The sequence below is a fragment of the Rhodococcus sp. APC 3903 genome (assembly GCF_030407755.1).
GTDB lineage: Bacteria > Actinomycetota > Actinomycetes > Mycobacteriales > Mycobacteriaceae > Rhodococcus_F > Rhodococcus_F erythropolis.
Genome location: NZ_JASDCV010000010.1, coordinates 172109 through 229779 on the forward strand (window position 1 = coordinate 172109; position 57671 = coordinate 229779).

General features: G+C 62.7%; 55 protein-coding genes (2 of these 55 running past the window's edge). 29 read left to right on the forward strand and 26 right to left on the reverse strand.

What is annotated here, in order from left to right; all coding sequences use genetic code 11:
- Positions 1–1256, reverse strand: partial view of a proline--tRNA ligase gene (locus tag QMA15_RS16415; protein WP_020907423.1) — the 5' portion only. 490 nt of this gene lie to the left of the window's left edge; 1256 of the gene's 1746 nt are visible here — the first part of the coding sequence; the start codon lies at positions 1254–1256; its stop codon lies off the left edge, out of view.
- 55 nt (positions 1257–1311) lie between these two features.
- Here QMA15_RS16415 and yaaA point away from each other — a divergent pair, with 55 nt between their 5' ends.
- Entirely contained in the window at positions 1312–2055 is a 744-nt protein-coding gene (yaaA, locus tag QMA15_RS16420) for a peroxide stress protein YaaA (RefSeq protein ID WP_007735009.1), read from the forward strand.
- A gap of 12 nt (positions 2056–2067) precedes the next feature.
- Here yaaA and QMA15_RS16425 read toward each other — a convergent pair whose 3' ends face one another.
- From QMA15_RS16425 to mqo, 10 genes are all read right to left on the reverse strand, one after another.
- Positions 2068–3576, reverse strand: a complete 1509-nt coding sequence (locus QMA15_RS16425; protein WP_290285424.1) for a protein adenylyltransferase SelO — start codon at positions 3574–3576, stop codon at positions 2068–2070.
- A gap of 35 nt (positions 3577–3611) precedes the next feature.
- Entirely contained in the window at positions 3612–4040 is a 429-nt protein-coding gene (locus QMA15_RS16430; RefSeq protein WP_007735005.1) for a CBS domain-containing protein, read from the reverse strand.
- 80 nt (positions 4041–4120) lie between these two features.
- A complete protein-coding gene (locus QMA15_RS16435; protein WP_230544061.1) occupies positions 4121–5521 on the reverse strand; it encodes an MFS transporter in 1401 nt (466 codons plus the stop codon).
- A gap of 107 nt (positions 5522–5628) precedes the next feature.
- Positions 5629–6855: a uroporphyrinogen-III C-methyltransferase gene (gene cobA / locus QMA15_RS16440; protein ID WP_007735001.1), complete on the reverse strand. Its 1227-nt coding sequence runs from the start codon at positions 6853–6855 to the stop codon at positions 5629–5631.
- Complete coding sequence (locus QMA15_RS16445; protein WP_279163792.1) at positions 6852–7265, reverse strand: cobalamin biosynthesis protein; 414 nt, start codon at positions 7263–7265, stop codon at positions 6852–6854. Before QMA15_RS16445 ends, cobA begins: the two co-directional genes overlap by 4 nt.
- Positions 7249–8625, reverse strand: a complete 1377-nt coding sequence (locus QMA15_RS16450; RefSeq protein WP_153212443.1) for a cobyrinate a,c-diamide synthase — start codon at positions 8623–8625, stop codon at positions 7249–7251. The genes QMA15_RS16445 and QMA15_RS16450 overlap by 17 nt, the downstream gene beginning before the upstream one ends.
- Positions 8619–9233: a cob(I)yrinic acid a,c-diamide adenosyltransferase gene (gene cobO, locus QMA15_RS16455; protein ID WP_019748043.1), complete on the reverse strand. Its 615-nt coding sequence runs from the start codon at positions 9231–9233 to the stop codon at positions 8619–8621. The genes QMA15_RS16450 and cobO overlap by 7 nt, the downstream gene beginning before the upstream one ends.
- Before the next feature lie 21 nt (positions 9234–9254).
- Positions 9255–11219: a magnesium chelatase subunit D family protein gene (locus QMA15_RS16460; protein ID WP_290285430.1), complete on the reverse strand. Its 1965-nt coding sequence runs from the start codon at positions 11217–11219 to the stop codon at positions 9255–9257.
- Positions 11220–11443: 224 nt separating this feature from the next.
- The gene (locus tag QMA15_RS16465) at positions 11444–11920 is read right to left on the reverse strand and encodes a GNAT family N-acetyltransferase (RefSeq protein WP_003942808.1); all 477 of its coding nucleotides are present in this window, start codon (positions 11918–11920) and stop codon (positions 11444–11446) included.
- An 11-nt stretch (positions 11921–11931) separates the two neighbouring features.
- Positions 11932–13470: a malate dehydrogenase (quinone) gene (mqo, locus tag QMA15_RS16470; RefSeq protein ID WP_020907417.1), complete on the reverse strand. Its 1539-nt coding sequence runs from the start codon at positions 13468–13470 to the stop codon at positions 11932–11934.
- Between the two features lie 146 nt (positions 13471–13616).
- Here mqo and QMA15_RS16475 point away from each other — a divergent pair, with 146 nt between their 5' ends.
- Both QMA15_RS16475 and mtr read left to right on the forward strand, forming a co-directional pair.
- The gene (locus QMA15_RS16475; RefSeq protein WP_279163794.1) at positions 13617–14666 is read left to right on the forward strand and encodes an alpha/beta hydrolase; all 1050 of its coding nucleotides are present in this window, start codon (positions 13617–13619) and stop codon (positions 14664–14666) included.
- Positions 14663–16039 carry a mycothione reductase gene (gene mtr / locus QMA15_RS16480; protein ID WP_020969385.1) on the forward strand — a complete coding sequence of 459 codons (1377 nt, stop codon included), beginning with the start codon at positions 14663–14665 and terminating at the stop codon, positions 16037–16039. The genes QMA15_RS16475 and mtr overlap by 4 nt, the downstream gene beginning before the upstream one ends.
- A 77-nt stretch (positions 16040–16116) precedes the next feature.
- On the opposite strand, the gene QMA15_RS16485 is transcribed toward mtr, so the two are convergent.
- The gene (locus tag QMA15_RS16485; RefSeq protein WP_029538007.1) at positions 16117–16662 is read right to left on the reverse strand and encodes a hypothetical protein; all 546 of its coding nucleotides are present in this window, start codon (positions 16660–16662) and stop codon (positions 16117–16119) included.
- A 210-nt stretch (positions 16663–16872) separates the two neighbouring features.
- Positions 16873–17334, reverse strand: coding sequence for a PPOX class F420-dependent oxidoreductase (locus QMA15_RS16490; RefSeq protein WP_070386964.1), 462 nt, complete (start codon positions 17332–17334; stop codon positions 16873–16875).
- 121 nt (positions 17335–17455) lie between these two features.
- On the opposite strand from QMA15_RS16490, the gene QMA15_RS16495 reads away from it, so the two are divergent.
- Together QMA15_RS16495 and QMA15_RS16500 are read left to right on the forward strand one after the other, a co-directional pair.
- Entirely contained in the window at positions 17456–18325 is an 870-nt protein-coding gene (locus QMA15_RS16495; RefSeq protein WP_290285436.1) for a PhzF family phenazine biosynthesis protein, read from the forward strand.
- A gap of 88 nt (positions 18326–18413) precedes the next feature.
- Positions 18414–18839 carry a DUF6069 family protein gene (locus QMA15_RS16500; RefSeq protein WP_290285438.1) on the forward strand — a complete coding sequence of 142 codons (426 nt, stop codon included), beginning with the start codon at positions 18414–18416 and terminating at the stop codon, positions 18837–18839.
- On the opposite strand, the gene QMA15_RS16505 is transcribed toward QMA15_RS16500, so the two are convergent.
- The 5 genes from QMA15_RS16505 to QMA15_RS16525 form a co-directional block, all read right to left on the reverse strand.
- A complete protein-coding gene (locus QMA15_RS16505; protein ID WP_019748033.1) occupies positions 18836–19669 on the reverse strand; it encodes a GAF and ANTAR domain-containing protein in 834 nt (277 codons plus the stop codon). The genes QMA15_RS16500 and QMA15_RS16505 overlap by 4 nt on opposite strands.
- A gap of 76 nt (positions 19670–19745) precedes the next feature.
- Positions 19746–20315: an RNA polymerase sigma factor gene (locus QMA15_RS16510; protein ID WP_020969378.1), complete on the reverse strand. Its 570-nt coding sequence runs from the start codon at positions 20313–20315 to the stop codon at positions 19746–19748.
- 84 nt (positions 20316–20399) lie between these two features.
- Entirely contained in the window at positions 20400–21911 is a 1512-nt protein-coding gene (locus tag QMA15_RS16515; protein WP_021343962.1) for a cobyric acid synthase, read from the reverse strand.
- A gap of 8 nt (positions 21912–21919) precedes the next feature.
- Complete coding sequence (map, locus tag QMA15_RS16520; RefSeq protein WP_007734970.1) at positions 21920–22777, reverse strand: type I methionyl aminopeptidase; 858 nt, start codon at positions 22775–22777, stop codon at positions 21920–21922.
- Positions 22778–22806: 29 nt separating this feature from the next.
- A complete protein-coding gene (locus QMA15_RS16525) occupies positions 22807–23526 on the reverse strand; it encodes a transglutaminase domain-containing protein (protein WP_279163795.1) in 720 nt (239 codons plus the stop codon).
- Positions 23527–23579: 53 nt separating this feature from the next.
- On the opposite strand from QMA15_RS16525, the gene QMA15_RS16530 reads away from it, so the two are divergent.
- From QMA15_RS16530 to QMA15_RS16545, 4 genes are all read left to right on the forward strand, one after another.
- A complete protein-coding gene (locus QMA15_RS16530; RefSeq protein WP_097387472.1) occupies positions 23580–23930 on the forward strand; it encodes an SMR family transporter in 351 nt (116 codons plus the stop codon).
- The gene (locus tag QMA15_RS16535; RefSeq protein WP_019748027.1) at positions 23927–24253 is read left to right on the forward strand and encodes an SMR family transporter; all 327 of its coding nucleotides are present in this window, start codon (positions 23927–23929) and stop codon (positions 24251–24253) included. The genes QMA15_RS16530 and QMA15_RS16535 overlap by 4 nt, the downstream gene beginning before the upstream one ends.
- 54 nt (positions 24254–24307) lie before the next feature.
- Complete coding sequence (locus tag QMA15_RS16540) at positions 24308–25126, forward strand: AraC family transcriptional regulator (RefSeq protein WP_019748026.1); 819 nt, start codon at positions 24308–24310, stop codon at positions 25124–25126.
- A 142-nt stretch (positions 25127–25268) separates the two neighbouring features.
- Positions 25269–26345: an ABC transporter substrate-binding protein gene (locus QMA15_RS16545; protein ID WP_279163796.1), complete on the forward strand. Its 1077-nt coding sequence runs from the start codon at positions 25269–25271 to the stop codon at positions 26343–26345.
- Positions 26346–26362: 17 nt separating this feature from the next.
- Here QMA15_RS16545 and QMA15_RS16550 read toward each other — a convergent pair whose 3' ends face one another.
- On the reverse strand, positions 26363–26956 hold the full coding sequence (locus QMA15_RS16550) for a GNAT family protein (RefSeq protein ID WP_279163797.1): 594 nt from the start codon (positions 26954–26956) through the stop codon (positions 26363–26365).
- Between the two features lie 163 nt (positions 26957–27119).
- On the opposite strand from QMA15_RS16550, the gene QMA15_RS16555 reads away from it, so the two are divergent.
- Both QMA15_RS16555 and QMA15_RS16560 read left to right on the forward strand, forming a co-directional pair.
- The gene (locus QMA15_RS16555) at positions 27120–27518 is read left to right on the forward strand and encodes a hypothetical protein (protein ID WP_019748023.1); all 399 of its coding nucleotides are present in this window, start codon (positions 27120–27122) and stop codon (positions 27516–27518) included.
- A 78-nt stretch (positions 27519–27596) separates the two neighbouring features.
- Positions 27597–29042, forward strand: coding sequence for an ABC transporter ATP-binding protein (locus QMA15_RS16560; protein ID WP_182261162.1), 1446 nt, complete (start codon positions 27597–27599; stop codon positions 29040–29042).
- On the opposite strand, the gene QMA15_RS16565 is transcribed toward QMA15_RS16560, so the two are convergent.
- Positions 29020–29397, reverse strand: coding sequence for an SHOCT domain-containing protein (locus QMA15_RS16565; protein WP_020969370.1), 378 nt, complete (start codon positions 29395–29397; stop codon positions 29020–29022). The two genes, QMA15_RS16560 and QMA15_RS16565, sit on opposite strands and share 23 nt — an antisense overlap.
- A gap of 131 nt (positions 29398–29528) precedes the next feature.
- Positions 29529–29780: a three-helix bundle dimerization domain-containing protein gene (locus QMA15_RS16570; protein ID WP_279163798.1), complete on the reverse strand. Its 252-nt coding sequence runs from the start codon at positions 29778–29780 to the stop codon at positions 29529–29531.
- Between the two features lie 162 nt (positions 29781–29942).
- Here QMA15_RS16570 and ppk2 point away from each other — a divergent pair, with 162 nt between their 5' ends.
- From ppk2 to QMA15_RS16590, 4 genes are read left to right on the forward strand one after another with little or no spacing between them, the layout of a single operon-like run.
- Positions 29943–30767 (forward strand): polyphosphate kinase 2, encoded by an 825-nt coding sequence (gene ppk2, locus QMA15_RS16575; protein ID WP_020969369.1) that lies wholly within the window; start codon positions 29943–29945, stop codon positions 30765–30767.
- A gap of 27 nt (positions 30768–30794) precedes the next feature.
- Positions 30795–33557: a cation-transporting P-type ATPase gene (locus QMA15_RS16580; RefSeq protein ID WP_259119595.1), complete on the forward strand. Its 2763-nt coding sequence runs from the start codon at positions 30795–30797 to the stop codon at positions 33555–33557.
- Positions 33554–35248, forward strand: coding sequence for a SulP family inorganic anion transporter (locus QMA15_RS16585; RefSeq protein WP_019748017.1), 1695 nt, complete (start codon positions 33554–33556; stop codon positions 35246–35248). The genes QMA15_RS16580 and QMA15_RS16585 overlap by 4 nt, the downstream gene beginning before the upstream one ends.
- Positions 35249–35295: 47 nt before the next feature.
- Complete coding sequence (locus QMA15_RS16590; RefSeq protein WP_021333027.1) at positions 35296–36261, forward strand: endonuclease/exonuclease/phosphatase family protein; 966 nt, start codon at positions 35296–35298, stop codon at positions 36259–36261.
- 36 nt (positions 36262–36297) lie between these two features.
- On the opposite strand, the gene QMA15_RS16595 is transcribed toward QMA15_RS16590, so the two are convergent.
- Entirely contained in the window at positions 36298–37296 is a 999-nt protein-coding gene (locus QMA15_RS16595) for an Lrp/AsnC family transcriptional regulator (RefSeq protein WP_279163799.1), read from the reverse strand.
- 136 nt (positions 37297–37432) lie between these two features.
- Between QMA15_RS16595 and QMA15_RS16600 the strand changes: the two genes are divergently transcribed.
- The 7 genes from QMA15_RS16600 to QMA15_RS16630 all read left to right on the forward strand — a co-directional run bounded on the left by QMA15_RS16600 (position 37433) and on the right by QMA15_RS16630 (position 45868).
- On the forward strand, positions 37433–38776 hold the full coding sequence (locus QMA15_RS16600; protein WP_279163800.1) for a DUF3100 domain-containing protein: 1344 nt from the start codon (positions 37433–37435) through the stop codon (positions 38774–38776).
- 84 nt (positions 38777–38860) lie between these two features.
- Complete coding sequence (locus QMA15_RS16605; protein WP_279163801.1) at positions 38861–40075, forward strand: amidohydrolase; 1215 nt, start codon at positions 38861–38863, stop codon at positions 40073–40075.
- The gene (locus tag QMA15_RS16610) at positions 40072–41430 is read left to right on the forward strand and encodes an L-serine ammonia-lyase (protein ID WP_290285453.1); all 1359 of its coding nucleotides are present in this window, start codon (positions 40072–40074) and stop codon (positions 41428–41430) included. Before QMA15_RS16605 ends, QMA15_RS16610 begins: the two co-directional genes overlap by 4 nt.
- A gap of 125 nt (positions 41431–41555) precedes the next feature.
- Complete coding sequence (locus QMA15_RS16615; RefSeq protein ID WP_241840936.1) at positions 41556–42461, forward strand: hypothetical protein; 906 nt, start codon at positions 41556–41558, stop codon at positions 42459–42461.
- Positions 42462–42587: 126 nt separating this feature from the next.
- Positions 42588–43748: a serine hydrolase domain-containing protein gene (locus tag QMA15_RS16620; RefSeq protein ID WP_047888828.1), complete on the forward strand. Its 1161-nt coding sequence runs from the start codon at positions 42588–42590 to the stop codon at positions 43746–43748.
- Between the two features lie 296 nt (positions 43749–44044).
- Positions 44045–44731: a TetR/AcrR family transcriptional regulator C-terminal domain-containing protein gene (locus QMA15_RS16625; RefSeq protein WP_019748008.1), complete on the forward strand. Its 687-nt coding sequence runs from the start codon at positions 44045–44047 to the stop codon at positions 44729–44731.
- Between the two features lie 9 nt (positions 44732–44740).
- Positions 44741–45868: an NAD(P)/FAD-dependent oxidoreductase gene (locus QMA15_RS16630; protein WP_279163802.1), complete on the forward strand. Its 1128-nt coding sequence runs from the start codon at positions 44741–44743 to the stop codon at positions 45866–45868.
- Positions 45869–45891: 23 nt separating this feature from the next.
- On the opposite strand, the gene QMA15_RS16635 is transcribed toward QMA15_RS16630, so the two are convergent.
- Positions 45892–46734 carry an SDR family oxidoreductase gene (locus QMA15_RS16635; RefSeq protein WP_279163803.1) on the reverse strand — a complete coding sequence of 281 codons (843 nt, stop codon included), beginning with the start codon at positions 46732–46734 and terminating at the stop codon, positions 45892–45894.
- 102 nt (positions 46735–46836) lie between these two features.
- Positions 46837–47580 carry a GntR family transcriptional regulator gene (locus QMA15_RS16640; RefSeq protein ID WP_290285459.1) on the reverse strand — a complete coding sequence of 248 codons (744 nt, stop codon included), beginning with the start codon at positions 47578–47580 and terminating at the stop codon, positions 46837–46839.
- A gap of 96 nt (positions 47581–47676) precedes the next feature.
- Here QMA15_RS16640 and QMA15_RS16645 point away from each other — a divergent pair, with 96 nt between their 5' ends.
- The 6 genes from QMA15_RS16645 to QMA15_RS16670 are packed head-to-tail and all read left to right on the forward strand — an operon-like array spanning position 47677 to position 53419.
- Entirely contained in the window at positions 47677–48804 is a 1128-nt protein-coding gene (locus QMA15_RS16645; protein ID WP_060939585.1) for a TIGR03364 family FAD-dependent oxidoreductase, read from the forward strand.
- Positions 48805–48829: 25 nt separating this feature from the next.
- Complete coding sequence (locus tag QMA15_RS16650; protein WP_020907384.1) at positions 48830–49507, forward strand: phosphonatase-like hydrolase; 678 nt, start codon at positions 48830–48832, stop codon at positions 49505–49507.
- A 25-nt stretch (positions 49508–49532) separates the two neighbouring features.
- The gene (locus QMA15_RS16655; protein WP_020969356.1) at positions 49533–50582 is read left to right on the forward strand and encodes a 2-aminoethylphosphonate ABC transporter substrate-binding protein; all 1050 of its coding nucleotides are present in this window, start codon (positions 49533–49535) and stop codon (positions 50580–50582) included.
- 2 nt (positions 50583–50584) lie between these two features.
- Positions 50585–51760 (forward strand): ABC transporter ATP-binding protein, encoded by a 1176-nt coding sequence (locus QMA15_RS16660; protein ID WP_290285465.1) that lies wholly within the window; start codon positions 50585–50587, stop codon positions 51758–51760.
- Complete coding sequence (locus QMA15_RS16665; RefSeq protein WP_020907381.1) at positions 51757–52659, forward strand: 2-aminoethylphosphonate ABC transporter permease subunit; 903 nt, start codon at positions 51757–51759, stop codon at positions 52657–52659. Before QMA15_RS16660 ends, QMA15_RS16665 begins: the two co-directional genes overlap by 4 nt.
- On the forward strand, positions 52634–53419 hold the full coding sequence (locus tag QMA15_RS16670) for an ABC transporter permease subunit (RefSeq protein WP_279163804.1): 786 nt from the start codon (positions 52634–52636) through the stop codon (positions 53417–53419). Before QMA15_RS16665 ends, QMA15_RS16670 begins: the two co-directional genes overlap by 26 nt.
- Before the next feature lie 57 nt (positions 53420–53476).
- Here QMA15_RS16670 and QMA15_RS16675 read toward each other — a convergent pair whose 3' ends face one another.
- Complete coding sequence (locus QMA15_RS16675; RefSeq protein WP_019747998.1) at positions 53477–55099, reverse strand: AMP-binding protein; 1623 nt, start codon at positions 55097–55099, stop codon at positions 53477–53479.
- A gap of 178 nt (positions 55100–55277) precedes the next feature.
- Between QMA15_RS16675 and QMA15_RS16680 the strand changes: the two genes are divergently transcribed.
- Positions 55278–56087, forward strand: coding sequence for a LuxR C-terminal-related transcriptional regulator (locus QMA15_RS16680; RefSeq protein ID WP_060939588.1), 810 nt, complete (start codon positions 55278–55280; stop codon positions 56085–56087).
- A gap of 4 nt (positions 56088–56091) precedes the next feature.
- Here QMA15_RS16680 and QMA15_RS16685 read toward each other — a convergent pair whose 3' ends face one another.
- Positions 56092–57671: the 3' portion of a penicillin-binding transpeptidase domain-containing protein gene (locus QMA15_RS16685; RefSeq protein ID WP_020907378.1), read on the reverse strand. The gene runs 235 nt beyond the window's last position; the window shows 1580 of its 1815 coding nt (coding positions 236–1815); its start codon lies off the right edge, out of view — the gene reads right to left on this strand; it ends in the stop codon at positions 56092–56094.

Here is a 57671-nt window from a genome sequence, read left to right on the forward strand (position 1 = left end):
CGAGCCGAGACCAGCGTGCCGGCTCCGTCGGGAGAGGCGTCGCCGTCACGAACCTCGGCGGCTTCGATGGTTCCGTCAGGGGTGAAGTCGCGACCGGCAACGAGGCCGACCACGTGCTTGCCGTCTTCGTCGGCGCCGGTAATCCAGCTGGTGCCGTCGACAACGCGCGGATCGACAAGGTAGCGAACGCCGTTGGCCTGCAGAGCCTTCGGGCCGATGTAACCCTTTGCCAGGAACGGGTTGTTCTTGAAGTCGGTCTCGGTGATCATCACGAACTCGGCCGGCTCCAGCGAAGCTTCGAGGCGCTTTTCGTCGACCTCACGGTCGCCGGGGATGCCGATACCGAGCAGTTCCCACTCGCCGCCGGGCAGGCGGGTCTTGACCATGATGTTCTTGAGGGTGTCGGCGGCGGTGATGGTGCGGCCGAGGTCGGCACCGTTCGCCCAGTCCACGAGGGTGTCGATGGTGGGTGTGTTCGCGGTGTCGTACACCTTCGCTTCGGGTAGCCCGTCGAACGGAATCGAGTCGGGAACAACAGTCTTGACGGCCTCGACGTTGGCGGCGTAGCCGGATTCGAGGCAGCGTACGTAGGTGTCTTCGCCGATCTCGCTCTCGGCAAGGAACTCCTCGGACGCGCTGCCGCCCATCGCACCGGAGGTCGCCGAGACGATGACGTATTTGACGCCCAGACGCGTGAAGATCTTCTCGTAGGCACCGCGGTGCGCCTGGTACGACTCCGTCAGGCCTTCGTCGCTGAGGTCGAAGGAGTACGAATCCTTCATGAGGAACTCGCGACCACGCAGAATGCCCGCACGCGGACGCTCTTCGTCGCGGTACTTGGTCTGCACCTGGTACAGGGTGACCGGGAAGTCCTTGTACGAGTTGTACTCACCCTTGACCGTCAGAGCAAAGAGCTCCTCGTGGGTCGGGCCGAGCATGTAGTCGTTGCCCTTGCGGTCCTTGAGGCGGAACAGGTTGGGGCCGTACTCGGTCCAGCGGTTCGACGCCTCGTAGGGATCGCGCGGGAGCAGAGCAGGCAGCAGAATTTCCTGCCCACCAATGGCATTCATTTCTTCGCGGACAACACGCTCAACCTCGCGCAGCACCCGCAATCCCAGCGGCAACCACGAGTAGACGCCTGGAGCGATACGACGCACGTAGCCGGCACGAACCAGCAATTTGTGGCTGGCAACTTCGGCGTCCGAGGGATCGTCACGCAGGGTACGCAGGAACAGGTGGGACAGACGGGTAATCACGAGGTGTAAGGATAGTCGCCGCAGTCGGCCGAGCGGGCCTCGGTACGGTTACAGCGTGCTTGTACTGCTGCCTCCCTCAGAAACCAAGTCCGACGGCGGCAAGGATGCGCCCCTCGATCTGGCCGAACTGTCGATGCCACAGTTGACCGAAACGCGCGAATTGCTGGTTCAGACGCTGGTCGATCTGGCCGCTGACGTCGAGGCGTCGTGCGAAGCGCTCGGGCTCGGTCCGACGCAAGCAGACGAAGTGGAACGCAACGCCAAGCTGTGGGTGTCCGCGACGCGGCCCGCGCTGCAGCGCTACACCGGGGTGCTCTTCGACGCCCTCGACGCCAAGTCGTTCACCCGCGCCCAGAAGGCCAAGGCTCTCGATCGGATCGCGATCGGCTCCGCTCTGTTCGGTGCAGTCCGTGCGGGAGATCTGATCCCCGCCTACCGCCTTTCCGGCGGGTCCAAGCTGCCCGGGATGGGCACGCTCCGCTCACTGTGGAAGCCGGAACTGCCGAAGGCCTTGGCGGCCGAAGCCGACGGCCTTGTCATCGATCTACGGTCCGGCACCTACCAAGACCTCGGACCGGTTCCGGACGCACTGATCGCAACGGTCCTCACCGAGAAGCCGGACGGCACCCGCACTGTCGTCAGTCACTTCAACAAGCACCACAAAGGTCTGCTCGCCCGTGCGCTGGTGGTCTCGCGTGCCGAACCGACCGACATCAAGGGTGTTGCGCGGGTGGCGTCGAAGGCGGGCTTGCGCGTCGAAATCGCGTCGGAGCGTGAATTGATCATCCTGACGGATTGATGGCTGCGTCTGTCAAGTGCCACAGAAGGTTTGGAATGTTTCGCTGAAAGACTGCGGAGCCGCCTCGGTGTAGTCAGCCCACTCGTCGCGTCGGTCGAAGGGATGCGTGACCACCTCCAGCAGCTTCTCGAATGGAGCGAGGTCGCCGTCGGTCGCGGCGCGCAGGGCAGCGTCGAGCCGATGATTACGCGGAATGTACAACGGGTTGACGCGATCCATCGCGCTCGCGGTCTCCGCGGCCCCGTATCCGTTTTCGGTCAGGGCTCCCTGCCACCGCTGCAACCAGGGCGCGATGTGCTCCCGTGGCACGAGGTTGTCGAGAGGCACCGAATTTCCGCGCAATTCGTCGGCGAGAGCGCGGAAACTGCCCGTCCAATCAGCACCGTGTTCCGCCAACAACGTCAGCAGATCGTCGACGAGCGCCCGATCGACAAACGGCTGGGCCAGACCGAGCTTTGCCGCGAGACCGGCCGCGTAGTGACCCTCGTAGCGCTCGTCGAAGGTCTCGAGAACTGCTGACGCCGCGGAAATTGCTTCGTCGGGTGTGGAATCGATCAGTGGCAACAGTGTTTCTGCCAAGCGCGCCAGGTTCCACTTCAGTACAGCGGGCTGATTGCCGAATGCATAGCGGCCCCCGTGGTCGATCGAGCTGAACACTGCCGCCGGATCGAACGCGACGAGGAAGGCGCACGGACCGTAATCGATGGTCTCCCCCGAAATTGTCGTGTTGTCGGTGTTCATGACCCCGTGCACGAAACCGATGAGCATCCACCTCGCCACCAGTGATGCCTGCGCCTCAACCACCGCCTCGAGGAACTTCAGGTAGCGATTGTGTGTACCCGTTGCCGGAAGTTCGGTCAGCTCCGGGTAGTGCCGGGCAATCGCGTAATCGGTGAGCGGCTGCAATACCTCGCCCTGCCGGGCCGCGAACTCGAAGGTCCCAACGCGTAGGTGACTCGACGCGATCCGTGCAAGCACGGCACCGGGTTCTCCGCCGTTGCGGCGAACGTCTCGGCCCGTCGCCACCACCGACAGCGCGCGCGTAGTGGGGACACCGAGGGCATTCATCGCCTCGCTGACGAGATATTCGCGCAGCATCGGCCCTACGACCGCATACCCGTCGCCGCCCCGAGAGAACGGGGTGCGCCCAGAGCCCTTCAGATGCAAGTCCACACGCTGCCCGTCACTGCTGACGAGTTCGCCGAGTAACAACGCCCGACCGTCCCCGAGAATTGGTGCGTACCCACCGAACTGATGACCCGCATATGCCATCGCCACCGGTGTGGCCCCGACCGGCACCGTCGACCCGGACAGGACGCCGATCCCGTCCACACTTCGCAGCGCTGCTACGTCCAATCTCAACGACGCAGCCAACTGCTCGTTCAGCACGAGCAACTGCGGGTCGGGCGCGGCAGCACCTTGCCACGGCACCGTCAGAGCGCCGAGTTCGTCAGCGAAGGTGCTCTCAAGGCCGGCCACGATGGTGACCGTGTCTGCTGTGGATTCCTGGAATGCGGCCATCACACGAGAGTAGTCACCGTGCGACAACCTATCGATCAGCCCTGATCGATGTACGACTCGAGCTGATCGCGTTCGCTCTTGAGCTCGTCGATGCGGCTCTTCACCACGTCACCGATACTGACGATGCCGAGGAGGTTGCCGTCCTCGATCACCGGCAGATGCCGAATTCGACGCTCGGTCATGATCGCGGCAATGCTGTCCACCGCGTCTGCCGGAACGCACGTGTACATCAGTGCGGTCATGACCTCGGAAACCTGGATCCCGAGAAGGTCCGGGCCACGCTCGTGCAGGCGTCGAACGACATCGCGTTCGGAGATGATGCCGACCACCGCGTCGTCGTCGACCACCACCATGGCTCCGATGTTGTGGCGGGCAAGATCGCACAGCAACCCGTTGACCGTCGTGTGGGCGTCGATCGTGACGATGCTGTTGCCCTTGTTTCGCAATATGTCCGCGATCCGCATCACGGCACCCCGATTCGTCGAGACTCTCGGCACGTCCTGCAACGATCGTATCGGCTAGCGAAGCGGAAAAACAGGACTGATCAGGCGATTCCCTGAGCTGCCTTCTCCGCAGCCTGAGCCTGGGCTACCTGAGAAGGTGTGAACCTGATGCACAGCGCCGCGATACCGGCGAACACCGCGCAGACCGCGCAGCCCACAAGTGCGAAGGTGTATCCCTCTCCGAGTGCGATCAATTGCGCCGGATTCATGTCCGCTGCCTTGCCCGAAGTGCCGCCGAGCGAGAGCGTCTTCGACGTCGCCATCGCACCGATCACCGACAGCGCCAGTGGCCCACCGAGCGTCTGGGCAACCTGAGCGATGGCCGTCAGCGGGCCGATCTCGGTCTCCGGCACACCGGCGATCGCGCACAGTGGCAAGGGCACCATCGCGAGGCCGATACCGAATCCGATCCCGATCACGGGCACGAACAAGTTGGCCAGGTAGGTGGAATCGGAATCGAGAGTAGATCCGTAGAGGAGTCCGACGATCATGATCACGACGCCGGTGAGGACCAGCCAACGGGGTTGAACCTTCACGGCGAGCTTGGAAGCAACCGACGCGGCGGCGCCCAATCCGAACGCGAACGGAATGAACGCGATACCGGCACGCAACGGCGAATACTGCATGATGTCTTGCACGAACAGTGCGACGAAGGCCGTCATGCTGAACATCGCGCCACCGACGAAGAAGATGGCGAGGAACGTCGCGACACGGTTGCGATCGGCGAACAACGAGAAGGGCAAGAGCGGGTTGTCCGCAGTTCGCTCGACGAAGAGGAAGGCAGCGAGGGCGACCAGTCCGGCCGCCAATGCACCGATGACGGCGATACTCCCCCATCCCATTTCCGGGCCTTCGGTGAGAGCAAAAACAACACCGGTACAACCGAGGGTCGCGAGGATCGCGCCGGGGACATCCAAAGCCAGACGCGTCTGATTCGTCTCGCGAAGGGCGCGGAATGCCATGCCGACGAGCGCGATCCCGATCGGGACGTTGATGAGGAAGATCAGTCGCCATGACACCTCGGTCAATGCGCCGCCGATGATCAGACCGGCGATCGATCCGACGCCCGTCATGGCGGCAAAAATCGCGATGGCCTGATTACGAGCCGGACCCGCGGCGAAAGTCGTGGCAACAAGTGCGAAGGCGGTGGGCGACGCCACGGCTGCGCCGACACCTTGAAGCGCCCGCGCTGCGATCAACATGCCCTCGTTCAGGGCGAGACCACAGAGCAACGACGCCACCGTGAACAGCGAGACTCCCGCGATGAACATCTTCTTGCGCCCGTACGCGTCACCGAGGCGACCACCGAGGAGCATGAGACCTCCATACGCCAGCGCGTAGGAGGTCAAGACCCAGTTACGGCCACTGTCGCTCAATCCGAGATCAGACTGCAACGGCGCCAGCGCGAGGTTCGCGACAGTGCCGTCGAGCACCACCATCATCTGCAAACCACTCAGGACGATGATGGCGAGCCCGATGACTCGAGTCGCTACCGGGGCATTCGCCGAAGCGGTTTCAGATGTTGGGGAATCAGACACAAGACTTCACGTTACCCAGCGTCGACGGAAAAGCCCGCGACCGGCCCGATCACGATGATCGCCGGAGGCTTGATCTCCTCGTCTTTGACGCGCTGAGCAACGGTCGCCAGATCGGCCCGAAGTTCACGCTGAGTGCGCAGCGTGCCCTCTTGGATGACGGTGACCGGCGTGGTTGCCGGGCGCCCACCGTCGACGAGTGCCTTGGCGAACTGATCGATGCGCTCGACCGCCATGAGCAGCACGATCGTGCCGCGCAACTTGGCCAGTGCCGACCAGTCGACCAGCGAATCCGGATGATCCGGAGCCACGTGCCCACTGACGACGACGAACTCGTGGGTGACACCGCGGTGGGTCACCGGGATGCCTGCGGCCGACGGGACCGAGATCGCGCTCGTGATTCCGGGCACTACGGTCACCGGAACGCCGGCAGCGGCACACGCTTCGAGTTCTTCGTATCCCCGCCCGAAGACGTACGGGTCCCCGCCCTTGAGGCGGACCACGAACTTGCCTGCCTTCGCGTTGTCGATCAGCGCGGCGTTGATGGCCTCCTGAGCCATGGCACGGCCGTACGGGATCTTCGCGGCGTCGATCACCTCGACGTCCGGACCCAGTTCGGCGAGCAACTCCGGCGGAGCCAATCTGTCGGCCACGACGACGTCAGCGCGTGCGAGCAAACGGCGTCCGCGCACGGTGATCAGGTCGGGGTCACCGGGGCCACCACCGACGAGAGCAACGCCCGCAGCGGCCGGCTCGGCCGTATCGGCGAGCACGCCCGACTGAAGACCTTCGACGACCGCGGTGCGGACTGCTGCCGAACGACGGTGATCGCCGCCGGCAAGAATTCCGATACTCATACCGTCGTACTCGGCGCTGGCGGGAGTTACCGCGGTGCCGTGCTTCGCGTTGTCGGCGCGCACGCAGAAGATGTGGCGACGCTCCGCTTCGGCGACGATCGCCGCATTGGTTTCCGGCTCGTCGGTCGAGGCGATGGCATACCACGCACCTTCGAGGTCGCCGTCGGCGTACGGGCGCTCTTCGACCGTGATCTGCCCGGCCGTGGCCATACCTTCGACGGCTGGAGTGAACGCGCGACTGATGACGTGAACACGGGCACCAGAGGCGACCAGCAGTCCGAGTCGGCGCTGAGCCACAGTGCCGCCACCGAACACGACCACGCGTCGATCGGTCAGGTTGAGGCCGACCAAGTAGTTGGTCTCGTCTGCGGTGGACTCGCTCACTCGCACTCCGTTTCGTCGTCAGAATTGGTCAAGCTGGAGGGAACTTTACGGGCCGCCGCCACGGTCACTCCATCCCTGGCAGTCTTGGCCACTAGGAGCGGGCCGCCCCCGGAGGCGAGGATCGCCGCCGCTTCCGCGACGCTTGCCGTCCCGATCGCGTGCTCGACGCGAGTCGACGGTGACGGAACCTGAACTCGCCCAAGTACGTCCGGTTCGAAACTCACAATCGGGACGTTCAGTTCATCGGCGGCAGCGAGCAGAGCCGCAGACGCCGCCTTGCCGGTCGCAGTGGCGAGGACCACGATCCTCGCTCGCTCCTGCAGCACCGCGTTCACCGCAGCGACGATGTCCTTCGCGGTGGCGCTCGACGTGAATCCAACGCCTATACAGAGGTCATCCCCGTGCGGCATCGACGAACTTCGCGATCGATTCGGGCTGCCCCACCGGATGAGTGTGGAGATACGACGCGTGGACGCCGCCGCGAACAAATCCTTCGCGGACACTGCCGCCGTCCCAGGGCCGCCACCCCCACGCACTTCCGCAACCGTCCGCGTCTGCCGAGACGAGAGACGTTCGGTGGAACTCGTGACCGGTGACGCGGGAGCCTGCGTCGAAGAGGGTGGAATCGCTGATCGCCACTGCTTCGCGGTACCCGAGGGTCAGGCGTTTCCCGAATGTGGCATCCACCCCGACAACACCGGCCATGCTGTGACCGTCCAAGCTGCGAGCGAGGTAGAGCAGACCGGCACACTCGGCGTGGATCGGTGCGCCGCCGTCCGCCAGGTCACGAACCTGCTGCAGCAGAACGGTATTGGCCGCGAGGTCCACCGCATGCTCTTCCGGGAACCCGCCAGGAAGGACAAGAGCAGCAGTTCCCGCGGGAAGCTCGTCCCGCAACGGGTCGAACACCTGCACGTCCGCGCCGGCGGCAGTCAGGAGTTCACGGTGCTCGGCATAGCCGAAGGTGAAGGCCGGGCCGCCCGCCATGGCAACCACAGGGCGAGACTCGGCATGTGCGCCGACCTCGGCAACCGGATCCCATGCAGCTGCACTCACGTTCGAGGCGGCCAGTGCGCGAACAGCGTCCAGTTCGACGTGCGAGGCAATCAAGTCGGACATCGCGTCCACTGCGGCCACAGCGGCGGCGCCGTGCTCGGCCGCCGGAATCAGACCGAGGTGCCGGGAGGGAACTTCGAGTTCCGTCAACCGTGGCACAACTCCGAGCACTGCGACGCCGACCTTGTCGCACGCATGACGCAACACCTGCTCGTGACGAGCGCTCCCGACGCGATTGAGAATGACGCCGCCGATGCGCACACCTGCGTCGTAGGTCGCGAAGCCGTGGAGTACGGCGGCCAGACTCTGACTGTGTCCACGGGCGTCGATCACGAGGATTACCGGCGAACCGAGGATCGACGCTACCTGCGCCGTCGACCCCTCCGCCGACGGCTGCGAGTTGGCCTCGTCGATCTTTCCGTCGAACAGACCCATGACACCTTCGACCACGGCGATGTCACAGCCGGCGGTTCCATGCCGGTAGAGCGGTCCGATGCGATCCGGGCCGACCAGAACAGTGTCGAGGTTGCGTCCGGGCCGCCCTGCCGCGAGTCCGTGATAACCCGGGTCGATGTAGTCCGGCCCCACCTTGAAGGGTGCAACGCTGCTACCGGACCGTCGCAGCGCACCGATCAATCCCGTTGCCACCGTGGTCTTTCCGCTACCCGAGGCAGGAGCGGCGATCACCACGGCCGGAGTGGAAGGACTTACCATTCGATGCCCCGTTGACCCTTTCGGCCGGCATCCATCGGGTGCTTGATCTTCGTCATCTCGGTCACGAGGTCGGCGGCGTCGATCAGCGCCTGCGGGGCGTCACGCCCCGTGATGACGACATGCTGGTTGCCTGGGCGATCGCGCAGTGTCTGCACCACCTCGTCCACGTCCACCCAACCCCACTTGAGCGGGTACGTGAACTCGTCGAGGACATAGAATCGATGCTCCTCGCCTGCAAGCCTTCTCGCGATCTCCTGCCAACCCTCCGCAGCGGCAGCAGCATGATCTTCCTCGCTACCGGCCTTGCGTGTCCATGACCAACCTTCGCCCATCTTGTGCCACTGCACCGGCCCACCGACGCCGGTTTCGTCATGCAGGTTTCCGAGCGCACGGAACGCGGCTTCCTCGCCGACCTTCCACTTGGCACTCTTCACGAACTGGAACACGCCGATGTCGAACCCCTGATTCCAGGCACGCAGCGCCATGCCGAAAGCGGCGGTGGACTTACCCTTTCCCGGGCCGGTGTGCACGGCAAGTACCGGCGCGTTACGACGCTGACGCGTGGTCAGACCGTCGTCGGGAACTGTCTCGGGAACACCCTTGGGCATCGTGAACTCCTGAGCTGGGATCTAGGCTGCGGCGCGGACGACACCCGCGACCTGCTGCGCTGACAATTCGGCAAGGCGGACGTAACCGCCACGTAGTTCTCGGGCCAACTCGGCTGCCAGCCCCAGACGCACGAGGCCGGTCTCGCAGTCGACGACGATGGAAGCGACGGACGCGTCGGCAAGAAGATGCGCGGCGACGCGGGCGCGGTGCAGCGCGTCCTTGCCTCCGGTGGCCCGGCCGTCGGTGAGCGTGACGACGAGGGCGCGGCGCTGCGGGTCACGAAGCCGTTCACGCAGAACCACTTCGCGAGCACGCAGGAATCCCTCTGCGAGTGGGGATTTGCCGCCGGTACGCATCGACTGCAGGCGACGGACGGCGATGTCCACCGAAGAGGTCGGCGGCAGTACGAGCTCTGCTTCACGACCACGGACAGTGATGACCGCGACCTTGTCGCGGCGCTGATAGGCGTCGCGGAGCAACGAGACAACCGCACCGGTGACCGCGGAGAGGCGGTCGCGTGCTGCCATCGACCCCGACGCGTCGACAACGAAGACGATCAGATTGCCTTCTCGCCCTTCACGAATCGCGCCGCGGAGATCAGCGGGTGCCAGCCGCAGCCGTCCAGCAGTGCGGCCGCGCGCAACTTGAGACTCGGCTGCGGCGAAGACCGTGCTCGTCAGGTGCAATCCGTGGCCACGTTCCCGCGTGGACCGCACGACTCGTCCACGGGACGACATGGACCGCGAGCGGCGTCCCGGTGCACCTTCGCCAACACCAGGAACCTCGAGGAGCTTGGCCTTGAATTCGCCGGCCGGTGGCGCCGAGGGGCGATCGGTAGCGCGTACTCCCCCGCCAGGTCCGTCAGGGTCTTCCGGGCCGTCGTCGTCCGGACCCTCGTCTTCAGGACCGCCGTCTTCGGGGCCACCATCTTCCGGGCCATGGTCTTCGTCAGGGCCACGGTCTTCGGGATTCTCGGGAGGTTCGGGCTCTCCGTCGCGCGCGTCGTCCTCTACCTGCGACTGGGCGTCCTGATCGGCCTGCTCGAGTGCATCGTCCAACTGCTGCTGATCCAAGCCGGGCTCGTCGAACGGATCGCGGCGGCGGCGATGCGGCAGCGTCAGTTCCGCAGCCACTCGCACGTCCTCCGCAGTGACCTCACTGTCGCCTCGCCAGGCAGCGTGGGCGGTCGCGGTGCGCGCCAGCACCAAGTCCGCGCGCATACCGTCGACGTCGAACGACGCACACAGTGAGGCGATACGACGCAGCTCGCGGTTGCTCAGCTCGACCGAGTCCAGTTTCCCACGCGCCGTGAGGATTTCGGCCGCGAGCTCCTCATCGGCGGATTCGTACCGAGCGACAAACGCCTCGGGGTCGCGCTCGTAGTCGAGCCGGCGACGCACCACTTCCATGCGTACGTCGACGTCGCGGGAAGCTGCGACATCGACCGCCAGTCCGAAACGGTCCAACAACTGTGGACGCAGTTCTCCCTCTTCGGGATTCATCGTGCCGACGAGTACGAATTTAGCCGGGTGCGAATGGGAGATTCCGTCACGCTCGATGTGAACGCGACCCATCGCCGCGGCGTCGAGAAGCACGTCGACCAGGTGGTCGTGAAGCAGATTCACCTCGTCGACGTACAGAACTCCCTGGTGAGCGGCGGCGAGCAGTCCAGGTTGGAAAGCGCGCTCACCGTCGCGGAGAACCTTCTCGAGGTCGATGGACCCGATCACTCGGTCCTCGGTGGCGCCGACGGGCAGTTCCACCAAGCGGGCCGGTCGTGTCGTTCCGGCGTCGTCGACCGCGGGCAGCAGCGCAGTCAGCGCGCGCACGACCGTCGACTTGGCAGTTCCCTTCTCACCGCGGACCAGGACTCCACCGATCCCCGGATGCACAGCACACAGAATCAGCGCCAACCGCAATTGATCCTGGCCGACCACAGCACTGAACGGGAAGCCCGCCACTGGTCGATCTTCTTCACTTCGCACGTCGATATCCCTCCACCTCTCGGTTTCCTCGCCGAGAATTTGGCTGCACTCGAATGTCGCGGCAACCTGGCTGAGATCTCCCGGTCAGTCGGTAGAGGAGAGATCTTTCACAGTGGCGGGACCGCGCCTGGATCGAACAGGACTTCCCCGCGAACATTCGGTATCGAAAAAACCCTAGTCGGCTCGCTTTTCCACGAGCCGACCAGGGTCAAATCTCCGACAAACTAGCTGACAGCCACGAAAGGCTCTCCCCCGCCACGGCGCATCGGGGTGTGCGGGATGCCGTCTTCGATGAACTCTTCGCCGTCAGCCTTGAATCCGTGCTTGGCGTACATCTCGACCAGGTAGGTCTGGGCGTTGATCCGACACGGCGCTTCGCCGACCTCGGCCAGTGCGGCCTGCAGGAGGCGGGTCGTGTGGCCCTGGCCGCGAGCCTGACGCGACGTGCAGAGGCGTCCGATTCGGAAGCTCTTGTTTCCGTCGTCGTGCTCTTCGAGCAGACGGAGTGTGCACACCACCTGGCCGTCCTGCTCGAGCCAGAAGTGGCGTGTTTCCGTCAGCAGGTCCCGCCCGTCCAACTCGGGATACGGGCAGGCCTGCTCGACGACAAAGACCTCCACTCGAAGCTTCAACAACTCGTAGAACGTCTTGTTGTCGAGGTCGAGTGCCCATGAACGCTTCAAAGCTGCTGTTGCCGTCATGGGTTGGACTATCACACAGTCGCGACGGTATCCGCGACCGGAGCCGATTCGGAAGCACCAGCGGAATCGAGCTCGAGAACCTTCGAGGACCAATCCCAGACCTGGTTGAACAGGCCTTCGTTGTCGGTGAGTTTGACGCCGATGGACGGAACCATCTCGCGAAGCTTGCCCTTCCAACCCTGGAACTCGGTCGGGAAGCAGCGCTCGAGTACGTCCAGCATCGCCGGGACGGCCGTGGACGCACCGGGCGAAGCGCCGAGCAGGCCGGCGATGGAGCCGTCCTCAGCGGCGACCACAGCGGTACCGAATTCGAGGACGCCGCCCTTGCCCTTGGCACGGCGGATCACCTGGACGCGCTGGCCCGCGGTGATGAGCTCCCAGTCCTGAGCCTGCGCCTTGGGCGCGAATTCACGCAGATCCCAGATGCGACCGGCTTCGTTCTTGGCGAGTTCGCTGACCAGGTACTTGACCAGGCCGAGCTCGCTGACGCCGACGCCGAGCATCGAGAGGATGTTGTTCGGCTTGACCGAGCCGGGCAGGTCCGTGACGCGACCCTGCTTGAGGAACTTCGGCGACCATCCGGCGTACGGGCCGAACAGCAGACCCGGCTTGTTGCCGATGACGCGGGTGTCGAGGTGCGGCACCGACATGGGCGGGGCGCCGACGGCAGCCTTGCCGTAGACCTTGGCGCTGTGCTGGTCGATGAGTTCGGGGTTGGTGCATCGCAGGAAAGCACCGCTGACCGGGAAGCCACCGAAGCCCTTGGCTTCCTTGATGCCGGACTTCTGCAGCAGGTGCAGGGCGCCGCCACCGGCACCGACGAACACGAAGCGCGAGCGAACGGTGCGCTTTTCACCGGTGCGACGGTTGGTGACCTTGACGGTCCAGGACTTGTCCGAGTTCTGGGTCAGGTTGGTGACCTCGTGGCCGAAGTACATCTTGCCGCCGGTCTTACCGATGTAGCCGATGAGCTGCTTGGTGAGCGCTCCGAAATCGACGTCGGTGCCGTCCTGGCTCCAGTTCAGGGCGATGGGATCGGAGAAGTCGCGTCCCTTGGCCATGAGCGGCAAACGCTCGCTGAACTCGGCCGGATCGTCGATGTACTCCATGCCGCGGAAGAGCGTGTGGCCGGCAAGTGCGTCGTAGCGAGCACGCAGGTACTTGGCGTTGGCCTCACCGTGAACGAAGCTCACGTGTGGGATGGGGTTGATGAATTCCTTGGGCTGGGTCAGGACGCCCTGCTCGACCGCATGTGCCCAGAACTGGCGGGACACCTGGAACTGCTCGTTGACGTTGACGGCCTTCTTGATGTCGACCGTGCCGTCGGAGTTCTCCGGGGTGTAATTGAGCTCACACAGGGCGGAGTGACCGGTTCCCGCGTTGTTCCAGGGGTCGCTGCTCTCGGCTGCAACGGCATCGAGCCGCTCGAAGGTCGAGATCGACCAATCGGGCTGCAGCTGGCGCAGCAATGCACCCAGCGTGGCGCTCATGATGCCTGCGCCCACGAGCACTACATCCGTCTTCGTCTCTACCGCGTTCTGATTCGACACTGGAGAATCGACTTCCTTGTCATTAGCCGTGCGCGCATCCGCCTGCTGTGTTACGCCGAATAGGTTACCCGTGCGTACTCGCGCGGTTCACCACCCCCAATTGTGCTCTACAACGCGCACCCGAAACGACGATTAGATTGTGATTTGTGACTACTTGGGTTCCAGACGTCCTCGGTGACGGATATCAGCAGCTGACGATCCCGCTCGGAACGGATCCGGACGGCGAAGGCGAGGTGGACGCAACACTGGTCCGCTACCAACCGCGGAAGGAGGCGGTGAAGACACGTCGTGCCGTCTTGTACGTGCACGGATTCACCGACTACTTCTTCCAGAAGCACCTGGCCGAGCATTTTGCCGAGCAGGGCTACGCATTCTTCGCACTCGACCTGCGCAAGTGCGGGCGATCCCTCAAGCCGGGACACACGGCGCACTACGTCTCCGACCTTGCGCTCTACGACGCCGAACTGAACGAGGCGCTGCGCATCGTCCGCAGCGAGACCGACGGGAGCGAGGTGCTGCTCATGGCGCACTCGACCGGCGGGCTGATCGTCCCGCTGTGGCTGAACCGTTTGCAGCGCAAGCCCGGTGGCAGCGACGGCGCCGGAATCTGCGGGCTGGTGCTCAACAGTCCCTGGTTCGATCTTCAGGGCCCCTCGGTGGTGCGTAACGTGGGAACCACCGCGATCGACGCCCTCGGACGGGTATCGGCGAAGACGGTGATCCCGGGAACCGGACTACCGACTTACGGTTCCAGCCTTCATGTTTCGGCAAACGGAGTGTGGGACTACAACCTCGACTGGAAGCCGCTGGCCGGCTGCCCCGTCACCTTCGGCTGGATGCGGGCCGTCCGAGCGGGTCACGCGAAACTTCACCGCGGCCTCGACATCGGAGTGCCTGCGCTGATTCTGCGCTCGAAGAAGTCGCAGTTCGCCAAGGCGTACAACCCGAGCGTCGACCTCGCCGATTCCGTTCTCGACGTCAAGCAGATCGCACGCTGGGCGGGTTGCCTCGGCGATCGCACCACCATCGTCCCGATCGACGGCGCCCGTCACGACGTGTTTCTTTCGACCGAGAAGCCCTTGGCCACAGCCTTTTCCGAACTCGACCTGTGGCTGGAGTGGCTCGACGGCCACCTCACCCCCACCGCAGAAAGTTCGGCAAGCACAGCAAGCAACACACAGGAGATCGCGCAGTGACGCACTACGACCTTGCAATCATCGGCAGCGGATCCGGAAACTCGCTGCCCGACGAGCGGTTCGACGGCAAGAAGATCGCAATCCTCGAAGAGGGCACCTTCGGCGGAACGTGTCTCAATGTCGGGTGTATCCCGACCAAGATGTTCGTCTACGCCGCCGAGGTGGCACGCACCATCACCACTGCCGAGAAGTACGGCGTCGACGCCACGCTCGACGGCGTCCGTTGGTCCGACATCGTCAAGCGCGTCTTCGGCCGCATCGATCCCATTTCCGCAGGTGGTGAGCGGTACCGCAGCGAAGACAGTCCCAACACCACCGTCTACCGCGGCCACGCCACGTTCACCGGCGACAAGACGATCGACACCGGAACCGGCGAGACGATCACCGCCGACCAGGTGGTCATCGCTGCCGGTTCGCGTCCGATCATCCCGGAAGAGATCGCGTCGAGTGGTGTGAAGTACTACACCAACGAAGACATCATGCGACTGCCCGAACTTCCCGAGCACCTGGTGATCGTCGGCTCAGGATTCATTGCCACCGAGTTCGCACACGTGTTCTCCGCGTTGGGTTCTCGCGTGTCGATCATCGGTCGCAGCCAGAGACTGCTGCGGCACCTCGACGACGAGATCTCCGAGCGTTTCACCGAGTTGGCCGAACAGAAGTGGGACGTCCATCTGGGCTCCCCCCTCACGTCGGTACGCGGCGACGGCGACAACATCGCCGTCGAACTGGCAAACGGCACAGTCGTTTCCGGTGACGTCCTTCTCGTAGCAGTGGGCCGCCAGCCCAACGGCGATCTACTCGGTCTCGACAAGGCCGGCGTCGAACTCGACGACAAGGGCTCGATCGTGGTCGACGAATACCAACGCACCACCGCCGAGGGCGTCTTCGCACTCGGTGACGTCTCGTCGCCGTACCAGCTCAAGCACGTCGCCAACCATGAAGCGCGCGTTGTTCAGCACAACCTGCTTCAGGACGCTTGGAAGGACACGTCCGGGCTTCGCAGCACCGATCACCGCTTCGTGCCGGCAGCCGTGTTCACCGACCCGCAGATCGCCGACGTCGGAATGACGGAGAAGCAGGCTCGCGACGCCGGACTCGACATCACCGTCAAGGTGCAGGCTTACGGCGACGTCGCGTACGGCTGGGCGATGGAGGATCAGGAAGGCATCTGCAAGGTGATCGCCGAGCGCGGCACCGGACGCATCCTGGGTGCCCACGTCATGGGTACGCAGGCTCCGACCGTCATCCAGCCGCTCATTCAGGCGATGAGCTTTGGTTTGTCAGCTCAGGACATGGCACGCGGCCAGTACTGGATCCACCCGGCCCTGGCCGAAGTGGTCGAGAACGCGCTGCTCGGCCTCGACATCTGAGCCCCGCAGCCCTAATGACGCCGAAAAGGCGGGCACTCCGCGCAGTGGGAGTGCCCGCCTTTTCGTAGGTCAGAGTTTCACCAGGGGCTGGTACGCAGCACGATCTCGGTTGCGAGTTCGGCCGGTGCCGACTTGACGACGTCGTCGACACCCGGAAGTTCCGTCACGCGGAAGTCGGAGTACACGAAACGACCGCTGGCGTCGGCGACGGCCCGACCTCCACTGCCCACGACGACGGTGGTCGGAACCTCGACCGGCGGTACGCCGGCAATATCGCTCGCCGACGGATGGCCACGGTCCACGGCGATCAAACTCGCGAAGCGGCCGAACTGACGTGCAGCCAACAGCCACGCGAGATCGGCGCCCTCCCGGTGACCGACCAGATTCACCCAGGCGATGTTCAACTCGTCCAGAAGTACCACTGCCGAGGTCTCGTCGAGATTCTCGATCGATTCCACCGCGACGGTCCGCAGATCCGAATGGTGCAGTCGCTCACACACATCGTCGTACAAGTCGACGGGGTCGCCCTTGCCGGGGAGCAGGAGTACCGCATGCTTGCTGACCGGCCCGTCGATCCGAACGGTGCACGAACCACTGCCCACCGCTACTCGAGTCAATTCCATGTCTGGAAACGGTACGCGATCCACACTGTGGAGGACCCTGGAGTCGACAGAAGTATGACCACTCATACATTCTCACCACCACCGGCGAGTCCGAATTGTTCGCTCTGCACCGCCTCTCCCCTGAGCGAAAGTGGCTTTCGGCGCATCTGAGGCGACGGACGTACCGTTCGCTCGGGTTGGGGGTGGGCCAAACTCGAGTGGGGCGCGGGGCTAGGTGCCGGACGGCTTGGGGAGCCTCGTCATTCCGTAGACGTGATCAGCGCGCACCGTGAGGATCTGTCGACGCTCCGCAACCATTGCTTCGCGGTACTCCTCCCAATCAGGATGCTCCTGGCCGCTGATGTCCCGGTACAGCTCGACCAGTGCGTCAGACACTTCGTCGTGAGGATCGGCCGCGACGGGTGTCACCACGGCAAGTCCTTCGATCACGGCGTAGCTCCAGAAGTCGGGCGCGCTGACGTGAAGGGAAACCCGCGGATCGCGGATCGCATTTTTACTCTTGGCGCGATCGGCTGTGATGGACACGGAAGCCGTCTTCGACTCGACGTCCCAGCGGTAAATGATGTTGGACAACTGTGGGCGGCCGTCACGCTTGACGGTTGCCAGCACGCCTTGTTTTCCCTGGGCCACGAGTGCGAACAACGCTTCGGCGGTGTCTGTGTCATTGCTCATATCTGCACCAACGACGCCGTGCGGCCGGTTTGTTCCGGAGGCAGTCCAGTTCGAAGATCGCGGACCGCAATCGCGCGATGTCTCTTCCCCCGATGGACGACAGCGGACAAAGATGGTCGACATGGCAACTTCTCACGACATCCTCCGACTGACTGCGTTCAGTTCGGATCCGGCCGGCGGTAATCCCGCCGGCGTGCTGCTCGACGCCCGCGGACTCGACGACCCCGAATTACAATCCGTTGCAGCCGAAGTCGGGTATGCCGAGACGGCGTTCCTCATCGAACCGGAACTCGGAGGCAACCCGCGCCACAGCCGGATCCGGTACTTCTCCCCTATCGCCGAAGTACCGTTCTGCGGTCATGCCACTATTGCGACGGCCATCGCTCTCACCGAGCGAGACGGCGACGGAACCTTCACATTCGAAACACCGATCGGACCGGTATCCATCGACACGGCGACCGACGAGGACGGAAGGTCGACCGCGACCTTCATCAGCGTCGAACCGTCGGTCTCGCCGATCGATCATGCTGTGCTGACAGCGCTGCTCGGGCTCATCGGCGTCGATTCGTCTGCGCTCGACGCGCGGTATCCCGCAATGCTTTCGTACGCCGGCAACACTCACCCGATCGTCGTACTTCGTGATCAGTCGACATTCGACGAGTTCACCTTCGATCCCGTAGCGATGAGAACCCTGATGGACGCGCAGGGGTGGGCCGGCACGGTGACAATCCTGCACCCCCTCGACGACAACACCTTCGAAGCCCGAAATCTGTTTCCGGTGGGAAACATCGTCGAGGATCCTGCAACCGGGTCCGCAGCGGCGTCGACCGGCGGTTACCTGCGCAAACTCGAACCCGCGGCCACTGCGCGGCGGATCACCATCCACCAGGGCCGACACGTCGGGCGTCCCAGTGTGCTCGAGGTCGACATCCCAGTCGACGGCGGTATCTCGGTCACCGGCACCGCAGTGCCCGTCATCGACGGGCAATAGTCAACCTCAGCGATGAGTTTCTCCCAGCCGGCGGGTCTATTCACCAGAGCGACGTCACAAGACCATCGCATCGAGCCGGGAGAACACCATGTCTGCAATCGCGTCAACCGCACACAACCTCCACGTCACCAAGCCACGCGCCGTACTCGGCGCCACGATAATTGCTCTCGTCGTCAATCTGATCCTGTGGTTGATCGGCCTCGCATTGGGCGGATCCTTCGAGATGACAGATCAGGGAAAGCCGGCGAGCGTCGCGCCTGGTGGGGTCATCACATTGACGGTGGTGCCACTGCTGGTCGGTTTGTCGGTCGCACTGTTGATCTCACTGAAGTGGGAGCCGATCATCCGCATCGCCCAGATCGTGGGGGCAGTCGTGGCGCTCGGCACCATCGCTCTGACCATTGCCGCAGACTTCGACGCCGCCAGCACGGTCATGCTCGCGCTGATGCACGTGGTTGTCGCCGCGAGCGTCGTCGTCGCGCTCGAGGCTGTACGTCGGTCCCCCTCGAACTAGACAGCGGTAGGCGGCGCCGAATACGTCTCGACGATCTCGGCTGCCACGTCGCGCAACCGGGTATTCGTCGTCTGAGACTGCTTGCGCAGCATGTGAAATGCGGTGTCGGCGTCGATCCGATGGATGGCCATCAGCATGCCTTTGGCCTGTTCGATCGGCGCCCGGGTCTCGAGCGCACGTTGCAAGGCATCAGCCACCGCCTTGGCGGACTTGAAACGAGAGAAGTCGCCGATCGCGCGTGAGACCGTTGTCGTGAGAATCTCCATGACATCCGCGTCGACCCGGTCGAATGCCGCTGAGGCGCGTCCGTACAGGTTGAACGAACCCAGTCGCTGATCCGGCGTGAAGAGCGGCGCCGCGAGAAAGGACTTGATCCCTTCGTCCTTCGCCGCCGCCGCGAACCGCGGCCAGCGTTCCGCGCTGGTCTCGGCATCGACGACAACGGTTTCACCGGTTCGAGCGGCGTGCAGACATGGTCCGTCGCCGGCGTCGTATTGCTCGATGTCGACACGCAGAGTCCGCGAATCGGTATGAACGGCGGTGTAGGTCTGCCCGGCCAGATCGATGGTGACGCCGATGCTGTCGGCGCCCTCGATGGCGTCGTTCGCGATTTCGACGGCGCGCTGGAGCAAAACCACGAGTTCGTCCTCGTCGCCGATACTTCCTCCGAGCGCTGCCAGCAACTCCCGGACCGCGCTTGCAGTCAGCCGAGTTTCCGCAGCCTCGACGGCGACGTCAGCACCCGTTGCCGTCGCATCGTCCGGCATTACCGACGGCACCGAATCCTCGGTTCTCGGGTCGAAGCCTCTGGGGTCGAAAGCGGTATCCACGACGAAGCATTCTTCCAGCTACCCGGGCCGTCAGGAGAGTGAGTTCGGTGACAGAACCCGGCAAACCGCCGAGTCGTCATCGCCATCGGTCGAGCGCGAGACCCAGATTCCGCCTCGCCCGAGTGTGTTGGCCACGAACCGCGTCCGGACTCAGTTCCAGGACAACTGCGATCTGTGGATACGTCATGCCCTCCACTTCCCGCAAGACCCAGGCGGCGCGCTGACGCAGCGGTAGACGATCGAGTTCGGCTTCAAGAGCGTCGAGAAATGCTGTGCCGCATACTTCCTCGCTCGGATCGCGCAATCGAGTATCGACTTCGTCCCGAAGTCCGTCCACATCGGCGGCGCAGGAGCCGACTTTTCGATGGACATCCGCGATCTTGCGAGAGCAGATCGCGAACAACCAGGTCTTGATGCTCGAGCGCCGCTGAAACCCCGGAAGTTGGCGCCAGGCGGCAACGCAGGTTTCCTGGACGATGTCGTCGACGTCACTCTCACTGGTGACGAGTCGACGGGCAAATCGATACAAGTGCGGGCCGTATCGGCGAACGATGACGTCGAAGGCCGCATGATCGCCGAGCATTGCCGAGTCGACCAGCACCTCGTCACTGAAGTCGGTAAGCAAGCCGTCGAATTGATCTGTCACCGCGCACACTCCTACTAGGGAGCCGTCGCGGGAGTGAGGCCTGGCTATTCTACCGCGTGCACGCCGACGCCCGCGGGAGCGCTCTCAGGCTTCGAGTGCGGAGGCAATGACGGGAAGCCCGATCGGCGCCCCACCGTTGATCAGTTTCTCGAGTAGATCCTGATCGAGGTGCTGCTCGACGAGATCAGCGAGAAGGTCGAGTTGTTGTTCTCGCACCGCGGCAACCGAGGTGTCGGGTGCAGCAACAAAACCGGGAACCGCGATCTCACGCAGCAGGCTACGCCGAAAGTCGTCACTTTCCAGGAGACCATGCCAGTGTGTCCCTCGAACAGACCCTCGCACACTGCCTTCCGGCACACCGCCCGAGTCCGCCAGCAATGGGCGGTCCCCGTTGCGCACGACGCGTCCGTGATGAATCTCGTACCCCGACACCGAGATACCGTCGGCGGAACCGGTTACCTGCGCCAGCACTTTGTCCGAAGCGAATTCGATGTCGAGGTCCAGCAGACCGAGCCCTGCGGTGATCCCTGATCCTGATTCGACGTCGTCGACGATCGAATTACCCAGCATCTGGTATCCGCCGCAGACTCCCAGCACTGCCTGCCCGCGGCCCGCTCGGGCGATGATCTCGTCAGCCAGGCCGGTACTCCGCAACCACTCGAGGTCACTCACGGTGGACTTACTACCGGGGATCACCACGAGGTCTGCGTCGCGGATCCGCGACGGATCGGTCACCCACGAAACTGCCACGCCCGGTTCACATGCCAGCGCCTCGACATCCGTCGAGTTGGAGATGCGCGGGAGCCGAACCGCAGCAACGGTGAGCCAGGCCGAACCGACGGGTGGGCCAGGGCGCCCTACCGGGGCGTTGCCGGTGACGCCAAGCGAATCCTCGGCGTCGAGCCAAAGATCGTCGGCAAACGGGATCACTCCGAGAGTGGGCCGACCGGTGAGGCTGCGCAGTTGATCCAGTCCGGGTTCCAACAGTGCAACGTCACCGCGGAATTTGTTGATCACAAATCCCGCGATCAATGCCTGGTCGCTCGGCGAGAGCACAGCAACGGTCCCGAACAGATGGGCCAGGACGCCGCCGCGATCGATGTCACCGACGACGACGACCGGAATCTGCGCAGCCTCAGCCAATCCCATGTTGGCAAGATCCGTTGCGCGCAAGTTGATTTCGGCCGGTGAACCGGCGCCTTCACAGATCACGACGTCGAACTCGGATCGAAGCGATTCGAGATCTTCGGCCACGACGGCGCGGAGCCACTGCCGATGCTGCATGTAATCGCGAGCACCCACCGTGGTCATCGCCTTGCCCCGAACGACCAGTTGCGAAGTGCGATCACTCCCCGGCTTGAGCAGCACGGGATTGAATCGAACACTCGGCTCCAGACCGCATGCCCGCGCCTGAAGTGCCTGCGCACGGCCGATCTCTCCGCCGTCGAGCGTGACCACGGAGTTGTTCGACATGTTCTGCGCCTTGAACGGCGCCACTCGGACGCCTCGACGCGCCAACATGCGACACAATCCGGCCACCAGAACGCTCTTGCCTGCGTCGGAAGTAGTGCCGGCTACCAGCAGAGCGCCGCGCATCGCCGAACTCAAGGCAGGGTGAGAATCTCTGCACCGGTCTCGGTGACCACCAAGGTGTGCTCGAACTGCGCCGTCCACTTACGGTCCTTGGTGACGACGGTCCAGCCGTCCTCCCAGATCTCGTAGTCGATACCACCGAGGTTGATCATCGGTTCGATCGTGAAGACCATGCCCGGTTCGATGATCGTCTCGACCGCGGGCTCGTCGTAGTGCAGGATCACGAGGCCGTTGTGGAAGGTCTCGCCGATTCCGTGTCCGGTGAAGTCCCGGACGACGCCGTACCCGAACCGATGGGCGTAGGACTCGATGACGCGTCCGATCACGTTGAGCGCGCGGCCGGGCTTGACGGCTTTGATGGCCCGCATCGTTGCCTCGTGTGTGCGCTCGACGAGCAAGCGGTTCTCTTCGGACACGTCACCGGCGAGGAACGTCGCATTGGTGTCCCCGTGCACTCCGTTGATGTATGCGGTGACGTCGATATTGACGATGTCTCCGTCCTGGATCACGGTCGAGTCGGGGATTCCGTGGCAGATCACCTCGTTGAGAGACGTGCAGCACGACTTGGGAAAGCTCTTGTAGCCCAACGTCGACGGGTATGCGCCGTGGTCGAGCATGAACTCGTGTGCGATGCGGTCGAGCTCGTCGGTCGTGACACCGGGAGCGACAGCCTTGCCGGCTTCCTGCAGCGCGCCGGCAGCGATCTTGCTGGCGATGCGCATCGCCTCGATCGTCTCCGGCGTCTGAACCCAGGGCTCGTTGCCCTCTTTGGCGGTCGGCTTCCACGCGTACTCGGGCCGCTCGATCTTCGAGGGCACAGCGAGGACGGGAGAGACGGTTCCAGGGACCAATGGGGTACGCACAGACATGCAGAACAGCCTAGACCTCGCGTCGCGCGTCAGCCGGATGCACTCCAGTTCCGGAAAACCGGATCGACGAGAATTCTGATGGGGGTCGACATCGTCTGTCCGAATTCCTCGAAGAGCTTGTCGCGAGATTCGAAGGTGCCCAGATCACGGTCGACGAATTCGGAGAAGTCCAAGCAATCGCACGAAATTGATTTGCCCCAACTGATCGGAGCGCGTCCGATCGCGTCGAACAGTGTCTCCTCGCCGGTGTTCGTGAACGGTTCGAGCGCTGAGACCACCGCAGGTGAAACGATCTCGGAGATGTCCTGCCAGCGTCCGTCGACCAGAAATTCCGGCCACGCCAGCAGCACTGACTTCGGAATCACCGCATGTAGACGCCGAAATCTCGGGTACCAGAACTCCCCACGAAGTACGAGACCGTGAACTCGGGTGGCGATACCTCGGCGGCGAGCCAACGCTTCGACGATAGCCAGTCTCTGACTGCAGGATCCGCGCTCTCGGCTCAATGTCACCGAGACGGGTTGCCGGTCGTCGAGGCCGTACACCGGCCGAATATTTGCAGCGACGCTGCGATGCGCCGACACCAGGAACTCCTGCGCCGACTGGATCGCACCTTCTGCAATGTCCTCGTAGAGGCGAGCCACGTCATCGTGGCCCCAGTCGAGAATCGGCGTCGCGGTTATATCGCCACCGGACACATCGTGGCGGATGTCACCTTGGCGGATTCCGCCGAGCAGCACGCACGTCATGTCTCAACCGTAGTGCGCGACCGGAATCGGTGGAGCCTGACAGAATCCGAACCGTGAAGAAATGGCTCCTGTTGATCACCGCGATCCTGACCGAGGTGTCTGCGACTCTGTCTCTGCGCGCGGCCCTCGATCACCCCGCCTGGTACGTCGTGGTCGTCGGCGGATATCTCGCAGCATTCACCGCGTTGTCGTTCGTCCTGAGGGAGGGCATGGGACTCGGTGTTGCATACGGAATCTGGGGCGCAACCGGAGTTGTCCTGACCGCGGTGTTCGCGACTTTCCTTTTCGGCGACCCCCTGACAGCCACCATGGGCGTCGGCATTGCCCTGGTCATCGGCGGAGTCCTGTGCGTTGAACTCGGTTCCCAGGTTGCTGCCGACAGCGGGCCGGTGGACCCGGCATGACCTTCGTATTTCTGATCGCTGCAATTATTTCCGAGGTCACCGCGACGTTGTCACTACGGATGGCGTCGCAGGACGGCAGCGACAAACGATGGCTCGCGGTTGTCACCGTGGGGTACCTCGCCGCTTTCGCTTTCCTCACGCTCGCACTCGACGCGGGCCTGACAATCGGCGTTGCGTACGGCATCTGGACTGCTTGCGGGGTGGCGCTGACAGCAATCGCATCCCGCATTCTCTTTCGCGAACCGCTGACCAAGCTCATGATCGTGGGGATCGGCCTTATCGCGGCAGGCGTGCTTCTCATCGAACTCGGTGCGGGCCACTGAACCCACCAAACAGGGTGTAAGGTTTACCTAACTTTGCTTTGGAGGTAGTCCGCGGTGCCGATCCCTGCCCTTCGTGAAATCGACGGTGGCCTCCACCTGTCGGATTCCGACCGCCACACTCCGATGGCGCGCGCCGTCCCGGCGCCGTTCCAACTGACGACGTACATCGTCGAGACCGACCACATCACCCAGTGGCCACAGCACGCTCATGCCGAGCACGAACTCATCTGGTCCGACCGCGGCGTCGTCAACATGATCATCGACAATCAACTCTGGACCGTCACGCCCGGCGTCGGCCTGTGGATCCCTCGCGGGGTCCTCCACGAAGGTCAGGCCAATCCGCACGTCGCATTCCGCGCCACTCTCTTCACCCCCGAGTTGTGGACTCCCGCCTGGAACGAACCGTGCATCGTGACCTTGAGTGAGGCAGCCCGGGTACTGCTGATACACCTCGCCCATACCGGAATGCCTGCAGAACAACGCCTTCGGGCACAGCAGGTCTGTGTCGATCTCCTCACCCCGGCATCGGCACCTCACTTCGACGTACCGATCCCCCGCGATCCCCGGCTTCGACAACTCGTCGACAAAGTGTTGTCGGATCCCGCCGACGATCGGTCACTCGACCAGTGGGCGCACGTTCTCAACCTCAGCCGACGCACGGTCACCCGGATTTTTGCCGCGGAACTTGCGCTGAGTTTTGCGCAATGGCGCACTCTGGTTCGCATGAGCACAGCACTGGGCATGCTCGGGACGGGGATGAGTGTGAACGCCGTCAGCCGTCGAGTCGGGTACGGGACGTCGAGCTCGTTCATCGCTGCTTTTCGTAAGACGGTCGGCTACACCCCTGGCAATGCGCTCGCCGCTGTCAACTGACTCGAGCCTGACCTGTTGTCGACATCTGCTGGCCCCTTCGCTACACGCACGCGCCCTAGATTCACTTAGGTAAGCCTGCTCTCATGTGCGTACCGCGCTGAGTCGTGCAAGCACTTCCCCGATCTATCCCGAGGAGTTTCGCGTGTTCAGATCTGCCCGTCAGAGAATTCGTCCCCTACGGAAGAGGCGAATTGTCGTTGCGCTGATGGTGGCGGCCGCACTGCCTCTGACCGCCTGCACGCAGTCGTCATCGGACGCCCAGGAAAATAGTTCGTCGGCATCTGCTGTCGAGGACGGCGCATACCCCGTCACGATCGAGCACGCATTCGGCGGCACCACCATCGACAAGGAACCGACCAGGATCCTCACCCTCGATTCCGCAGCGGCCGACACTGTCATCGCCCTCGGCGTCACTCCGATTGCAATGCAGAAGGACTCGTGGGCCGGCGACGCCGACGGCTTCCTCCCGTGGACGCGCGCGGAACTCGAGAAGTCGGGCCAGCCGCTGCCCACACCGGCGCCGTACTACTCCGACAGCGGTGAGCTTCTGTTCGAGCAGATCCTCAATGCCGCCCCCGACCTGATTCTGGCCCCGTACTCCGGTTTCTCCGAGCAGGACTATTCGCGTCTGAGCTCGATCGCCCCGACACTCCCCTACGACACCAAGCCGTACCAGCCGAGTTCGTGGCAAAACCTCGCCACCGATGTCGGCAAGGCCTTGGGGCGCCCGGCCCAGACCGCGGATTTGATCAAGTCCGTCGAAAAGACGGTGGAAGAGTCGAAGACCAGCCATCCTGAATTCAATGGAGTCACGTTCGCCTTCGGGTCTTACATCCGCGAAGGCGAAACCGAAACGGCCATCTACGGCCCGGACGATCCGCGCGTGAAGTTCGTCGAAAACCTCGGACTCACAGTTGCTCCCGACGTGGTCAACGGTGCCAAGAACTTTGCAGGCGACTCGTTCCTGTTCGGCATCAGCATGGAAAAGCTCGACACGATCTACACCGACGTATATCTCGGATGGGCAAGCGATCAGTCGGAAGTCGACAGCACGTTGGCCAACACCCTGTTCGCACGGTGGCCGGTTATCGCCAACGGGAAGGACTTGTGGATCACCGACAATCGCCTGACAGCCGCCACCATGTACGTCAGCGTTTTGAGCGTTCCATGGGCAACTGACGAGCTGGTCCCCCAGTTGACCGAACTGGTTGCGAAGTAGCAGCTCGGCCCTCCTGATCAGAGACTTGTAGGCCACTCACTGCGCAGCGTTGCAAAAACCACAGTGTCGGTCCACTCGTTCTTGATCCACGCGTTCTGCCGAAAATGTGCCTCTCGCCGCAACCCGATTCGCCGCGCGAGTCGCGCCGAGGATTCGTTTCTCGCATCCATCTGCGCGACCACGCGGCGCAATCGGGGTGTCGCGAAGACCAGGTCGATCAGAGCGGTCACAGCTTCCGTCGCGAATCCTCGGCCGCCGAAGTCGGGCGAGAATGCCCACCCGACTTCGGCGGTGCGCTCGGTGTCGACAGCGTCCCCTGATTCGTCGACTAGCCAGGCACTCACGCTTCCGACAACCCGGCCCTCGTATTCGACGACAAGAGCCACCGCGCCCGCTGTCAGGTCGCGGCGAGACATTCTGGTCTGCACTGCCTCTCGCGCATCGTCCGGGCTCCAGGGTTCGTTGAACAAATACAGGCACACGTCGCTACGCCCGTAGAAGGTGAGAAGGTCCTGATGATCGCCGGGACGGTAGGTACGAAGCACCAGTCGATCCGTCCGAATTGTTACCGGCGCAGTCGTCGGCGTCATGCCTGCGTCCTCCACATCCATGCCGTCACGGTAGATCCTCTCGGATTCGTGGGCGAGCGAATATCGCGAGGATGTCCAGCGCTGAAATGTTTGATTTGCCCCGTGGCGGGATACTTCACCACCGTAAATAGTCGCAATACGGAGTTACGCCAGGCAATTTCGCACTTGATACCAAGGGGCGGTCATGGCCGAGGAATCACTGGTCAAGCAAGGTGTGGCAAAAGGAAGCGCGCTGGGCGGAGCCGTTCTTCTCGTCACCGTCGGCGTGCTCGAAATTCTCCAAGGCATCTCGGCGATATCCAAGGACGATGTGACCGTCGTCGGCCCTGAATACGCGTACCAATTCGACCTCACCTCCTGGGGATGGATTCACCTCGTACTCGGCGTGCTCGTCACCGCTGTCGGAATCATGCTCTTCACCGGCGCGACGTGGGCACGGGTAGGCGCGATAATCTTCTGTTCGCTCTCGATCCTCGCGAATTTCCTGTGGCTACCCCACTCTCCGTGGTGGTCGATCACCATCATCGCGCTCGACGTATTCGTCATCTGGGCTGTCGCGACATGGAATCCCGACGTGATCTGAGGTCTCGACTTCGGATACACCCATCGAATTCAGCGTTTTCATCTGTGCGGCAGTAGTTTCCCTCCGGAGAGGAACATGATGGCAAACGGCACGAACGACGGCCCACTCCAGGAGGACGAACGTGCCGAACTAGCCAGGTTGCGGCAAGAGGTTGCAACACTTCGAGAGCAGACTCCCAGCGCCCGCGAAACGACCGTCGAGCAAGTCTCCCGGCCACCTCGACACGGACTCCGGTGGACTGCCGTGGCGATACTGCTGGTGTTGGTCGCCCTCCTTGCAGTCTTGTCCGTGACCACCCGCTTCACCCGTAGTCAGATACTCGATACGGACCGCTACGTCAGCACGGTCGCGCCACTGGGCGAGAATCCCGCCGTGCAGGCCGAGATCACGAATCAGATCACCGACGAGATCTTCGATCGTGTCGACGTCGAGGGGCTCACCACCGACGCACTCACCGCACTGACCGACGTGTCGAATCTTGCGGCCAACGCGCCGCGTCTGGATCAAGCCGTAGTGGGGTTGGCACCGGTGATCGCCGGCCAGGCAAAGAGCTTTGTTCATGACACGGTGGGCTCGCTCGTTCGGTCACAACAGTTCGAGGACTTGTGGATTCAAGCGAACCGATCGGCGCACAACGCACTGGTCTCGGTCATGACCGGAGATTACGGCCCCAATTCCGTCGAAGTCGATCAGAGCGGAACCGTCAGCATTTCGCTCAGTACGATCATCGACAGGGTCAAAGCAGCTTTGATCGACCGCGGCTTCGCCTTCGCAGACAAAATCCCCTCCGTGGACAAGGAATTTGTTCTCTTCCAGTCCCCCGAACTGGTGAAGGCTCAGCGAGCCGTCTCGGCACTCGACAAGGTCTCAGCGGTGCTGCCGTGGTTGGGAATCGCTTGCGCGGCAGCCGCTGTCGCCGTTGCGCCAACCGGTCGCAGGCTCCGCGCACTGTCCCTGGTCGGCTTGTCGATTGCGTTGGGAATGCTGGTTCTCGCGATCGGAATTCTCATCGGACGCGCAATCTACCTCGACAGTGTGCCCACCGATATCCTCTCGCCAGACGCCGCGACTGCCGTCATCGACACAGTTCTGGTACCACTGCGCACGAGCCTGCGAGCGGTCGCGGTCCTCGGCGTGGTGATAGGGCTCGGGGCCTACCTGGTCGGTGGGTCGTCGTCGGCGATCGCCGTTCGACGAGGCTACGGGCAGGCATTGGACTTCGTCCGGCATTCTTCAAGCGGCCGTACGCCGAATCAGGTGGAGCGGTGGGCCAATCAGCTTCGTGTTCCGCTGCGCTGCGCCATCATCGGCATCGCCGCACTGTTGCTGCTCTTCTGGCGCTACCCCACCGGTCTGGTCGTGGGTTGGATCGTCATCATTGCGCTGGTTGCACTCGTAGCTCTCGAAGTGCTGGTTCGTCCCGCACGCGCCGCCGCGCAGGACGCCCGGCCTGACGACGCCGGAACCGACGACGCCAGGCCTGGGGCAGAAGATACGAAAACTACGCCAGCGCCTTTGCCTTGATTGCCTGGAATTCCTCTTCGTTGATCGCGCCGGAGTCGAGAAGCTCTCTGGCGTCGGCAATCTGCTGAGTCGGAGACCTGCCGGCGACGGTTCGAATGTAGTCACTCTGCGCGTGTATGTGCTGTTGAGCGGCCTCCATCGACCGCCGAGTCATTCCGTCATTCTTGACAACCACGTAGATCATCGCGGACAAGAATGGAATGACGAAGAGGAAAATCATCCACAACGCCTTGGCCCAACCCGAAGTCTCGTGATCACGGAACAAGTCGGTGATGATCGAGAACAACACGCTCAAATACGCCACAAAGGCAAAGCAGACGAAGATGAACCAGAAGAATTCCCAGAAACCTTCCATGTCAACGCTCCCTGTACTCGGTTTACACATAAGGAGTTCGGGAGGCTGACATTCCGCGCCTGAAATCTGCAGTCGGCCAAAACTCCCTGGTCCAAGGTCATTTCAGTATGCGCCGACGACGTCCGTTCCGGCTACAGTTCGAGAGGGTTCAGCACTGCGGACCGTTCATCCATTATCGGAATCACGATCATCCGGTTCGAGATCTCGTGTCTGGCCGCCTTTTCGACAAGGAGAGGCACGAAATCACGTATCCGACACCCCGCAAAACGTTGGTGAATTGTTCGCACTCTGTTTTCGATCTCCGGTGGAGGAACATTCGGATACCGGGAAATCAGGCGAGTGATCACCCGCTGGACGTGGAGCAACTCTTCGTCGCCAGTCATCAATTAATACTCGCGCCGATCGCTGACACCGTCAAGACTCGAAACGGGCTCGAAAACAACACGATTCGAGTCGCGATCCCGGAGAGAATAGGTTGACCGAATACGGGGCATACACATACGAGCGGACGATGCCCCGCGCGCTCACGTCTCCAAGGAGTGGAAGTGGGAAAGAACGCTCGGATTCTTCACGACGACGCGGCACTCGTCGCAGAAAAACCGATGAAGAACAAGGTATACCGCCACGAACTCAAGCCGATGCACGGTGAGCTCGTGGCTTTGCAGGAGTGGGTCAAATCGTCTGGCGCCAAGGTCTGCATCGTGTTCGAAGGCCGAGATACCGCGGGGAAGGGCGGAGTAATCAAAGCCATCACCGAACGCGTGAGTCCACGAGTGTTCCGGGTGGTTGCTCTACCGGCGCCGACCGAGCGAGAGCATTCGCAGATGTATGTCCAGCGCTACGTCCCACATCTCCCGGCGGCGGGCGAGATCGTCATCTTCGACCGAAGTTGGTACAACCGTGCCGGAGTCGAACGAGTGATGGGCTTTTGCACCGAAGAACAGGCTCATCAATTTCTCCAGCTCATTCCGACCGTCGAACGCGCGATCGTGGAATCGGGAGTCATCCTGCTCAAGTACTGGCTCGAGGTCAGCGAAGAACAGCAGCTCTTACGTCTGCAAAGCCGGATCGACGATCCTCGAAAGATCTGGAAGCTGTCGAATCTCGATCTGAAGTCGTTCAGTCATTGGTACGACTACTCGCGTGCTCGCGACGAGATGTTTCGCTTCACCGACACCGGCTGGGCGCCCTGGTATGTCGCGAACAACGACGACAAGAAACGCGGACGACTCAACATCATCAGTCACATTTTGAGTCAGATCCCCTACGAGCCCGTGCAATCCACTGACATCACCCTGCCGAAACGGCAGAAGGCCCACGGCTACCAGACGCCCAAACAACCGCTTCACTGGATTCCGACCCGGTATTGACGATCGCCAAGGAAAGGACGTGCGGTCATGAGCCCCACGCCGTGGCATGCGCAGAGTGGCGAATCAGTCGTGTCCGTACTGCAGTCGGACCAGCAGCGCGGACTGCAATCGAGTGAGGCCGACCAACGTCGACAACGCTACGGGTCGAACGAAATCACCTCGACGCCACCGCCGTCGACGTGGTCGATCGCACTGTTGCAACTGAAAGATCCGATGAACTTGATGCTCGTCGCCGTGGCCGCGGTCAGCATCGCCATCGGTGAAGTGCCGACAGCGATCGTGGTGGCGGTGCTCGTCGTGCTCAACATCGTCCTCGGAACTCGACAGGAGTTGAAGGCACGGGCCAGCGTCGACGCGCTCGCCAAGATGCAGACACCCCAAGCGCGGGTCATTCGTGACGGGAACCTGATTCAGCTCGACGCTACCGAACTGGTGCCGGGTGACGTCGTCCAAGTCGAGGCAGGAGACATCATCGCTGCCGACGGACGGTTGCTCGCCTCGACCACCCTGGAGACACAGGAAGCCGCATTGACCGGGGAAAGCGCGCCGATCCCGAAGGACCCGAAAACGCTGAGCAATGAGGATATTCCACTCGGAGACCGCAGCAATCTGGTGTTCCAGAACACCTCGGTCACCCGCGGCACAGCGACCATGGTGGTCACCGAGACCGGAATGCAGACGCAGATCGGCCAGATCGCGTCGATGTTGTCGGCCGTCGCCCCTGGCAAGTCGCCACTGCAACGAGAATTGGACTCTCTCACCAAACTTCTCGGCATCATCGCGTGGACAGCCGTGATCGTCATCGTCGTCATCGGACTCATTCGTGGTCAGGACCTGACAACGCTTCTGCTCCTTGGTATCGCGATGGGAGTGTCCGCGATTCCGACCGGCCTGCCAACCTTCGTCCAGGCAATGCTGGCCTACGGGGCCCGTCAACTGGCCGACGCCAAGGCCGTCGTGAAGAACCTGACCGACGTCGAAACCCTCGGCGCGACCAGTGCAATCAACTCGGACAAGACCGGCACGCTGACCATGAACCAGATGACCGTCCGATCGCTGTACGTCCACGGCCGTTGGTACACGGTCGACGGCGAAGGCTACGCCAAAGCGGGAAGGATCACGCAGGTTGCCGGCGAGGCACCGCCCGACTTCACCCTTCTCGCATACGGACTGTGTCTCGACAGCGATGCAACGGTTTCCGATTCCGGGGAAGTTGTCGGCGACCCGACCGAGGCCGCACTCGTGGTGCTCGCGGCAAAGATCGGTGCCGACGCACCACTCACCAGACGGACCTACCCGCGGGTGGCGACGGTTCCGTTCGATTCCGCGTACAAGTTCATGGCCACGTACCACCATCTCGAAGTCGACGGCGTAAGTCAGTTCGTCGGATTGGTCAAGGGCGGACCCGATGTCGTCCTCGCTCGTTGTTCTTCGGCCTTTCTCCCCGGCCGCCGGCAGGTACCGATCGAGGAAGTCCGAGACGAACTCACGGCAGCAAATCAGTCCATGTCCGAGAAGGGTCTTCGGGTGCTTGCATTCGCTGTCAGACGACTCGACGGACGGGAAGACGCTGTCGTGGCGGACCCTATGTCCTTTGTCGAGGACCTGACGTTTGTCGGTATGGCAGGCATCATCGACCCGCTGCGTCCGGAGGCGGTCGATTCGGTGCGAACCGCACACCGGGCCGGCATCGAGGTCCGCATGATCACCGGCGACCATGCCATCACCGCCGCCGCGATCGGTGCCGAACTCGGACTCGGCCCGGGCGCGGTCGGCGGAGCCGCATTGCAAGCGATGACAGATGACGAACTCTCGGCCGCGTTGCCGAACCTGCACGTGTTCGGCCGAGTCACTCCGCAGGACAAACTTCGCTTGGTCGATGTCATGCAGAGCGGTGGCGCCGTGGTCGCGATGACCGGAGATGCTGTCAACGACGCCGCCGCGTTGAAGAAGGCCGATATCGGCGTCGCCATGGGCTCGGGCAGTGAGGTAACCAAACAGGCGGGCAAGATGGTGCTCACCGACGACAACTTCGGAACCCTCATCACCGCGATCACCCTGGGCCGCAACATCTACGGGAAGATCGTCTCGTACATCCGCTACCAGATGTCGAAACTCTTCTCGTTGGTTCTCCTCTTCCTCGCCGCGAGCATCTTCAACATCAACGAGGGTGTGGCACTGACACCGCTGATGGTGCTGTTCCAGCACTTCTTCATCACACTGTTCCCCGTCGCCGTGATCATGCTCGACCCGCCGCCACCGGATCTGATGAACAAGCCGCCACGCGATCCCAAGATGCCGATCGCACATCGAAGCGCAGTCGCTCAGTGGCTCGCGTACGGCGTTTTGCAATTTGCCGTGACACTCGCAGCGATGCTTCTCGCACCCGGCGAAATGAGCACTACTGAGGCGAATGTCCCCATGACCACCGCATTCGTAGTGCTCTCTCTCGGTTCGATATTCGCTGGGTTGACCATGCGGCGTGATCCCGAGTCCGGACTTGTTCCGCCGGTTCTCGGTGCCATCAAGATCTTGACCATCCCCACGGTCGTGACCGTATTTGCCGTCGAGGCGGGTGTTCTCCAGGATCTCCTCATGACAACCTCACTGACCGGCGCCCAGTGGCTCGTCTGCCTAGGCTGGTCGCTGATCATCCCGGTTGTCGTCGAGTTGGAAAAGGCGATCCGACGCCGCCGCCTCTCACCGACACCTGTCGCCATCACCGCGACCACTGCAGTTGCCCCCCAGCGCGCCCGTCACTCCGCTGAGGGAGGGACAATCACACGATGACGTGGACGGAGGGTCTAGGTCGGCTACCGGGGATCGCGACTGCCCGCGGGTACCGCCGCGAATGGCTGCGAACCGACATCACAGCGGGGCTCGTCTTGACGGCCCTGCTGATCCCGGCGGGGATGGGCTACGCCGAGGCCGCCGGATTGCCCGCGTACGCCGGTCTGTACGCAACCATCGTGCCGTTGCTCGCGTATGCGGTAGTCGGACCGTCGAAGATTCTTGTACTCGGACCTGATTCGTCGCTGGCACCGCTCATCGCCGCCGCAGTCATACCGCTGGCGGTGGTCGGCGATTCGGAGAACGCGCTTGCACTAGCCGGAGTTCTCGCCGTTCTTGTCGGGCTCATCCTCGTGATCGGCGGATTTCTGCGTCTGGGTTTCGTGACCGAACTCCTCTCGAAACCGATCCGCCTCGGCTACCTCAACGCCATCGCGCTCGTCGTCGTAATCGGTCAGATTCCCAAGCTGCTCGGTTTCTCCGTCGACGCGTCCGGCCTCCTCGGTGAAATCGGTGAGATCGGAAAGGCTCTGGCCGGTGGAGATGTCGATCCACTCGCTGCCGTCATCGGCGTGGGTTCACTCATTGTCATTGTGGTCTTCCGGCTCTGGGTGCCTGTTGTACCCGGTGTGCTGGTCGCCGTCGTCGCGGCAATAGTCTTGTCCGCCGCCGCCGGTCTCACCGATGACATCGGCATGGTCGGCGCACTGCCGGAAGGACTTCCCCTCCCCTCTCTCGGTGGAGTCACCTGGCAGGACGTCGGGCACCTGATCGGACCGGCGGCCGGTATCGCGCTGATTGCCTTCGCCGACACCGGCGTTCTCTCGCGTACCTTCGCCGCCCGCCACGGCGAGGACGTGAACGGCAGTACCGAGATGAAGGCGATCGGTGTCGCGAACGTGGCCGGCGGACTGTTCGGCGGATTTCCGATATCGGCGAGCGGATCACGGACGCCGGTAGCCGAACAGAGTGGGGCGCATACACAATTGGCCGGTGTCGTCGGAGCACTCGCCGTCCTGGTGTTTGTCCTCGTCGCTCCCGGACTCACTGCATATCTGCCCGATGCAACACTGGCCGCCGTCGTCATCGTCGCCGCGTGTGCACTGATCGACGTGGGCGGCATGGTCCGCATGTGGCGCATGAGCACCGTGGAATTCGGCCTCGCCGTCGCGGCGTTTCTGGGCGTTGCCCTGGTCGGGGTGCTTCAAGGCATCCTTGTTGCGATCGGACTCTCCTTCGTAGCGGTCATCGCGCAGGTATGGCAGCCACATCGAACCGAACTCGTCGAGACGGGCGAACCCGCGGGATTCCACGACGTCGAACGCCACCCGGACGGACATCGCATCCCCGGCCTCGTGTTGGTGAGATTTGACGCACCACTGTTTTTCGCGAACGGCGAGATCTTCGACGAGTACGTTCGCTCCGTCGTCGCCAAGGCACCCGACCCGGTCGAATGGGTGGTCATTGCCGCCGAGCCGATCACCGGGCTCGACACGACCGCCGTCGACGAACTCGTCGATCTGGATACATTTTTGGAGGGCAAAGGAATTCGATTGGCATTCGCGGAGATGAAAGGTCCGATCAAGGATCGACTCATCCGATTCGGGGTCGGCGACAGGTTCGATTCGACGCACTTCTACCCGACCATCGAAGCGGCCGTGAACGCATTCCGCACCCGAACCGGCGACTGACAACGCCAGGCAATCGGGAGCCTAAGCTGCATTAGGTACCGTTTGGTATGGGATTCACGACGGACAACGTTCCGGCTCGCCGTATCGCTCAGGTCGCCGGGGTGGGTGGGATTGCCGTCGGTGTCATTGCGCTGATCTCGTTGTACTCCACCAAGCCGATCAACCCGTTGATCGCCGTGGCCTCCTTTGTCCCGATGCTGCTTGCAGTCACACTCGCAGCGTCCCTGATATGCCTGGTTTTTCGCCGCTGGATCCTGCTGGCGATTTCGGTGGTACTGATAGCGGTGGGCGCGTCGGTGATCAGTCCATTGTATGTAGCAAACAGTTCCGAAATCGACGGGCCGTCTCTGCGTGTAATGCAAGCGAACCTTCTCTTCGGGCAGGCAGACCCCGTCAGTTTGACTTCGACGGTGCGTGAGAAGGCAGTCGATGTCCTGACGGTTCAGGAACTGACCACATCACTCGAAGGCTCTCTGAGTGATCAAGGGCTCGAGCAACTGCTGCCGCATCACTACTTGGTACCGGACGAGGCCGGCGGGGGTGGCGCAGGTATTTACAGTCGTTATCCGCTGACGGAAACTCGGGAATTGAACGGCTTCGGACCTACCAATCTTGTTGCCGAAGTGGGATTCTCAACCCCGTTCACCCTTCTGGCGGTTCACCCCGGACCGGCGTACGTGACCCCGCCCGACGTGTGGACTGCCGAGCTGAGCACTTTGCGAAACGCGCTCGACGCCGCTGCCGCGGAGGGAACCGTCGTCGTCAGTGGCGATTTCAACACGACCTTCACGCACAAGCAATTCCGTGACCTTCTCGACGTCGGCTACTCCGATACCGCAGACCAATTGGGAGTCGGCATCGTTCGCACCTACCCGGCGGACAAAAAATTTCCCGCGATCGTCGGCATCGACCATGTACTTCTGCGGGGTGCACAGGCGAAGTCTCTCGAGCGCATCGAGATCGAAGGTTCCGATCACTACGGCTTGATCGTCGACGTGGCGATCCCCCAGTAGTCGGAGAGCACCCGATCCGCGCGAACGCGTTACGGATCACCCGTGCTTCGGCATGCTTCGACCCGACACATCGATTGTTCGATGTAGATGATGCGGCGTACGCAGGACGATCGACCGGTCCACCACGGATACGCCCGGAAACTGCTCGGCGAGATAACCTTCCAAACGCTGCACGTCGTCGATCGAGCGCAGCCACACCGCCAATGCGATGTCGTAGCTGCCGATCGTCGAAGCAACAAGCCTCGCCTCACGCAGGAGGGAAAGGCGCTGAGCAATGGTTTCCTTTCGCCCCTCGAGACGTAAGAAATACCAGGCGTAGACCGGCCAGCCGGAGTAGGGCCGAGCAATCTCCGTGCGGACGACCAGGCGCCCCGTCGACAGCTCGTGAGAAAGGAGCGCCCCGGCGCGAGCCGGCGTGACGCCGAGGGCTGCAGCGAGGGCCGAGACGGTAATTCGTGGTTCGCGAGAAAGGATGTCGAACAGCTTCGACTGTTCCTCTTCGCTGGCGCGTACCCCACGACTCTTCGCCGCCGGGGCCGACTCGAGCGCGGCAATTTCTTCCGCATCGAGAGCACGTAGACGCCAGTTTCGTGCGTCGGAATTCGCCGAGGACACGATCTGAGTTCGCATCGCAGTGACCATCGGCAGCGATCGTGTTCGTTCCAAGACGTACCTGGACAATTGATCGAGGTCAGTGCAGGTGAGCGTGACGAGTAGATCCCGATTGCCGGTTGTGAGATCGACTGTGAGAACTTCGGGATCGTGCGCGATCTGTTCGGCCACGCTCAAGGTCTGTGCCGGTGCGCATTCGATCTCGAGCAGTGCGGTCGCCGACACAATGGGACCCCCACGGTACGCAGCGATCCACGCTATCCCTTGCGAGTGCAGACGCTCCCAACGCCTGGTCAGGGTGACCGGGTCGGAACCGATCGCGCGTGAAAGCTCGGACCACGAGGCTCGCGGCCTGATCTGCAGTGCGTTCAACAGCCGAAGATCTTCGTCCTTGAGCACCTGATCCTGCACCGAGGACCTCACTTTCAAAAGAATGCTGCACCGAAACAGGATCGAAACGCATCGATCCTAACTTCATCACATCAATAGTCCACCAAATCCTGAACCTCGAGAACGCTTGCTTCTTGCGTTCGTTCGCCCCCTCGAGAAAGACACCGACATGACCGAAGCATTCCCTGTCTCGCATGACGATTCTCCGGTCAGCGATCAAACCCCGACGCAAAAGATCGTTTTCGCCTTGAGGTCGCCACGGCTGTGGATCGTGGCGATTCTGCTCCTCGCGCTTGCGGCAGGTGCCCAACTGATCGGCCCCGCAGTGATTCCTGTCGGCGCTGCCGCCATCACGATCTTGCCCATGGTGTGGGGACTGATTGCCGGCGGTCTCGTCTCGAGTCAGAAGTGGAAACCTCTCGGCCTCGATCTTCAGGCCGCAGCCTCGGCAATCATGGGGCTGGCTGTTCTCTTGCTTTGCGCGAGACTGTCTTTCACCATCGGCCCGAACATCCAACTGTTGTTCGAGGCGGGCCCCGCCCTGCTACTGCAGGAACTGGGGCACTTGTTCGGCACTATCGCTCTCGCACTCCCGCTGGCGGTACTCCTTCGGATGGGACCGGCCACCGTCGGAGCCACCTTCTCCATCGACCGCGAGGGGTCCTTCGCGATGGTCAGTGAACGCTACGGTCCCGATTCCGACCAGTACCGTGGTGTCCTGTCGATGTACGTCTTCGGCACTCTGTTCGGTGCCGTGCTGATCAGCCTGATTGCGTCGCTGGCGACATCCTTCAACATCTTCGACCCCCTTGCATTGGCGATGGGTGCTGGGGTCGGATCCGGCTCGATGATGGCTGCCGCTGCCGCCAGCGTCGTTTCGGCGCACCCCGAGATGGCCGACCAGGTACTCGCCGTAGCGGCAACATCCAACATCATCACCGGCCTCCTCGGCGTGTATGTCGGCATGTATGTCGCACTCCCCCTTGCCGATCGAATCTACGGCGCACTCACCAAGCGCTCGAAGTCGACCAGCGAACGGAAAGCCGACACTGCCCCACGAGCGGTTGCGCCGAGCGTCACCGTGCCGCTGACCACCATCGTTCCGATTCTGTTCGTCGGTGGGGTCATCGTCTCCTCGATCGCAGCGGGTGGCGTATCTCGATCGATCATCGTCGGTTACCTGATCCTCACCGGATTGTTGCTCCTGGGCGTCGGCGTGGCCCGCCTGACGCGCGGCAAGATCGCGGCGATGATCGCAATCATCACCATCGGCGCCTTGGCGACAACACCGTGGTCCCCCATCGGTGATTTCGTCTCGAGCACCGTCGGGACTGTCGACTTTCTCTCGATCTGCACCCTCACCTTGACTGTCGCAGGTCTCAGCCTCGGCAAGGACCTTCCCTTGCTCAAGACGATCGGCTGGAAGATCGTGCCCGTCGGAATCGTCGCGATCCTCGCCTCTTACCTACTTTCCGTGGTCGTCGCGGAGTTCGCGCTGGGCCTCTGGCACTAGAACTGCACCCGAAGACGCTCAGAACTGAAGACACCGCGATCCGAAGACACAGAGAACCAAAGATGTTGAAAGGAAGCAATACCCATGTCCATCGCTGACACCCTCACCCACACAGACTCGGTTTCGAGCACGATCGAGAAGTGGGCATCACGCCTCATCGATGTCAGCCACACGATCCATGCTCACCCAGAGCTGGCATTCGAAGAGCATCGGGCGTCCGCCCTCTTGGCGGACGCCGCACAGGAAGCCGGCTTCACGGTTACTCGCGCCGCCTACGGCCTCGAGACGGCATTCGAAGCTGTGCGAGGCTCCGGCCCCTTCCGCGTCGTAGTCTGCGCCGAGTACGACGCCCTTCCCGACATCGGTCATGCGTGTGGACACAATGTCATCGCCGCTGCCGGACTGGGAGCAGCTATCGCGCTCGGAGAGGTCGCGGAGGAACACGGCCTGACCGTCGTCCTTCTCGGTACGCCGGCCGAAGAACATGGCGGCGGGAAAGTCTTGCTGCTCGAACGTGGCGCATGGGAGGGCGCGGCGATGTCGATCATGGTCCACGGCGCTGCAGGTGAAGACGTCAGTTGCACCGTCACCGGAACGCAGGCAGTCGACCGGTTCGACGTGACCTACACCGGACGAGCCGCACACGCGGCCGCTGCGCCACACAAGGGCATCAACGCAGGTGACGCCGCCACGATCGCCTTGGTCGCCATCGGACTTCTCCGTCAACAACTTCCGTCCGACGTCAGGCTCAACGCCTACGTCGAGCACGGCGGCGAAGCAACAAACATCATTCCGGCCTCGACGTTGGTGCGAGCGGAAGTTCGGGCCGCAGAACTCGACGTGCTGTTGGACGCCAAGCGTCGCATGCTCTCCTGCTTCGAGGGCGCAGCTGTGGCCAGCGACTGCTCCTGGTCGACCGAACGCGCCGAACCGCGCTACGAGGAGCTTGTTCAACATCGCGTGCTGGCGACGATCTGGGACGAGGAGATCGCGAGCCTGGGCCGCACCGCGGCCGCCCGAACTCCCCTGACCGGCGGCTCGACGGACATGGGCAACGTGTCGAAGGTGGTCCCCTCGATCCACCCGATGATCGCGTTGCGCGGCGTCACCGGAGTTCCTCACACTATCGAGTTTGCCGCTGATGCCCGCTCCACAGCGGGCGACGAAGCTGTTCTGCACGGAGCAATCGCAATGGCGCGCACAGTGATCCGAGCCGCCACCGGGGACTCGCGCTCCAATCTCCTGACGATTGCGGCCCAGCGCGAGTCAGGAGCGACCACCGTCACGAGCGCCGAATGAGCACCACCGGCGTCTATGTTTCCGCTCTCGAATTCTTCTCCATCGGCATCGGACCCTCCAGTTCACACACGGTCGGTCCGATGCGCGCCGCTCGCACTTTCGGCGGCGAGCTCTCCGCCGCCGGCTTGACCGCGTCGGTCGACCGAATTCGCTGCAACCTGCACGGCTCTCTCGCCGCCACCGGAATAGGTCACTGCACTCCCGACGCGGTGATTGCGGGACTTCGTGGGTTGGATCCTGAAACGTGCGAGCCGACCGACGTTCACGGGCGATGGGCCGAACTGTCGGACGGAGGATCGGTGATGCTAGTCGGCGGTTCACTCGGACATGTTGTGTTCACTCGCGAGGACATGGTGTTCGAGCCACTCGTTCGCCGTCACGGGCACCCCAACTCGATGACACTGACAGCCTTCAAGGGTAACGAAATCGTCTGTACGAGTACATATCTGTCGATCGGTGGCGGATTCGTACAGCGCGCCGGAACGGAGACGCAAGCAAGCACGCATTCGATCAACTCACACTATCGAACCGCGAAAGAACTACTGGCGGAATGCGACTCCGGAACTATCGCCGAGCTGGCACTGTCGGACGAAATCGCGATACACGGCCAGGATCGGGCATTCGCCGGCATCGACGCGATCTGGTCCGCGATGCGCGCATGCATCGAACGCGGCACCCAGACCGAAGGTGTATTGCCCGGGCGTCTCGGAGTTCGCCGAAGAGCACGGTCTGCGAACATTCAACTGGAACAACGTAACTGCGCACCATCCTCACGCGAGTGGTTGACCGTCTACGCCATGGCGGTCAACGAAGAAAATGCAGCAGGTGGCCGCGTGGTAACGGCTCCGACGAACGGTGCCGCAGGCATCGTGCCGGCGGTGCTCTACCACCACATACGTGCGACGGGCGCCGGCGCTCACGACGTTCGAACCTTTCTCCTCACCGCTGCCGCAATCGGATCGATCATCAAGGCGAATGCCTCGATCTCGGGTGCGGAGGCGGGGTGCCAGGGTGAAGTCGGAGCTGCCTGCGCGATGGCGGCAGCCGGCTTGTGCGCTGTCATGGGCGGATCACCACGACAAATCGAGAATGCAGCTGAGATTGCCATGGAACACCATCTGGGGCTGACCTGCGATCCGGTTGGTGGCCTGGTCCAAATCCCCTGCATCGAACGAAATGCCGTAGCCGCCTCGACTGCAGTCACCGCAGCTCAGCTCGCATACCTGGGTGACGGGACGCATGTAGTGAGCCTCGATACCGTCATCGAAACCATGCGCCAAACCGGAAACGACATGTCCGTGCGTTACAAGGAAACCAGTGAAGGCGGACTCGCCGTCAATGTCGTCGAGTGCTGAGGGGATGCCGACGGCAGCGGCGACGGCGGGCGGACGCCATCACCGGAAATATCATCCTCTCGAACGATGAAGTCCGGTGTACCGATTTCTACACTCGTTGACATGACCTTGTGGACGGTGACCAGATGATCGCTCATCACGCTGGAGGAATCCCACTGCACAACTCTCCACTGCACAACACTGCGGGGCCGACGCGCTCGACGCAGTCCTCCGGTCGCAAGATCGCCGCGTTGATCGCGTTGGTCGCCGGTTTCTCCGCTGCCTTCGTTCTCGCCCCGGGCATGCTGACGAGTAGGCCGGGCGATGGGTACGCAGGCGAGGGGGAACTCGTCGAGACGGTCCGCGCCGCGTTCGTCGAATACTGGAGTTCCGGTGTCCAAGCCTTCTCTCCGAGCTTGGAGTCCGCTGTCGACTACTGGCTGCGTTACCACGTGGCCAAGGCTGTGATCGCGGTAATCCTGCTGACGGTTCTGCTCGCACTCGGCCGCATGGTCAAGGCGTCGTTCGTGAACGCCGGCTCTCTGACGGTTGTAAAGAAACTCGCATTCGTCTCGGCGGGAGGCCTGGTCACGCTCCTCGCGCTGTTCTCTTCGGTACTCGTGATGGCAAATGTCCAAGGTGTTGTCGCACCCTTCTCTTCGCTGATCTCGATGTTGCCCGTGGCCCAGACGGATGGGGCACTCTCCGAAACTGTCGGGCAGGTCCGACAACAGCTCGCTCAGTCGACGGCCACCGGAAATCAGCAAAGTCCCGCCCTCGAACTGATGATCAGCGACTTCGCGCGGTATCACTTGGCCATGGCGGTGATCGCGCTGATCGCGGCAGCAATATCACTGGCCGTGACTGTGGTCGTGTGGGCACGCTTCGCGAGAACGGCACGATCCGACAGGCGGACGAGATTCATGTCGGGGTCGATAGGCCTTCTCACTGCACTGTTCACGCTGGGATTGATCGTTGTCGGCGTAGCAAATATGGGCACCGCGGCAGACCCCGCACCGGCGCTGGCGGCGTTCTTCGACGGCGGGCTCTGACCCAAGTCAAGGGTTCAGGCCAGGGTTCCGTAGTCCCCCGGTACCGGTTGAGGAGGTACCTGGGGACTGCGTCTGCCGTACCCGGGGTCGATGTGTGAGTGCCCTCGGACAGGCAGAGTTCGACTCATGAAAACCGGAGCAAGACGCATCATGCTTGTCGGCCTGTGCAGCGCCATGGTTGCCGGCGCTGTAATCAGCTGCAGCACGGACAAATCCGCAGACAATCCCACATCCACCACTGACAAGGTCATGGACTCTGCCATCACCGGCCAGCTCGATTCGATCATCGACGCTGCGGTGAATTCGACGGGGATTCCCGGTGCGATGGTGGGCATTTGGGGACCCGACGGCAACTATGTGAAGGTTGCAGGAGTTGCCGACACTGCAACCAAGGCACCGATGGAGACCGACTTCTACCACCGGATCGGTAGCGTCACCAAGACATTTACCGTCACCGCCCTGCTGCAATTGGTCGACGAGGGAAAGATCGGTCTCGACGATCCGATCTCCCAGTACGTCGACGGGGTCATGGAAGGTGATGCGATCAGCTTGCGTCATCTGGCAGGGATGCGCAGCGGCCTCGTGGACTACACGACGTCTGAACAGTTTGTGATGGAATATCTTTCGGATCCTCGCCGAACTTTCACACCGGAGGAACTCGTCGGATACGTCAAGGACCTCCCACTCCAACTTCGACCAGGGACCACCGTCGACTACTCGAACACCAACACTATTCTGCTGGGAATGGTGATCGAAAAGGTCTCCGGCTCAAAACTGTCGGACGTCATCGACACCAAGATCACGACACCACTCGGCATGGAGCACACCAGCTTTCCCACGACCAACGCGTTCCCGACACCACACGCACAGGGTTACACCAACCAAACGCTCGACGAATCCGTGACCGCGGCGACGGACTGGAATCCGTCGTGGGGCGGCGCCGCGGGTGCAATGATCTCGTCGTTGGACGACATGCGCATCTGGGTTCCGGCGCTGGCCAAGGGCGATCTCCTCACCGACGACACTCAGAAGCAGCGCCTGCAAACCGTGAACTTGAGCGAAGGGGACGACAGCTCCGGCTACGGTCTCGGATTGTTCAACAGCGGTGGCTGGATCGGTCACAACGGAAGCCTGCCCGGCTACAAGACAGTCTCGGTCTACTTGCCCGAGAAGGACACCACCCTGGTTGTCTTCATCAACACCGACATCGACGGCGAGACTGATCTGACCAGCGCGTTGATGGTACCGATCACCAAGTTGATCAGCCCCGACAACGTCTACGGCTGATCACCTCAGGTCCGATCGACAATTCAGACAAAAGTGACATATCGGGTTCGATCTGTCGATAAGCTCGACCGTCGGCAGATCGAAACCCGAAAGAGGCGCTCATGGGATCGTTGAACGACTGGCTACTCAACAGCGACAGCCCGCTCGTGGGCATAGTCGGCGGCATCCTGCTGACGATCGCAATGCTCTCCGGCGGTACGGGCATGTAGCCCATTAACATCAGCATGTGATTCGTGACATCTTCACGTGACTCAACGAACATGTTCGTTACGAACATGTTCGTGTATGGTAAAAACATGCCCAACCAGCCAGCAAGTCCATCGAGCCGACGCAATCGTCCGGCCAAACCCGCTCTGACACGCGAGGGCATCGTCAGTACCGCGGTGGAAATCTTGCGGTCGGAGGGGTTGCAGAAGTTGACCATGCGTCGACTCGCCCTCGAACTCGACACCGGGCCGGCGTCGCTGTACGTGTACGTTCAAAATACCGCCGAATTGCACGCCGCCGTTCTGGACGAACTGCTCGGAGTCGTGGACCTCGCCGAAAATTCCTCCGGCACTTGGCAGGCGCGCCTCGAACGGGTGCTGACGTCCTACACGGCCATACTGTTCGATCATCCCGGCCTTGCCCAGTCGGCTCTCATTTCCCGGCCCAGCGGAGTTCACTACGTACGCCTGCTCGAGCGCCTGCTGGCATTGCTCGACGAAGGCGAAGTCCCTTCAGGTCAAGCCGCGTGGGGCGTGGACTTGCTGCTGCAGTACGCGACGTCCACTGCTGCCGAACACTCGGCGCCGAACAATTCCGCCGACTCGGATGCCCAATGGAGCGCATTGAGCGACGCAATCCAGAACGCAGATCCGCACAAGCACCCCCTGGTCGCAGGCCATGCAACAGCTCTACTTGCCGGTGAACCCACCGCGCGCCTCTCCTGGGGATTCCGCACGCTCATCACGGGCATCGAGAACACCCCACTCACTTCTTAGGAACCCACCATGAACCACTATCCCATCGCAATCATCGGCGCCGGCCTCGGCGGCCTCACCCTCGCCCGAGTCCTCCATCTCCGCGGAATCGATTCGGCGGTATTCGATCTCGAATCCGGACCAACAGCTCGGACCCAAGGCGGGATGCTCGACATCCACGAAGATTCGGGCCAGATCGCGCTTCGTGCCGCAGGCCTCTACGACGAGTTCCGCGCACTCGTTCATCAAGGCGGCGAAGAGACACGCGTCCTCGATCGAAATGCCGTCGTGCACCTGAGCGAGCAGGACACCGGAGACGGCGACCGCCCGGAAATCGACCGCGGCCAGCTGCGTGACCTACTGCTCAGCTCAATTCCGAAAGAAACAATCCGCTGGGGAGCAAAGGTCCGCAGTGCCCATCCGTTGCCGGACGGTCGGCATGAAGTCCACCTCGTGGATGGCACCCACTTCACCACCGATCTCCTGGTCGGCGCCGACGGCGCGTGGTCGAAAATTCGCCCACTGGTTTCAAACGCCACTCCTGCCTATACCGGAGTATCTTTCGTGGAGTTCGACCTTCACGACGCCGACAACCAGCACGCGAAGGCCGCTGAAACAGTCGGCGGCGGAATGATGTTCGCGCTCAGTGCCGACAAGGGCTTCCTTGCCCACCGTGAGACCGACAACAGTCTGCACATCTATGCCGCCCTGCGAGTTCCCGAGAACTGGTCAGCGAGTGTCGACTTCTCCGACGATCATATTGCGAAGAAGATTCTGCTGGAACACTTCTCGGACTGGGACGAGTCGCTGCGGTCACTGATCGTCGAAGCGCACAGCTCGCTGACCCCTCGCCCCATCCATGCTCTTCCCATCGGGCACAGTTGGAGCCGTACTCCCGGGGTCACTCTGCTCGGGGACGCAGCGCATGTCATGTCGCCGTTTGCCGGAGAGGGTGCGAACCTGGCAATGCTCGACGGCGCCGAACTCGGCGAGGCGATCGCGTCACATAGCGGCACGGAGGAAGGACTTGCTGCCTACGAAGAACGACTCTTCCCGCGCAGCGCCGCATCGGCACAACAGTCGGCTGACGGTCTGGACATGTGCTTCGGCGAGAACGCACCCCAGGGGCTCCTGGACATGTTCAACTCACAACCGTGACCTGACGAATTCGGATCAGGTCGTCATGCCTCGAGGGCAAGCGACGAAGACAAACCACGGTGGGCTTCGACTTGATCAAGCAGTTGGTGGGCTTTCTGCTCGACCACGGACAGTGCATCGGCGCCGGCGACCCACCGACGCGGGGGTAGCGGCGAATCGACAAGTTCCACAAGTGCCGCGGCAAGTTTCACCGGATCCCCACCCTGGGCACCGTTCATGTTCTTCCACGCTTCGACGGTCTTGCGAGTCCGAGCGTCGTAGTCGCCTATCGACAATTCAGGCCAGATCGACGACGCACCCTCGACAAGCAGTTCGGTCCGGAAGAATCCCGGCTCCACGATCGTCGTCCCGATTCCGTACGGTTCGACGTCGAATCGCAATGATTCCATCCAGCCCTCCAGCGCAAATTTCGACGCGGCGTAGGCTGCGCAAAACTCCTGACCAACCAGGCCCGCAAGCGAACTGACAGTCACGACATGTCCACTCCGTTGCCTACGCATCACCGGCAACACCGCCCGTGTCACATTGATCGGCCCGAAAAAGTTGGTCTCCATCTGAGCGCGAAGTTGCGCCGGACTGACAACCTCGAAGAACCCGGCGTAGAAGTTTCCGGCGTTGTTCACCAGCACATCGATTCCACCGAATCGTGCAACTGCCGTGTCCACCGCAGCATATGCGGCTTGTTCGTCCGTGATGTCCAAGGCAATCACCAACAGGTCGTCATGCTCACCGATCGCTGCAGAAACACGGTCCGCATCACGCCCCGTTGCCACCACCGCGTGCCCGCCGGCAAGAGCGGCCTGAGCAATGTCGACTCCCATGCCCCGGCCTGCGCCGGTTACGAACCAGACCTTCTTGTCACCCATGTTCACTGTCCTCCCGTTTGATGGAGTCCAGTACAGAACAGATTCCACGGGCCTGGGAGTGCCTATCGTTCCCGGTAACGGCAGACCCCCTCGACGCCCCTCCTACTCGCGAAGAGTCGTCAAGAAGGCAATGCGGTCACCACGGTAGAGCGAGCGAACCCGCTCGATCGGCACACCCTCCGGATCGACGGAGGTCCGGTGCAGCAGAAGCATCGGCATCGAGGTCGTGGACTCGACGAGCGTTGCCTCACGCGGTGACGCGAACACCGTCTCGATCCGTTCGGTTGCGGAGGCGAAGACCACGCCGATGGAACGGATGGCCGCGTACAGCGACGTCGTGGCATCGAAAGCGTCGAGCATTTCACCGAACCTGCTGTCCGGCAGGAAGGTTGATTCGAGTCCGATCTTCTCGCCGTCGGCGAAGAGGACACGCTCGAGATGAACGACGCTGTCGCCCACCTCGATACCCAACTCCGTGGCGAGACCGTCGTCGGCCGACATTCGTTCGAACGTCACAACCTTACGACTGGGCACTCGCCCAGCACTCAGTGCGCCTTCGGTATAAGAACGAATCGAGAGCGGCTGAACCAACTTCGGACTCGCGACGACAGTGCCCCGCCCCCGCCGCTCGATCCGTCCTTCGACAAGGAGATCACGAAGCGCTTGACGGACCGTCTCGCGAGCGACAGTGAACCGTGCCGCCAATTCCCGCTCGGACGGGACTGCGTCGCCCTCCTCGAGCCCACTGAGAATGGTCTCGATCTCGGTGCGCACCCGGTAGTACTTCAGCTCCGGTTCGATCACGACGCTCGAGGTCCCCGGCCCGGTGGACGTCTGCTGATTCATGGCGCAAGCGTACAAGAATTCGGTCTATACCAATTGTTAACCTGGAGTTCGTCTCGATTCCCCCTATTGGTCTAGACCAAACGTCACTATCTCTACATGCGAATTTTGATTGTTGGCGGAGGAATCCTCGGAACGGCGCACGCCGACGAGGCAATCCGCCGGGGACACGACGTCATCCATCTCGAACGCGAGCCCGAAGCCCGCGGTGCAACGGTACGGAACTTCGGATTGGTCTGGGTATCCGGGCGTGCTCCGCACGAACTCGAAGCCGCGCTGCGTTCGCGCGAGCTGTGGGCGGACCTTGCCGCCCGTGTCCCCGGCGTCGGATACCGCCCGGCCGGCTCCATCACCCTCATGCGCACCGAGGAGGAGGTCGCGGTCGCGCAGGAAGCATTCGCTCGGCCGGACGCCGACAACCGAGGGTTCGCACTTCTCGATCCCGACGCCGTTCGCGTCGTCAACCCCGCGCTCCGGGGCAAGTTTCTCGGCGGACTGCACTGCACCCTGGACGCCGCTGTCGAGTCACGGCAAGCGCTCCCCGCCATCCGTTCTTACCTCGAATCCACCGGCCGTTACACCTTCCACGCCGGAACGGAAGCCCGCGAGCTCACGACGAACACCCCCGGCGTACACATCCGCGACGATCACGGTCGCAACTTCGACGCCGATCTCGTGATCGTCTGCCCCGGAGCAACACTCGGCGGATTGGCCCGCGATCTCGCCGGCGATCTCCCGTTGCGACGTGTGCGCCTGCAGATGATGCAGACCGCCCCACTCGGCGAAAAGCTCACCACCGCAATCGCTGACGGTGACAGCTTCCGCTACTACCCCGGTTTCGCCGGATCTGCCCTCGATCACCTTCGCACGGTGCAGCCACAGGAACCGACTGCCGAGGAGCACCGCATGCAACTCCTGTGCGTGCAGCGCTTGCACGGCGGTCTGACCATCGGTGACACCCACGAATACGAGGAGCCCTTCGACTTCGACGTCGACGAGGCGCCCTATCGCCATCTGTCCGGAGTGGTGGAAACACTTCTGGGGCGCGATCTTCCGCCCATCGTCAAGCGATGGGCGGGCGTCTACAGCCAGTGCCTCGACCCCTCACAACTTGTTCACCGCGCACAAGCCGCCGACAACGTCTGGGTGGTTGCCGGTCCCGGTGGCCGCGGCATGACGCTCGGCCCGGCACTGGCGGAACAAACCGCCGACCAGCTCGGTCTCTGAATCCTTCCGACAAGAAAGACTTCTCATGTCTCCCATCACCCTTGCCGTTCTCGACATGGCCGGCACCACCGTCGCCGACGACGGACTGGTTCTTCGCGCGTTCGCCGCCGCTGCCGAAGCCGGCGGACTGCCTGCCGAAGGCCCGGAAGCCGACGCCGCTCGCCAGTACGTCCTCGACACCATGGGCCAGTCGAAGATCGTCGTGTTCCGGGCGATCTTCGGTGACGAAGACCGCGCCCAGGCCGCGAACGCCGCCTTCGAAACCACTTACGATTCCCTCATCGACCAGGGCCTGGCCGAGCCGATCCCTGGCGCGGAGAAGGCGATCACCACACTGCGCGAGGCCGGCATCAAAGTTGCCTTGACCACCGGTTTCAGCCGATCGACGCAGGACAAACTCCTCGTCGCACTCGGCTGGGAAACCCTCGCCGATCTCACCCTCTCCCCCGCCGAGGCCGGTCGCGGTCGACCGTACCCGGACCTGATTCTGACTGCCCTGCTCAAACTTTCGATCGACGACGTCCACCAGATCGCCGTACTCGGCGACACGTCCAACGACGTGCTCAGCGGCATTCGTTCCGGCGCATCCATCGTCGCCGGAACTCTGACCGGCGCACACGACGAGCAACAGCTTCGCGACGCCGGAGCCACCCACATCGTCCCGTCGGTGACGGAGTTCGCCGAACTCCTCACCCACTCCTGATCTCACCTCCGAAAAAGGAATCGTCATGCGTCTACGCCCGAGCATCGCTGCGGCCGCTCTCGCCGTGTCCGTCCTTTCGTTCACCACCGCCTGCGGTGGCACCGGCACTGCTGCCGGATCAGACACCGAAACCGTCACCGTCTACAGCGCCGACGGTCTGTCCGGTTGGTACAAGGGAAGATTCGACGCCTTCACCGCGCAGACCGGTATCGCCGTCAACCTCGTGGAAGCCGGATCCGGCGAGGTCGTCTCGCGGGTCGAGAAGGAACAGTCCAACCCACAGGCAGACGTGATCATCACGCTGCCGCCGTTCATCCAGAAGGCCGACGCCCAAGGTCTGCTCGAGCCCAGCGGAATCGACACCTCCGCCGTTCCCGCCGACGAGAAGGACGACGCCGGCAAATACGTACCCGTCGTCGAGAATTACCTCTCGTTCATCGCCAATCCGACTGCATCACCCGCCCCACAATCTTGGGACGATCTGCTCACTGACCAGTTCAAGGGCAAGTTGCAGTACTCCACGCCCGGCCAGGCCGGCGACGGTACCGCGGTGTTGTTGCTGCTCCAGCATCTGATGGGCAAGGAAGGCGCACTCGACTACCTCGGAAAGCTCCAGGCCAACAACGTCGGTCCCTCGTCCTCCACCGGAAAGCTCCAGCCCAAGGTCAGCAACGGAGAACTCCTGGTCGCCAACGGTGACGTCCAGATGAACCTCGCCTCCATCGCCGACGACGGCTCGAAGTTCGACATCTTCTTCCCCGCGGGAGCCGACGGCACTCGCACCACCATTGCACTGCCCTACGTAATGGGCCTCGCCAAGAGCGCACCGAGCAGCGAACAAGCCAAGAAGTTGATGGAGTTCCTGCTCTCCGAAGAATCCCAGAAGACCGTCGCCACCGATGCACTCGGCGTATCGGTCCGCGAGGACGTCCGAAGCAGTGCCGGTGAATCGACCGACAAGAACACGCCTTCGGGAGTTCTGCAGGGCGTCAACGTGTGGACCCCGAACTGGAACGACGTCCTCAGCTCGCTCGACGCCGACATCGCCGCTTACCAGAAAGCCACCGGGAGCTGATCATGGCAAGAACCAGACTGGGGCGGACGCTCCCCGAGACCGTCGGTGTTCACGGAGCGATCGAACATTCCGCTCCGGCCATCACCTTCGATCGCGTCAACGTCGCCTACGGCCGCGGGAAGACCGCAACCCATGCACTCGTCGATTTCAATCTGCGAGTGGCACAGGGTGAAACTGTGGCACTGCTGGGGCCCAGTGGATCCGGCAAGTCGACCGCCCTGAAGGCCCTCGCGGGATTTGTCCGCCCCACGTCCGGTTCCGTCAAGCTCGGCACCCGAGACGTCACCAATCTGCCTCCCGCACAACGCGGTATCGGCGTCGTCGTTCAGTCGTACGCTCTTTTCCCGCACATGCGAGTTTCCGAGAACGTAGCCTTCGGACTCCGAGCCCATCGCGTTCCGCGCTCGGAGATCGGCCCTCGCGTAGCCGAAGCCCTCGACATGGTCGGGATGTCGGCGTACGGAAAGCGCCTTCCCCGTGAGCTTTCCGGCGGTCAACAGCAGCGAATCGCAATCGCCCGAGCCTTGGCAATTCGCCCTGGAGTACTCCTCCTCGACGAACCACTGGCCGCCCTGGATGCGCAACTTCGCGAGAGCATGCTCGGCGAACTGGCGAGACTGCGCGCCGCACTACCTGACACAGCCATGCTCTATGTGACGCACGATCAGAGTGAAGCACTGGCGCTCGCAGACCGAATCGCAGTGATGCGCAACGCCAGACTCGCGGACATCGACACCGCCGAGGCCTTGTGGAAACGCCCGCCGTCCAGCTTCACCGCGGCCTTCCTCGGGGGTGCGAACCTGCTGCCCTGCACCGTCACACGCGTCATCGGCACCTCCGCACTGGTCTCGATCGGTGGCACGCCGTTCACCGCTCACGCCCCGCAGCCCGAGATCGGGCACATCGAATGGGAGTCCGACATGGACGCCTACCTGTGTGTTCGTCCACACGCGGTAGGCGTAACCGGCGTCGGCGCACGAGGATCATTCCCGGCGCGCATCGTCTCGAGCGTCTGGCGCGGTTCCACGACGCGACTGACGCTGGCTGTCCGTGGCCTCGACGACGTCCGCGTCGACGTGGATGTTCCAGGGCACGACGAACGACCGGTCGACACCGAAGTGGGCGTCGTCTTGCCCACGGACGGCAGTGTCCTGGTGCCGGCGGATCGCCACCCATGACGACAACCTTGGAACGCCCTGAAACCGCTGTGCCCCAGCACAAAGACCCGATCCCGTGGCGCCGGATCGGGTGGACGCTACCGCCGCTGCTTCTTGTCCTCGTGTTTGCTGTCTATCCCACTGCGCGTGTCCTCACGGAATCGCTGAGCACCGGAAGCGGCACCGGGTTGTCCACGTGGTCGTCCGTGCTCGGTTCGGAACTGTTCCGAACCGCACTGTGGCGGACCATCCAGATCGCCGTGGCGTCGACCCTGGGGTGCCTGATCCTGGGAACCTTCCTCGCCTTGGTGCTTGCCTTCGTTCCATTCGCCGGATCCAAGGTGGTGGGGCGATTGATCGACACGGTGCTCGCCCTGCCGTCATTCCTGATCACGCTGGCGTTCACGTTTCTGTACGGCACGGCCGGCGCCGTCAACGCCTTGATCATCCGCATCACCGGCGACGCGAGCGGCCCGCTGAACTTCCTGAACACTCCGTTCGGAGTCATCGCGGCCGAAATCACCTTCTTCACACCCTTTGTCGTGCGTCCACTGTTGGCCGCGTTCACCCAGATTCCGCGTGAACAGCTCGACGTTGCAGCCAGCCTCGGCGCGTCACCCGTCCGAGTTCTGCGGCAGGTGGTGATGCCGGAAGCGTGGCCAGCCCTCCTGGCCGGTGGATCACTCGTACTTCTGATGACACTGAATGAATTCGGCATCGTGCTCTTCACCGGAGCAAAAGACGTCGTAACTCTTCCGGTCCTCATCTACACCCGCGGCATCGTCACCTTCGACTTGCCCGGCGCGGCAGTGATCGCGACGGTCCAGGTCGCACTCTCACTCGGCCTGTACTGCCTCTACCGATTCACCTTCAACAGATTGATGGGAGGCAGCCGTGCTGCTGTGGACACGAAGCTCTAGGGCCCTCGTACTCGGATTCTTCACCCTGGTCGTCGCGGTGGTTTTTGTCGCGCCCATCGCCACCGTCGTCGCGGCTGCCTTGGCCGGATCGTGGACCGGTCCACTTCCGTCGAATCTCGGCGGCAAGAACTTCTCCACGGCGCTGTCCGACGAGAACTTCGCCAGCCTGATCGTCAGTTTGCAGACTGCATTCATCTCGGGAGCATTGGCATTGATCGTCGGAACGTGGGCCGCGCTGGCCTCTCCTGAGGCACCGATGTGGCTGCGGCGCATCACCGATGCCGTATTCCATTTACCGATTGCGGTTCCGTCGGTCGCGATCGGCTTGGGTCTGCTCATCACTTTCAACGAGCGCCCACTACTGCTCGGCGGCACCAAATGGATCGTGATTCTCGCTCACACGGTTTTGGTGCTTGCCTTTGCCTTCAGTTCCGTATCGGCCGCGCTCGAACGGCTCGATCCCGCCTACCGTCAAGCTGCCGAATCACTCGGCGCCGGCCCAGTGCGGGTGCTGACGCGGGTGACGCTACCGCTGCTGCTCCCAGCGTTGGGTGCGGCCGCCGGGCTTTCCATCGCACTGTCGATGGGTGAGCTGGGCGCAACGGTCATGGTCTACCCGGCGACATGGAAGACCTTGCCGGTCAGCATCTTCGGACTCACCGACCGCGGCCAGGTATTTCTTGCCGCAGCAAATACGACACTGCTGCTTGCAGTTACCCTGATCGCCCTCATGGTGGTCGGCAGAATCCGTCGGCGCTGACCTTGCTGTGCGCCTTTATTAACCGCCGGGGGTTAATAAAGGCGCACAGCAAGGGGTTTATCCCTTCCGCAAGATGTACCGCTGAACCTTGCCGCTCGGGGTCTTGGGCAGGTTCGGAACAAAGTGCACCGTGCGTGGGTACGCGTGCGCTGCAAACTTCTTCTTCACCAGGGTTTGCAGTTCCTTCTCGAGTTCGTCGTCACCGTCGACACCTTCGCGAAGTACGACGAACGCTTCGAGGACCTCACCGCGCAACTCGTCGGGCATGCCCACCACTGCCGCCTCGATGACGTGCTCGTGCATGACCAGCACGCTCTCGACGTCGAAGGGACCGATGCGGTAGCCCGCCATGATGATGACGTCGTCGTCGCGCGAGGAGAAGAAGAAGAATCCGTCCTCGTCCGTCATTCCGGCGTCACCGGTGATGTACCAGCGACCGTCTTCGCTGAATCGCTGCTTCGTCTTCTCCGGCGCATCGACGTACCCGGTGAACCACATCAACGGACTGTTGTGAGTATCGATCGCCACGCGTCCCTGAGTGCGAGCCGGTGCGATGTCATCCGAATTGTCCTCCAGCACAGCGGCAGACCAGCCCGGCAACGGACGACCCATGGATCCTGGACGGACGTCCTCGCGGAGTCCGTCGGCCCAGGCGTTGACAATGAACATGCCGTGCTCGGTCTGGCCGTAGTGATCACGAACCTCGACGCCCAACGAGTTCTTCGACCACGCAACAACATCCGGGGTCAAGGGCTCACCGGCCGAGGACGCGCGGCGAAGCGAGATGCCTTCCGGAACGGGCGCCTTGTCGGCACGCAGACTGCGGTACACGGTCGGAGCAGCGGCAAAATTGGTGACACCGAACTTCTCGATGATCTGCCACGTCAGCGGCGCGGAGAATCCGGCGTGCAGCAGAATGCTTCGCGTTCCCGCGGCAAGCGGACCGAGCAACGCGTAGTACAGCCCGTACGCCCAGCCCGGGTCTGCGGCGTTCCAGAACACGTCGTCCTGACGGACGTCGAGGCCGAACTCCTGGTAGGCATGGAACGACGCGAGCGCGCGCACCGGAACCGGCACGCCCTTGGGTGTCCCCGTGGTGCCACTGGTGAACAACTGCACCATCGGTGCGTTGCCGCCGACTGCCTGAGCAGCGCCCTTCGGGTCTTCGGCATCCTGAGCTGCGACAAGTGCATCGAAGTCCAACTCGTCACCGGCCGCGCCGCCCGCGACGATGACCTGCCACGCTGCGTCGGCGGGGATGTCCTCACCCGGCGCGAGCTTGTCGAGCTGATTGGCGTCGGAAACGACCACCTTCGCGCCACTGGCCGTCAAGCGGAAAGCGATGGCCGGCGAAGCGAACGCCGTGAACAAGGGCACGTGGACCGCGCCCCGGCGCCAGATTCCGAGGAGCGCGACCACGAGGTCCGCAGACTTGCCCATCAAGGTCGCGACGTTGTCACCCGGCTCGACTCCGAGGTCCGCCAGAGCTGCCGCGAAACGCGCGGACTGCTCACGTAGATGACCGTAAGTGAGGTCCACCGAGCTAAGGTCTGCCTCGACGACGGTGAATGCAACGCCATCCGCGGGATGCCGATCGCAGAGCAATTCTGCGGCGCTGGCATGCGGGGTGTCGTACTGGTCCAGCAGCTCGCGCACCCGTGCGGTGGGATCGGTGCTCATCAACTTGCTCCTTATCGATCGTCGTATGGTTGGCCCGACCGGTTACGTTGGCGGCTCGTCATACGTACTGTTCACCCCCTATGATCTAGCTCACAAGAGAACTTCACTACCCCCAGAAAGGGGTACCTGCGTGAATCGACATGCTTCGTCACTTCTGCGTCCCCGCGACGGGGACGCTATGCGAGGTGAACTCCGAACAATTGCAGCTCAGGGCGTTGTTCCCGTGCTGTTCGGAGGCGAGGTCCAGGACGGAACCCTGCACCTGAGCGAATTCGTCGGCACCCGCACCAACAATCTCAAGGGCTTGGCCATCCCGCCGCGCTCGGGCATGGGCGGACGCGTCGTCGCCCAGGGTTCACCGATCACCGTCAACGATTACGGCAATTCGCAGTCCATCACTCATCACTTCGACCGGCCTGTTCTGAGCGAGGGCCTGCATTCGATCATCGCCGTTCCGGTCATGGTGTCCGGCAAATCGCGCGCGGTCCTCTACGCCGCGATCCGCGACTCCGCTCCCCTCGGCGATCGCACAGCAGACGTCATGGTCAGCGCATCCCGGCGTCTCGGGATGGAGTTCGCCATCCGCGACGAGGTCGATCGTCGCCTGCAACTACTTCAGGCCGCCGCCGCGACCACCGCCGACGGTATGTCTTCGGAAGAGATCCGCGGAGTCCACGCCGAACTACGCAGTGTCGCCCAGACCGTGACCGACACCGACTTGCAGACCAAGCTCCGCGGACTTTCCCAGCGTTTGGCCAACCTGCTGCGCCCTACCGCCGACGCCGAATCCGCCGTCGCACTCACCCCACGTGAAGTGGATGTTCTCTCGCAAGTCGCACTCGGCTGCACCAACATCGAAGCCGGCCAAAGGCTTTCCCTTCGACCTGAAACAGTCAAGAGCTATCTGCGAAGCGCGATGGGAAAGCTGGACGCGAGCTCACGCCACGAAGCCGTGGTGACCGCCCGCAGGTTGGGACTGCTCCCCTGACGGGTCAGTAGCCCTCCGGCAGAGCGGTGAGCATGTCGCGGGTGACTGCGACGGCGTTGTCCGAACTTCCGCCCCGCACAACCAGAGTGGCGAAGGCCAGGTTGCCGCGATAGCCGACGAACCACGCATGCGATCCCCCGTCGACCTCGGCTTCACCGGTCTTGCCGTACACCTCACCCTGATCTTCGACGCGTTCTGCAGTACCGCTCGTGACCACGAGTCGCATCATGCCGCGCAGACCGTCGACCATGGCCGGCGTGATCGCCGGGCGCTCACCGTCGATGGTGGTTTCGCGCCCCGAAATAAGTTGCGGCACCGGAGTCGAACCGTTCGCGACCGTCGCAGCTGCCATCGCCATTCCGAACGGACTGACCACGACCTTGCCCTGACCGAACCCGTCTTCCGTCCGCTGGACCAGGTCCGACGCCGGCGGCACCGAACCGGAATCGATCGGCAATCCCACCACGTTGTAGTCCTGGCCGATGCCGAACTGCGCTGCGGCAGTGGTCAACGTGTCTGCCTGCATCTCGCTGGCCAACTTGGCGAAGGACGTGTTGCACGAACGCGCGAAGGCCGTTGCCATCGGCACCGTGCCGAGTGCGAACTCGTTGTAGTTGGGCACGCTGCGCTCGCCGATCTCGATTCGGCCCGGGCATGGCACCATCGTGTCGGGGGTCGCCTGACCGGTCGAAATTGCCGCACCTGCCGTGATGATCTTGAAGGTCGAACCAGGCGGGTACTGACCCATCGTCGCGACCGGCCCGTCGCGGTCAGCTGCCTTGTTCTGCGCGACGGCCAGGATCGCGCCACTCGACGGTTCGATCACCACCATCATCGCCTGATCCTTGTTCACGTTCACCGCGCGCTGAGCAGCGATCTGGATGTTGCGGTCCAGACTGATACTGAACGACGGAACCGGTTGTGGCGCAGTCTCGGTCAACACGTCGGTGTCGACGCCGTTCTGGTTGACCGTGACGACACTCCAGCCGGCTTTGCCGTCGACCTCGTCGATGATCGTCTTCTTGATCTGCCCGAGAAGGTCAGGCGCGAACTCCGGGTCGGTCGACACGAGATCCGATTCGTCCGATACCGATACTCCCGATATCGCACCCAACTGCGCCGAAACTTGGTCGTAGTCATCACTGCGCAGCCGCGTCACGAGATAGTCACCCTTGACGGCCGTCGAGGATTCGGCGATCGACTGACCGGTCAGCGACGCATCGAACCGCCCGAGAACACTTGCGAGACTGTTCGCGGAACCTATGATGTCGTTGCTCTTGGAGCGATCGAACTTCACTCGGTAGACGATTCCCGGCACCAGGACGTCGGTCCCCGAATGCTCGTTGACCCGCGCTCGCGGCGCCGCGGTTGCCCGCAACGACATCGTCTGCTTGTCACCGAGGCGCGGATGAACGTCCGTCGAACTCCAACGGACGGACCAGTCGCCGTCCTTGCGTCCCATCTGCAGCTCGCCGTCGTACGTCCAGACGCGGTCTTTCGGCAGGTGCCACTCGTAGGTGTAGCCGACCGTCGCAGTGTCACCGTTCATCTTCACCGACGTGGTCTCGGCAGTCATCGACTCCG

What these genes read in the sequence shown, in the direction of transcription:
- QMA15_RS16615 (WP_241840936.1), top strand. Translation starts at nt 41,556, where the DNA reads ATGATCGCTCATCACGCTGGAGGAATCCCACTGCACAACTCTCCACTG.
- QMA15_RS16610 (WP_290285453.1), top strand. Translation starts at nt 40,072, where the DNA reads ATGAGCACCACCGGCGTCTATGTTTCCGCTCTCGAATTCTTCTCCATC.
- QMA15_RS16555 (WP_019748023.1), top strand. Translation starts at nt 27,120, where the DNA reads ATGGCCGAGGAATCACTGGTCAAGCAAGGTGTGGCAAAAGGAAGCGCG.
- QMA15_RS16640 (WP_290285459.1), bottom strand. Translation starts at nt 47,580, where the DNA reads ATGAATCAGCAGACGTCCACCGGGCCGGGGACCTCGAGCGTCGTGATC.
- cobO (WP_019748043.1), bottom strand. Translation starts at nt 9,233, where the DNA reads ATGCCCAAGGGTGTTCCCGAGACAGTTCCCGACGACGGTCTGACCACG.
- QMA15_RS16485 (WP_029538007.1), bottom strand. Translation starts at nt 16,662, where the DNA reads ATGGAATTGACTCGAGTAGCGGTGGGCAGTGGTTCGTGCACCGTTCGG.
- QMA15_RS16430 (WP_007735005.1), bottom strand. Translation starts at nt 4,040, where the DNA reads ATGCGGATCGCGGACATATTGCGAAACAAGGGCAACAGCATCGTCACG.
- QMA15_RS16645 (WP_060939585.1), top strand. Translation starts at nt 47,677, where the DNA reads ATGCGAATTTTGATTGTTGGCGGAGGAATCCTCGGAACGGCGCACGCC.
- QMA15_RS16560 (WP_182261162.1), top strand. Translation starts at nt 27,597, where the DNA reads ATGGCAAACGGCACGAACGACGGCCCACTCCAGGAGGACGAACGTGCC.
- QMA15_RS16450 (WP_153212443.1), bottom strand. Translation starts at nt 8,625, where the DNA reads ATGGTAAGTCCTTCCACTCCGGCCGTGGTGATCGCCGCTCCTGCCTCG.
- QMA15_RS16535 (WP_019748027.1), top strand. Translation starts at nt 23,927, where the DNA reads ATGACCTTCGTATTTCTGATCGCTGCAATTATTTCCGAGGTCACCGCG.
- QMA15_RS16635 (WP_279163803.1), bottom strand. Translation starts at nt 46,734, where the DNA reads ATGGGTGACAAGAAGGTCTGGTTCGTAACCGGCGCAGGCCGGGGCATG.
- QMA15_RS16515 (WP_021343962.1), bottom strand. Translation starts at nt 21,911, where the DNA reads ATGCGCGGCGCTCTGCTGGTAGCCGGCACTACTTCCGACGCAGGCAAG.
- QMA15_RS16585 (WP_019748017.1), top strand. Translation starts at nt 33,554, where the DNA reads ATGACGTGGACGGAGGGTCTAGGTCGGCTACCGGGGATCGCGACTGCC.
- QMA15_RS16660 (WP_290285465.1), top strand. Translation starts at nt 50,585, where the DNA reads ATGGCAAGAACCAGACTGGGGCGGACGCTCCCCGAGACCGTCGGTGTT.
- QMA15_RS16490 (WP_070386964.1), bottom strand. Translation starts at nt 17,334, where the DNA reads ATGAGCAATGACACAGACACCGCCGAAGCGTTGTTCGCACTCGTGGCC.
- QMA15_RS16425 (WP_290285424.1), bottom strand. Translation starts at nt 3,576, where the DNA reads ATGGCCGCATTCCAGGAATCCACAGCAGACACGGTCACCATCGTGGCC.
- QMA15_RS16605 (WP_279163801.1), top strand. Translation starts at nt 38,861, where the DNA reads ATGTCCATCGCTGACACCCTCACCCACACAGACTCGGTTTCGAGCACG.
- QMA15_RS16655 (WP_020969356.1), top strand. Translation starts at nt 49,533, where the DNA reads ATGCGTCTACGCCCGAGCATCGCTGCGGCCGCTCTCGCCGTGTCCGTC.
- QMA15_RS16570 (WP_279163798.1), bottom strand. Translation starts at nt 29,780, where the DNA reads ATGACTGGCGACGAAGAGTTGCTCCACGTCCAGCGGGTGATCACTCGC.
- QMA15_RS16630 (WP_279163802.1), top strand. Translation starts at nt 44,741, where the DNA reads ATGAACCACTATCCCATCGCAATCATCGGCGCCGGCCTCGGCGGCCTC.
- QMA15_RS16590 (WP_021333027.1), top strand. Translation starts at nt 35,296, where the DNA reads ATGGGATTCACGACGGACAACGTTCCGGCTCGCCGTATCGCTCAGGTC.
- QMA15_RS16650 (WP_020907384.1), top strand. Translation starts at nt 48,830, where the DNA reads ATGTCTCCCATCACCCTTGCCGTTCTCGACATGGCCGGCACCACCGTC.
- QMA15_RS16500 (WP_290285438.1), top strand. Translation starts at nt 18,414, where the DNA reads ATGTCTGCAATCGCGTCAACCGCACACAACCTCCACGTCACCAAGCCA.
- QMA15_RS16495 (WP_290285436.1), top strand. Translation starts at nt 17,456, where the DNA reads ATGGCAACTTCTCACGACATCCTCCGACTGACTGCGTTCAGTTCGGAT.
- QMA15_RS16625 (WP_019748008.1), top strand. Translation starts at nt 44,045, where the DNA reads ATGCCCAACCAGCCAGCAAGTCCATCGAGCCGACGCAATCGTCCGGCC.
- QMA15_RS16445 (WP_279163792.1), bottom strand. Translation starts at nt 7,265, where the DNA reads ATGCCGCACGGGGATGACCTCTGTATAGGCGTTGGATTCACGTCGAGC.
- QMA15_RS16675 (WP_019747998.1), bottom strand. Translation starts at nt 55,099, where the DNA reads ATGAGCACCGATCCCACCGCACGGGTGCGCGAGCTGCTGGACCAGTAC.
- QMA15_RS16525 (WP_279163795.1), bottom strand. Translation starts at nt 23,526, where the DNA reads ATGACGTGCGTGCTGCTCGGCGGAATCCGCCAAGGTGACATCCGCCAC.
- QMA15_RS16465 (WP_003942808.1), bottom strand. Translation starts at nt 11,920, where the DNA reads ATGACGGCAACAGCAGCTTTGAAGCGTTCATGGGCACTCGACCTCGAC.
- map (WP_007734970.1), bottom strand. Translation starts at nt 22,777, where the DNA reads ATGTCTGTGCGTACCCCATTGGTCCCTGGAACCGTCTCTCCCGTCCTC.
- QMA15_RS16580 (WP_259119595.1), top strand. Translation starts at nt 30,795, where the DNA reads ATGAGCCCCACGCCGTGGCATGCGCAGAGTGGCGAATCAGTCGTGTCC.
- QMA15_RS16600 (WP_279163800.1), top strand. Translation starts at nt 37,433, where the DNA reads ATGACCGAAGCATTCCCTGTCTCGCATGACGATTCTCCGGTCAGCGAT.
- QMA15_RS16565 (WP_020969370.1), bottom strand. Translation starts at nt 29,397, where the DNA reads ATGGAAGGTTTCTGGGAATTCTTCTGGTTCATCTTCGTCTGCTTTGCC.
- QMA15_RS16665 (WP_020907381.1), top strand. Translation starts at nt 51,757, where the DNA reads ATGACGACAACCTTGGAACGCCCTGAAACCGCTGTGCCCCAGCACAAA.
- QMA15_RS16435 (WP_230544061.1), bottom strand. Translation starts at nt 5,521, where the DNA reads ATGATGGTGGTGCTCGACGGCACTGTCGCGAACCTCGCGCTGGCGCCG.
- QMA15_RS16550 (WP_279163797.1), bottom strand. Translation starts at nt 26,956, where the DNA reads ATGGATGTGGAGGACGCAGGCATGACGCCGACGACTGCGCCGGTAACA.
- QMA15_RS16680 (WP_060939588.1), top strand. Translation starts at nt 55,278, where the DNA reads ATGCGAGGTGAACTCCGAACAATTGCAGCTCAGGGCGTTGTTCCCGTG.
- QMA15_RS16620 (WP_047888828.1), top strand. Translation starts at nt 42,588, where the DNA reads ATGAAAACCGGAGCAAGACGCATCATGCTTGTCGGCCTGTGCAGCGCC.